Origin of the sequence: Streptomyces sp. NPDC001902 (assembly GCF_042891295.1) — a bacterium.
In the GTDB taxonomy this organism is placed as follows: domain Bacteria; phylum Actinomycetota; class Actinomycetes; order Streptomycetales; family Streptomycetaceae; genus Actinacidiphila.
Genome location: NZ_JBIATA010000032.1, coordinates 55026 through 107967 on the forward strand (window position 1 = coordinate 55026; position 52942 = coordinate 107967).

Genomic DNA, 52942 nt, shown 5'->3' on the forward strand with positions numbered 1-52942 from the left:
ACCGCGGGCCGGCTGAAGGGCCGCGCCGCGGGCGTGGTCTCCCGCAGGACGGCGGTCACCGGCCGTCCGCGAGGGTGGTGAAGGTGAAGCCGAACGAGGCCTCGGCGGCCTCCAGCCGGTAGCGGGGCAGCACGCCGGGCCCGCAGGACTGGCTGCCGATGCCGTGCAGGGCGTGGTCGAGGTTGACCCACAGGATGTTTCCCGGCACCAGGTCGCAGGTGTGCGCGGCGGCGTCCAGTTCCTCGCCGGTCCAGCGACGGGCGGTGAACCAGAAGGGCGGGCCGCCCTCGATCGCCACTCCCGTCCCGTCCTCCCGGCGCAGCCGCACCCGGCGCACGTCGGCGCGCGCCCCGTTCTCCTGCGGGCGGACGTACGGGGTCTGCAGCGCGTCAACCGTCGCCGTGTGGAGCCCGATCCGGGACGCGGCCCGCGTGTCGGGGTAGGCCTCGCCGGGGCCGCCTCCGTACCACTCGGCCCGGGTCAGCGTGCCGCACAGCCCGAGGCGGACGCCGAGCCGGGGCAGCGGCAGTGTCCACCGCCCCTCGGGGGCCACGTCCACCGTCAGGTGCAACCGGTCGCCGTCGGCGGTCCACCGGTAGACCGTGCGCAGCCCGAAGGAGGCGGCGGCGGGGGCGACCCGCGTGGTGACGGTGAGCGCGTCGTCCTCGGCCTCGACGCCGTCCACCCGGTGCCGCATCCGGTGCAGTCCGGCCTCCCGCCACAGCAGGCCGAAGCGCGGGTCGGACTGCCAGGGGGCGCCGAGGTCGTTGTCCGTCGGGGCCCGCCACACGTCCAGCCGGGGGCCGGCGAGGGCGAAGCCGTCGAGCAGCCGCAGTTCGCCGCCGGCCGCGTCGAAGGTACCCGGGCCCAGCAGCACCACACCGCCCTCGGCGTGCCGGGGGCGGTGCGGGCGCTCGGGTTCGGGGGCCGTCCGCCGGCCGCCCGGGCGTTCCGCGGCGGGCCACTGGCCCCACGCCACCTCGTGACCGGCCGGCGCCCACGGGGTGTCCCGCGCCAGGACCGCCCGCACCAGCCAGAACGCCTCCCCGGACGTTTCCGCCGCCGCACGCTCCGGCAGCTTCAGCTCCGTCGTGCCGCCCGCGGCCAGCGGCGGCACCTCCAGGTCACCCTCGGCGACGGCCACCCCGTCGGCCTCGTACGACCAGGTGAAGCGCAGGTGCGAAAGATCCGCGACGTCATGGCGGTTGGTGATGCGGACCGTGCCCCCGAGCGGGTCGCCCTCGATCCGCACCGGCTCGATCACCTTCTTGTACTCGACCAGACCGGGCGAGGGCGTCCGGTCCGGGAAGAGCAGCCCGTCGCAGACGAAGTTGCCGTCGTGCAGCTCCTCGCCGAAGTCGCCGCCGTAGGCGAACCAGCGCCTCCCGTCGGGGGTGCGGCGTGCGATGCCGTGGTCGATCCACTCCCAGACGAAACCGCCCTGCAGCCGCTCATGGGTCTCGAACAGCCGCTGGTACTCGACCAGTCCGCCCGGTCCGTTGCCCATGGCGTGCGCGTACTCGCACAGCAGGAAGGGCATCGCGCGCCGTCTGGCGTCGAGCGCGGGATCGTCCAGCGGCGCCTCCTCACGCCTGCCGATCCGCTCGACCTCGGCGTGCCCGGCGTACATGCGGGAGTACAGGTCCGTGTCGGCACAGGTCGGATCGCCCTCGTAGTGGACGGGCCGGTCCGGGTCCCGGTCGCGGATCCACCGCGCCATGGCGGTCAGGCCGCGGCCGGTGCCGCACTCGTTGCCCAGCGACCAGACGAGCACGCTGGGGTGGTTCTTGTCGCGCTCGACCATGCGGGCGGCGCGGTCCAGCAGCGCCGGGGTCCAGCGGTCGTCGTCGACGGGGTTGCCCTCCCAGCCGGTCACGGCGAAGCCGTGGGTCTCCAGGTCGCACTCGTCGACGACCCACAGGCCCAGTTCGTCGCACAGGTCGAGGAAGGCGGGGTGCGGCGGGTAGTGGCTGGTGCGCACGGCGTTGATGTTGTGACGCTTCATCAGCAGCAGGTCCTCGCGCATGGTGGCGATCTCCAGCGCGCGGCCGTGCTCGGGGTGGAACTCGTGGCGGTTGACCCCGCGGAACAGGATCCGGCGGCCGTTGACCTTCAGCACCCCGTCCTCGACCGCGACGGTACGGAAGCCGACGCGGAACGGGACGCGCTCGCCCGCGCCGGTGAGCACGGCCTCGTACAGCCGCGGGACCTCGGCGCTCCACGGCTCGGCGGGCACGGTGACCGGCTCGCCCGCCGCGACGTCGACGCCCAGCTCCGGCACGGTGACCCGGCCGCCGGACGGCGCGTCCACGCGCAGGGTGCCCTCGCCGGTGGCGTGGTCCCAGCCGGCGTGCACGAAGAAGTCGGCGACACAGCCGGCGGGCCGGTGCAGCAGCGTGACGTCCCGGAAGACGCCGGGCAGCCACCACATGTCCTGGTCCTCCAGGTAACTGGCCGAGGACCACTGGTGGACGCGGACCGCGAGCACGTTCCCCTTCGCCCGCAGCAGGTGCCCGACGGGGTACTCGGCGGGCAGCCTGCTCCCCTTGAAGACCCCCACCTCACGGCCGTTGAGCCAGATCCGGGCACAGGACTCGATGCCCTCGAAGCGCAGCACGGTCTCGCCGCCGGCGGGCCAGTCGTCCGGCAGCGCGAAGGTGTGCCGGTGGTCGCCGGTCGGGTTCTCGGTGGGGACCCGGGGCGGGTCGACGGCGAAGGGGTAGCGGACGTTGGTGTAGGCGGGCGCGCCGTGGCCGCCCAGCACCCAGTGGCCGGGGACGGCGAGGATGTCCCAGCGCGAGGCGTCGAAGTCCGGCCGGGCGAAGGAGGTGTCCTCGGCCCCGGCGGTCGGCGAGAGCCGGAACCACCACATGCCGCCCAGGTTCAGCCGGGCCGCGTCGGAGGCGGGCACCCAGGCCCGGGGCGGCAGGGCGCCGTGGCCGGGGGAGAAGTCCTCGTAGTAGGGGAGTTCCGGCCGCGCGGCCGGGGAGCCGGACGGGTGCGCGGGCATGGTCATACGACTCCTCGGTCGGCCCTCGATGCCGGTCTGCCGTTCGCTGCGGTGTGCCGCCGGTGCGCGCGGGTGCGGTCGGCGCGGCGCTCCCCGGAGGTAGGTGGCGGAAGGGCGCGCGGTGGGGACGGCGACCCGCCGCCCGCGGTTGTCGCGCGGGCGTTGCCGGGCCCGCGCGGCCCGGCGCGGGCGGCCGCGCGGAGGGCACGCGACGTCCGCTCCACCCGCGGGTCCCCCTCCCCTGCCGCCGCCGACGGGAACACACGCTAGGCGCCGGGCGGGAGCCGGACAAGCGCTTCACGCACACCCCCGCCGGACGTCACGGCGCCGGGGACGGGCCGCCCGCGATCCGGCGGGCCAGCGCCGCGACGTCCACCGGGCGCGAGGTGTCCACCCGGTGCACGCTGCCCAGGCCCAGCGGCTCGGCCATCGCGGTCCAGAACCGCCACTCCTCCTCCGGGAAGCGCGCGCCCTCGGTGTGCACCGGGTGCCGCGCGGGCGCCCGCTCCCGGAACCTGCGGCGCGCGGTGTCGGGCGGCACGGCGCACCACACCTCGTGCACCTCGGACGCGCCCGCCCGCGTCAGGCCCGCGGCCACCACGGGACGCATGTGCGCCAGCCACGGGCTCTCCAGCACCGCCCCGACCGGTGCGTCGGCCAGCAGCGTCCACAACGTCTCGCCCGCCGCGGCCCCGAGGCAGCGGCTCCACTCCCGCCCGCCGCCCTCCGCCGGGCGCAGTGCGGCCAGCGCGTCGGCCAGGGTCTCCTTCACGGAGTCCTTGCTGAACAGCGGGAGCTCCAGTTCGCGGGCGAGCATCCGGGCGAGGGTCGTCTTCCCCGCTCCGGGCAGTCCGTTGACCAACACAGCTAACATGCCGCGACCTTAACGACGCCGCGGGCGGCGGTGGAGTACGCCGCTCCGCCGCCCGCGCGCCACGGGGTGCCGCGTGGGCGGGCGGTGCCTCACGAGTGGGCGCCGGCCGGATCCTCCGTGACGTCGATGCCCGTGAACCGGGCCCAGTTGCGTCCGATCTCGCTCCAGCCCGCCACCGGTCCGCCGCCCAGACGGCCCGTGAACAGCGGGCGCAGGTCACTCCCGTGCGTGCGGGGGGTGCCGTGCGACGCATGGGGGCGGATCGCACCGAGGGGGGATCGGTCAGGCGGGCGGGGCGACCAGCGTGCCGGACTGCCCGGCCCGGCGCAGGGCCCGGGCGACGAACCCGTCCGCCTTCAGCTCCTCGACGACCTCGCGGAGGAAGGCGACGGACTCCGGCAGCCGGTCCACCGTCGTGCCGACGGCCTGCCGGATCTGCATGAACGCGCCCTCGACGAGGCGGAGGTCGGGGTGCCGCGCGACGTATCCGGCCATCGGCTGCCCGATCCCGGCCGCGACCTCCAGGCCCTCGGCGCGGAAGACGTCCACGCCCTCGTCCCCGCGGACGACGGTGGCGTGGCGCAGCGTGCGCGACAGGAAGAGGTCGTAGGCGGAACCGCGCTTCACGCCGATCCGGACACCCGCGCGGTCCACCTCGTCCACCGCGCCGACCTGCGAGTCGCGGGGCACGGCGAACACCCCCTCGATCACCACGTACGGCGCGGTGAAGGCGACCTCCGCCTCCCGGGCGGGCTCGACCGCGAGGAAGCAGATGTCGGCCCGGCCCGACGCCATGGCCTCGAACGACTTGCGTGCCGCGTCGAAGCAGACCGGTTCCACCGGCACGTCCAGCCGGGCGCCCACCTCGCGCGCGATGTCGACGGTGACTCCGCCGGGGGACTGCGCGGTGCCGTGCGCCAGCACCGGGTTGCCCAGGTTGATCGACGCCCGCAGGACGCCCGTCGGGGCCAGGTCCCGCATGACGGCGGCAGTCACGGTGCTCATGGTGCGGAGTGTAGGCCCGCCCTCGCCGGCGGTCCGGCACGGCCCCCGCCGACGCCTGCCTCCGCCTCGTTCCGGTTGCGGCCCGGCGCCTTGTCAACAGGGTGACGGGGGGCGTTGTCGGTGGCCTCGCCTAGTGTTCCGGTCACTTGATCACGGCGTTGCAGGGAGGCACGCATGGGGTGGGTCACGGCGGGCGACTACGAAGTCGCCCTCCACGAAGGGAAGGTCGTGTGCCGCAACGCGGCCGGCCGCCGGCTGAAGTCGGTGCCGGCCAAGCTGGCGGACGACCCGGCGGTGACGGGACTGCGGCAGCTCGCCGAATGGCTGGAACGGCACGAACGCCGGTGCCTGGCCGACGTCGAGCGCTGGATGGTGCGTTCGCTGCCCGTGCCCCTCGCTGTGATCGGCCGCGTGTGGCCCGACCCGGCGTGGCAGGCGGCCCTGCGCGACCTCGTCGTCGCCGGGGAGGACGGTCAGGTCGCCGGCTTCCTGCGGGACGCCGACACCGAGCGCGGCCTCGGCCTGGTCGACCTCGACGGCGACACCGTGCGCATCGCCCCGGACATGGTCCGCATCCCGCACCCCGTGCTTCTCGACGACCTGGAGGAGCTGCGGGAGTTCGCCGTCGAGCTGGGCGTGGAGCAGACGGCGCAGCAGCTCTTCCGCGAGGTGTGGCGACGGCCCGCCGGGCTCGACCCCGAGGGCACGCTCGTCGAGGAGTACGCGGGCGGCACCTTCAAGGAGCTGCGCTTCCTGGCCGGCCGCGCCACCTCGCTGGGCTACCGCGTGCGCGGCGGGCACAGCGTCTGCCCCGTTCTGGAGGACGGCCGCGCCGTCGAGGCCCGCATCTGGATCGGTGACTACGACGGCTGGAGCGAGACCGAGACCGGATCCCTGTCCTGGACCGACACCGCCGGGAAGACCCTGACCTTCGCCCAGGTCGGCGCCGTCGCCTGGTCGGAGGGCATGCGCATGGCGGCCGCGCTCTACGCGGGACGCGACATCGAGGACGAGGAGCAGGCGGCATGACCGCGTACGACCCCACCACCACGGCCGCGCTGCTCGACGCGGGCGCCGTGCTGCCGCCCGGCACCAGCACCCGCGAGGACGCCGACACGCTCACCGTCCGCACCTACACCCACCCCGTTCTGGACGACCGCCGCGTCGTCCGCCTCGTGCCCGGCACCCTCGGTGAGGCCGAGGACCTGGCCCTGGACTTCCTCGGCCTGACCCGCGAGGACGAGGCCCCCGAGGTCGGCCAGGTCCGCCGGGAGACCCTCGGGTTCCCCGCCTGGGCCCTGGTCAACGACCCGGCCAACGGCCACCACGCGCTCGCCCTGGTCAAGGACGTCGAGCGGCTCGCCCGGATGGCCAAGTCCCGCGCCGGCGCCGCCAAGGACGGCTTCGACACGCTCGCCGAGCGTCTGGGCCGCGCGGTACCGCACTTCCTGCCCACCTTCCACGAGCAGGCGGCGCGCGTCTTCCTCCAGCACGAGAACACCACGTACGCCGCCGCCTTCTTCGGCAAGGCCCGTGCCGCCGAGCGCGTCCACGGCCTCACCGTCGACGAGGACCGCCAGCGCGCCGTCTTCCTGGAGTTCGCCTTCGCCGGCGCCCTCACCGTCAAGGCCCTCAAGGAGCACGTCAAGGACCTCGCACGGCGGCTGGACCCCGCCGAGGCCTGGCGGCAGTTCCGGCAGCTGACGGTGGAGCGCTGCGCCGCCGGGATGCCCCCGTACGCGTCCCTGCCGCAGGACGCCCGCAGCCTGATCAAGGCAGCGGGCCTCGACCGGGTCACCGAGGAGTGCGCCCTCGTCGCCGACCTCGTCGCCTCGCCCGCCGTCGTCCGTGCCCCCGGTTCCTTCTGGACCGCCTACCGCGCCACCCTCGCCGTCCTCGCCGAGCGCGAACCGGCCGTCCGGGCACGGCTGCTGGAGATCATGCCGGCCGGACTCGGCCGCGACGCCGAGGGCGACGAGTTCTGGCTCGCCCTGCTCGTCGAGACCGGTGCCGACACCCTGCTCACCGGCGAGGCGGGGGAGGCCTCGCGGGCCGTCGACGCGGCCGACTGGCTCAGCCGCTGGGCGAGCCACCGCAAGCACGGCTCCAGCGCCCCCGAACGCTCCGCGGCCACCCTCGACCTCGTCAGCCGCATGGCGCCCCGGCTGCGGGCCGACGGCAGGCCCGTCGACCTCTTCACGGGCCGCTGGCACCACGGCGCCGAACTCGACCTGCTCGACCTGTGCGCCGCCGAGCGTGTGCCGCTGACCGTCCCCGCCGAGGACGTGACCGTGCACCTGCCGCTCCACCGCTGGCTGGAGACCGCCGACCCGGCCCGCCGCGACCTCGTCGCCACCGGTGCCGACCCGCGCTTGCGCCCCCTGCTGCACAAGGCCGTCGGCAGCCTCGGCGAGGACCGCGGACTGGCCGGCGTGCTGGAGGCCCTGGCAGGCCACCCCGTGCTCGGCGACGTCCTGCACGCATGGCTGGAGGAGGCCGCCGCGCAGTTCACCCGTGCCACGGGCCTGCCCGCCGCCCGCAGCGCCATCAGCCGGCTGCGCCCGTTCCGTTCCGTCGCGGCCCGGGTCAACCCGCAGGCCATGGCCCGGGTCGCCGCGCAGGAGATCGCACCGCTGCTCGGCCGGACGCTGCGCGAGGGCATCCTCGACGAACTGGGCTGGCCCGCGCTCGACGAGGGCCTGCGCCTGCTCGACGCCGCGGTCGCCAAGAACAGGGACCACGCCCTGGCCGTCGCCGAGGCCTGGCCCGCGCTGATCCTCGCCCGCGGGGACAAGGCCGTCGTCGTCGGGCCCGACAAAGTGCTGCTCGACCACGACCTGCGCATCCCCGTCGAACTCGACCGCTGGAACCGCCCCCACTTCCGCTGGGCCGACGGTGAACTCCTCGTCATGTGGCGGCAGGACGACAAGCAGCTCGGCTACTGGTCCGCCCGGCCCGCCGAGGTGTTCACCCTCGGCGGCGAACAGCTCCCGCACTGGTGGCACGGCCACATCGCCGCCCCGTCCATCCCGCTGCCCGGCGGCGGCCGCGCCACCGGCGGCCGCACCCTGCACGCCGGAGACACCCTGCTGCCGGCCGGCCGCCCCGTCCTCGGCGACGGCACCGCGCTCTGGCGCCAGGGCAAGCAGGGCCGCCACGAGGTGTGGATGGAGTACGACCCGGCCTCCGGCACCCACGGACGCGCCTCGCTGCCCGCCTTCCTCCGCTCCGGCATCCTCGACGGCGCACGGCTCAGCCAGGAGGACTGCGAGGTCCTGCCGCTGCAACCCGGGCTCGAGCGGAGCCCCTTCGGCACCGATGGCACCGTCCTCGGCCGCTGGGTCCGCATTGAGGGCGAGGGCGGCGGGTCCCGCACCGTCGCCGGCACCCCGGACGGCCGTACCGTCGCCCTCCCCACCCGCAAGCAGGGGTGGGCACGCCGCGTACCGCTCGGCGCACTGCGGCTGCCCGGCGGGGCCGAGCCCGTCGTCGCGCTCACCCACCAGAAGGTGTCGCTGTACGCGGCGGGCGACGTCACCTGCGACGACGAGCTGGGCAGCGTGACGCTCACCGAGCAGGGCGGCGAGTTCGCCGCCGGCACCCGCTACGTACCGCCGCTCGCGTACTGGCACGCCCTGCGCCCCCGCGACGAGGGGGCCTCTGCGGTGCTGCGCGCCCTCACCGACGAGCAGGCCGCCGAAACGCTGCGCGCCGCCGCCCACGCCCTGGCGGAGCATCAGGCCGAGGTGAACAGGACGAAGAAGTACACCGGTCCGTCCGCGGAGACCGTCGCGCGGGCCGCCGTCGCCGCCGCCCTGCCGGCCCTCACGGACGAGCGGCTGCTCATCGGCGTCACCGCCCTCGTCCGGGGCACGCTGCGCCACGCCGAGTCCGTCGCCTCCTTCGTCGCCCCGCCCACCGACAAGCCGCGGCAGTCGCTCCCGCGCACCCAGGACATGTTCGCCGACCACAAGCCGCCGCACGGTGACGACGGCACCCTGCGCACCGCCCTGGACGGCATCGCGGGCCGGAGCGGCCACTGGTGGAGCAGCAGCCCCCAGTGGAGTGCCCTGCAGCAGATCCGGGCGGTCAACCACGTCCTGTCCGGCAAGGCGGCAGAGGGCAAGCCGCTGCCCGACCGGGCGGAACTGGGTGACCCGGGCGACGGCTGGCACAGCGACGAACACACCGTCCCCGGCATGGGCCTGGGGTGGCTGCCCGCCCTGTCCGCGCTGCGGCCGCTGGCCTACCGGGCGGCGTCGCCCGCCATCACGCAGGCCGCACGCGAGGCCCTCCTGCTGCTCTTCGACGCGATCACCGAGGGCCCGCTGGCGGTGCCCGGGAGCGGACTCCGCGAGATCGTCCTCGTGGAGAAGCACGGGAAGCAGCGGCGCGCCGGCCAGGTCCTGCGCAAGGACGGGCGCACCGTCGTGATCCTGGGCTGCCAGAGCGTCGACGGCGACCGCGACCGCGTCCACTGGCTCGCCCTCGACCACGACCCCACCGGGGCGTTCGGCGCCGTCGCCCACTTCACCCTGGAGGACGAGACGGACCGTACGCCGGTCTTCCCCGCCGAGCGGCTCACCGCCGTCAGCCGCCTCATCCGCGACAAGGGCCCCACGCCCTGGCGCCCCGACGCCCCTGCCGCGCTCGCGGCGGCGACCCGCGGCGGCCTCGGTCCCGTCCAGGCGACCCTGCTGCTCGCCGGGCGGCCGCAGGACCCGGACGCCGAAACCCTCGCCCGCATCGACCTGAAAGCACGCCAGAAGGGCCTCGGCGAGGGCCTGCTGAGCTCCCTCTCCGAGGACGACCACGCGGCCGTCCTCGGGGCCCTGCTGCCCGACGACCCCGCCGACCTGTGGGGCAGCGGCCCCGACACCGCCGCCGCCGGCCGCGTGTGGGGGCAGCGCCTCGGCTCCGTCGTCCGCCTGCCGGAGGACGTCGCCGCCGAACTCGCCGGAGTCACCACCGCGTCCGCCGAGGCCGTGCTCAACCCCGCACTGACGCCCTGGCTGAGCCGCACCACCGTGCAACGCCCCGACAAGGACGGCAACCTCGTCCCCGCCGACCCCTCGGCCCTGCCCAGCCGGCACGACATCACCGGTGCCGTCGCCGTGCTCGCCGGGCTCGCCTACGGACTGCCGTACGGGCATCCGCTGCGCGCCGCCCTCCCCGAGGGCCTGGCGGCGCTGCGGCGGCGGATCGCCGACCCGGGACTGCTGGTCGACCTCGACATCGCCTGGACGGAGAAGGGCGGCCCCACCGCCGTCCGGATCCGCACGGCGTACGGGCTGCCCGCAGCCGGCGGCGCCGACCCCCACGGCCTGACCCACGCGGGCGACGCGCTCGTGCTCCGGCCCTGGTACGGCGACACCGAGACGGTGCTCGTCCGCCCGGCCGGGCTGACCGGTTCCGAGGACCCCGTCCTCGGCCTCGTCGAGGGCCTCGTCGGCCTCCGGGGCGGCGGCATCCAGGCGCTGCGCGCCGTGCTCGGCGACGACCTCGCCCGCGCCGTCGCGGCGGGCGGTGCGCCCGGCGCACCCGCCGGTCACGCCCAGGACCCCACGGTCTCCGTGCCCGCCCTGGTCGCCGAGGTCGCCGCGGCCCACGGCCTGGGCGAGGACACCGCCGCGCTCTACCTCCAGTTGCTCGCCCTGCCCGACCCCACGGACCGCAACTGCGCCCGCTGGACGGACTGGAAGCCCGCCCGGATGAAGAAGGCCCGCGCCGAGCTGGCCGCGACCGGCCTCGTCGTCGAGGCCAAGCGTCCCCGAGCCGGCCGCACCCTCTTCCTGCCCTGCGGCTGGCGCGACCTCAAGGCGCCCGCCCTTCCCGTGGAGACCTGGAAGGAAGGCCTCTACCCGGTCCGCGACCACGCCCGCGTCGTGCCGCTGCTGCCCGTGCCCGAGCTGTTCGCCCGCGCCTGGGAACGCGTCCGCGCCGGCGACGCCCCCGGCTTCGAAGAACTCACCACCCGTGCCACCCGGAAGGGCCGCCGCCGATGACCACCACCGCCCCCGTCCCCGTCGCGCGGCAGATCACCCCGCCCGAGGACCGGTACGCCACCGAACTCGCCTTCCTCGCCGCCCACGACGGCGGACCACGTCCGCCCGCCTGGCGGCTCACCCCGCGTGCCGTCGTCACCTTCGTGATGGGCAGCGACGGCCAGGCCCTGCGCCTGCCCGACGACGCCGAGGTCCCCGAGGGCGTACCGCGCCGCCTCGTCGTCGAAGGGAAGTTCGTCGGCGACCGCGCCCTGGTGGAGCGGTGCGTCGTCACCCTCGCCGGGGAACGAGGCCTGCTCCTCGTCGGCGAGCCCGGCACCGCCAAGTCGATGCTCTCCGAGCTGCTGTCGGCCGCGATCTGCGGCACCAGCGGGCTCGTCGTCCAGGGCACCGCCGGCACCACCGAGGACCAGCTCAAGTACGGCTGGAACTACGCCCTGCTGCTCGCCCAGGGCCCCAGCCGGCAGGCGCTCGTCCCCTCACCCGTGCTCACCGCCATGTCGCGCGGCGCCATCGCCCGCGTCGAGGAGGTCACCCGCTGCCTGCCCGAGGTGCAGGACTCCCTGGTCTCCCTGCTCTCCGAACGCCGCATCGCCGTCCCCGAACTCGCGGGCGGCGACGACGCCCTGGCGCACGCGGCGCCCGGCTTCAACCTGATCGCCACCGCCAACCTCCGCGACAAGGGCGTCTCCGAGATGTCCGCCGCCCTCAAACGGCGCTTCAACTTCGAGACCGTCGGACCCATCGGCGACCTCGACGCCGAGACGGCGCTCGTGCGCAGCCAGTCCCGCGCCGCCGTCGAACGGGCCGGTGCCCCCTACGAGGTCGACGACGCCGTCCTGGAAGCCCTCGTCACCGCCTTCCGCGACCTGCGCGAAGGCCGCTCCGCCGAAGGCTGGGAGGTCGAACGGCCCTCCACGGTCATGAGCACCGCGGAGGCCGTCGCGGTCGCCGGCGCGCTCGGCCTGGCCGCGGCGTACTTCCCCGGCGACCGGGACGTGCTCGGCCTGCTGCCCGGCCACCTCCTCGGCGTCGTGCGCAAGGACGACCCGGCCGACGACGCCCGTCTGCTCGGCTACTGGGACGGCCCCGTGCGGCGCCGCGCCGAGCAGGGCTCCCCGACCTGGCGCACCCTGTGGGAGCTGCGCGCCGTCCTGGAAGGCTGAGCCCGTGTCCCTCACCCCGGACGAGGCCGTCACGGTCCTCACCGACCCGGCGGCGCCCTACCTCGTCGGCGTACGGCACCACGCCCCCTCGCTGGCGGCCGCGCTGCCCGCCCTGCTCGCCGGGGCGAAGCCCGACGTTCTGCTCGTCGAACTCCCCGGCGAGATGCAGGAGTGGCTGCCCTGGCTCGCCCACGAGGACACCCGGGCCCCCGTCGCCCTCGCCGCCGCACCCGGCGACGGGGGCGGCGGTCCCGCCTTCTACCCCTTCGCCGACTTCTCGCCCGAACTCGCCGCGGTCCGCTGGGCGGCGCGGCGCGGCGTTCCCGTCGTCGCCTGCGACCTGCCGCTCACCGACCGCGCCTGGGACGCCGGACGCACGACGGCCACGCCGGGCGACTCCGGTCCCGGGCTGCAGGGGGCCCTGCGCGCCCGGCTCACCGGCCGCCCCGGCGACGACCTGTGGGACCGCCTCGTCGAGGCCGCCGCCCCGGGCTCACCGCCCGAAGCGCTGCGCCGTGCCGCCCTCCTGACGGGATGGGCGCTGCGCCGGGACGCCGCCGAGGGAGCGGGGGTCCCCGGACTCGACCTGCGCCGCGAGCAGTGGATGCGGGCCCGCATCACCGAGGCCACCGCGGACGGCCGCCGCGCGGCCGTCGTCGTCGGCGCCTTCCACGCGCCCGCCCTGGTCCCGGCCGACGCGTGGCCGGAGGGCACCGCCCCCGTGGAAGGCCCGGACGCGGCGCCCGCACCCGAGGGCGGCACGACCTGGACGACCTCCCTGATCCCCTACGCGTACCCGCTGCTGGACGAACGCTCCGGCTACCCGGCGGGCATCCGCGACCCCGAGTGGCAGCACATGGTGCTGGAGGCGGCCGGCGACCCCGCCGCGCTCGACGAGGCGCTCACCCGAGCCGCCGTCCGCATCTGCGCCGAACTGCGCGCCCAGGGCCACCCGTCGGGCCCGGCCGACGCGCGCGAGATCAGCCGGCTCGCCGGTGACCTCTCCCGGCTGCGCGGGCTGCCCGCGGCCGGCCGCGGGGAACTCGTGGAGGCGGTGCAGACCGTGCTGGCCCAGGGCGAGCCGTACGGCCGCGGCCGGGCCGTGGCACGCGCCATGGAACGGGTGCTGGTCGGCACCCGCGGCGGACGCCCCGCACCGGACGCGCCCCGCAGCGGCCTGGCCCCCGCCGTCGAAGCGGAACTGGCCGCACTGGGCCTGCCCGCCCCCGGTCCGGACTCCGGCGCCCCGGCCGAGGCACGGGACCTGCGCCTGGATCCGCTGCGCTCCGATCTCGACCGCCGCCGCGAACTCCTGCTGCGCAGGCTGTCGGTGTGCGGCGTGCCCTACGCCGAGCCGAAGGACGTCACGGGTGCGGCCGGCACCGAGGGCCTCACCACCCGCTGGGAGGCCCGCTGGACACCCGCCACCGCGGCCATGCTCACCGCGGCCGGGGTCCGTGGCGTCACCGCCGCCCAGGCCGCCGAGGGCGTGCTGCGCGAACGCCGCCGCCAGGAGACGGACGAGGGTGGCCCCACCGCGGCGCAGACCCTCGCCGGACTGGCCCGGGCCGCGGAGTGCGGCCTGCCCGGGCTCGCCGGGGAACGTCTCGCCGAGACCGCCGACGTGCTCCCCGCCTCCGGCACCCTCCCCGAACTCCTCGCGGGACTCGCCCTGCTGGACCGCGTCCGGGCCGGCCACATCGCCGGCCTCGGCGCCGACGAGGCCCGCGCCGCCCGCGCCACCGCCGTCGCCGAGCTGCTCACCGCGGCGGCGGTCCGTCAGGTCGACGGCCTGACCGGGTCCGAGGACCCCGCCGACGCGCACGCGCTGCTCGAACTCGCCCACCGCGCGGACCTCCTGGGCGGCGTCCGGCTCACCGACGCCCTCGCGCGGCTCGCCGCGGACGGCTCCCCGCTGATGCGCGGGGCGGCAGGTGCCGTCCGGGTCCTCCTCGGCCACGAGGCGCCCGAGACCCTCGGCGCCCGCGTCGCCTCCTGGGTCGACGCGGCGGGCGACCCCGACTCCCGCGCCGCCCTCACCGCCCGGCTGACCGGGCTGCTGACGGCGGCCGGCCCGTTGCTCGAGGCGGCCGCCCCCGCCCTGGAACCCCTGCTCGACCGCGTCCGCGACCTGCCCGACCAGGCCTTCCTGTCACGGCTCCCGGCCCTGCGCGGCGGCTTCGACACCCTCAGCCCGGCCGCCCGCGACCGTCTCCTTGCGGCCGTCGAGGAACGCCTGGACGCCGACGGCATCGCCGACACCGCAGGCGTCGACCCCGTAGCCCTCGCGACCTGGACCCGCGCCGACCTCGCCGCCCGCGCGACCCTGGACCGGCTCGGCCTGCTCTCTCACGAGACGCCCGAGGCGGCCCCAACGGCCGACAGCGCTTCGAGCCCCACCGGCCCGGCGGCAACGGTGTTCCCGGCCGGCCCCGCCGCCACGGCGCCGCCGGATGCACCGGACGGTGCCACCACCCCCGATGCGGCCGTACGCGGCGATGGTCTGGTCGCGGGCCTGGAATCGTCCGCCGGCAGTGCTGCAGGCACCGCGCCCGTACGGTCCGCCGACGCGGCGTCGCAGGGCACGCAGCAGCCCGCCACCACCCCCGGCGCACCGGGCGAGGCCCCCGCCGCCGCGGCCCGCACCCTCGCGCCCGCCGACCGGTGGCGCCTCGTGCTGGGCCGGCGAGGCGACCGGCTGCCGCCTTCCGCCGGGGCCCTGGCCACCGCGCTGGACGAGCTGTACGGCAACGGCCGGGGCGAGGGCAGCCGCGGCGACCTCGGCGGGGCCAGCGGTGTCCGTGGTGGCCGCGAGGCGCCCTACCCCGGGGTGCGCGAGTGGTCCGAGGAACTGGCGGCGCTGTTCGGGCCCGGCATCCGCGAGGAGGTGCTGGCGGCCGCCGCCGCGTCCGGCCGCAAGGACGTGGTGGCCGAACTCGACCCCGACAGCGTGCGCCCCTCCGTCGACCTGCTGCGCACCGTCCTGCGGCACGCGGGCGGACTGCCGGAGGCCCGGCTGGCCGCGCTGCGCCCCCTCGTACGGCGCCTGATCGAGGCCCTCACCCGCCAACTCGCCACACGGCTGCGCCCGGCGCTGCACGGGACCGCGCTCCCGCGCCCCAGCCGGCGCCCCGGGGGCGGCCTCGACCTGGCCCGTACGCTGCGCGCCAACCTGGCCACCGCACGCCGCGGTCCCGACGGCACCGTCCAGGTGATCCCGGAGCGGCCGGTGTTCCGCGCCCGGGCCCAGCGGGCCGCGGACTGGCGGCTGATCCTGGTGACCGACGTGTCGGGGTCCATGGAGGCCTCCACGATCTGGGCCGCGCTCACCGCCTCCGTCCTGGCCGGGGTGCCCACCCTGTCCACGCACTTCCTCGCGTTCTCCACCGAGGTCATCGACCTCACCGACCACGTGGCGGACCCGCTCTCCCTCCTCCTGGAGGTGAGCGTCGGCGGCGGCACCCACATCGCCGCCGGGCTCCGGCACGCCCGCGAACTGGTGACCGTGCCCTCGCGCACCCTCGTCGTGGTCGTCAGCGACTTCGAGGAGGGGTATCCGCTCGGCGGCCTCCTGGCCGAGGTCCGCGCCCTGGTCGGCGCCGGCTGCCACGTCCTGGGCTGCGCCAGCCTGGACGACGCCGGGCGCCCCCGTTACTCCACGGGCGTCGCCGGACAGCTCGTCGCCGCGGGCATGCCCGTCGCCGCCCTCAGCCCGCTCGAACTCGCCCGCTGGGTAGGGGAGAAGATCACATGAGCCAGCAACTCCCCCCGGTCGCACCGGCCGTGACCGCGGAACTCGTCGGGGCGCTGCCGCCCCGGCTGCGCAAGCGCCTCGACGCCGGCGTGGCCAAGCTCGCGGCCCGCCCGGTCGTCGTCGACGGCGACACCGTGCGGATCGCCGTGGACGACGACACCGACCTGGAACTGCACGCCCCCGGTGGCACGGTGACCCGGGCGGAGGACGTGCGCTGCGGCTGCCTGCTCGCCCCCGACTGCCTGCACCGCGCCGCGGCCGCCTCGGCCGCACCCGTCGCCGAGGCAGCCGCGCCGACCGCCGAAGGAGCCCCATCCCAGGCACTCGGGGAGGCGGGGCCCGAGCCCGAGAACGCCACCCCGCAGCAACACGCCGCCGCCGACGCCCTGCGCGCCGCGGGCGCCGCCGTCCTCGACGCGGGCATCGACGGCTCCGGCGCCGTCGTCCAGGCCGAACTGCTGCGGGCCGCGCACTCGGCCCGGCTGAGCGGGCTGCCGCGCGCAGCCGCGGCGGCCGTGTCCGTCGTCACCCGGCTGCGCGCCGCCCGCGCCGGCGACCCCGGGCACCGCCTCGCCGACCTGGTCGCCGCGCTGCGCGAACTCCTCGGCACCGCCCACCGGGTCCCGTACGCCACCGGTCCCGAACTGGCCGCCGTGCGCGGCACCGCGCGACAGCCGTACACCCCGGACGGCTCGCTGCGGCTGTACGGCCTGTTCTCCGAGCCCGTCCTCACCGCGAGCGGCTACGCGGGCGCCGTCACCTGGACGGCGGACGCCGACGGCCGCCTCTACACCGTCTCCGACGTCGCGCCCGGCGGCCCCGGCCGTGCCACGGGCGCCGCCGACCGGGCCGTGCGCATCGGCGACACCGCCCTCAGCCACCGCGAACTGTCCCGCGCGGGCCTCGCGGTGTCCGGAGCGACGGTCTCGCCCACCGGCAGGCTCGGCGCGGGAGCCGCCGTCCGCGCCGTACGGGCCCCCGGCGCCGCCTGGACGGCCGAACCCCTGGACCGCCTGTGGCGGGTGCCCGTCGCCGAACAGGCAGTGCGCGCCCTCACCACCGGAGACGGCCTGCTCTTCCTCGACGTCACCCTCATGGGCACCGTCCGCGAGGCCGGCGGCGACTGCCTGCTCGCCGAATGCGACGGCCTGACGCTCCGGCTCGCCGCCGCGCTCGACCATCCCGCGCTGCCCCACCGCGACAACCTGCGGCTGCTCGCGGGTGCGCCGGGCACCCCTCTGCGCGTCATCGCCCGGCTCGACCCGGCCCCGCACCCGCGCGCGCTGCTGCTGGCCACCAGTCATCCCGCCGACCCCGAGGCCCGCGTGGACACCGGCCTCGACCGCCTGCAGCGCGCCGACCTCCCCGCGGTCCAACCCCCGGTCCCGCTCCCGCTCCCGCCGTCCGCGGCGCCCGACGAGGCCCCCGTCCACCTGCTGCTCCGCCGCGTCCACCAAGCCGCCTCCGGCGGCCGCCGTGTGCTCGCCCTCCCCACGAACTCCGCCTCCGACGCCCGGCGCCTGCGCCGCGCCGCCCTTCCGACCGCCGCGGACCTCCTGCAAGACCTCCACCGCGCAGCGGCCGACCGCGGCCGCGACCCCTTCGGCCGCCTCCTGCCCGCCGACACCGACCGCTTCGCCCTCGCCTGGCTCGCCTCCGCCGTCTACGCCGACGAACTCTCCCGCGCCCTGTGCGCCGCCGCCTGGGGCGCCGATCCGTCAGCCGATCCCTTCGCCGACGCGCCGGTGTCGCCCGTCAGGACGGCGGACAGCCCGGTGTAGCGGTTCAGCAGCGGAGGAGGCGGTGTGCCGGCGGGCAGCCTGACGCCGACCAGGCGGGAGGTGCGCACGGCTGCTCGTCGCCGGACCCGGTGCCGGGGGCGATTGCGCACCCGCTCCATGTGCAGCGCACCCGGGCACCGGCGCCCGCCGCATCGAGCAGCCGCTGCGTCCTCGGCCGCCTCCAGCCGGGTCTGCTCCACGACCACGAGCGGCACGGCCTCCAGCAGTTGCCTGCTCCGCCAGGCGCTCCGCCCCGTCACGGACCGCAGCGCCCGGACGACGTCCAGCTTCCGGTCCGCGTCCCCGGCCCCGGTCAGCAGCACGCTGTACCCCGGCTCCTCCACCGTCCCCCCTTCGCGCTCCCGCGCCCGCGCCCCTCAGGACACGATGTCCTTCCCCCGGAAGCCGCGGAAGGCCAGCGCGAAGAACACCACCGCGAAGGACAGCGACACCGAGGTGCCCTTGAGCATGCCCGACCATTCCAGGCGGGGCTGGAGCGCGTCGATCCAGGCGTACTGCCAGTGCGTCGGCAGGACGTCCCGCAGCGAGCCCAGGGCGGTGATCGCGTCCAGGATGTTGGAGAGGATCGCGACGCCCACGGCCCCGCCGACCGCCCCCAGGGGCGCGTCGGTGAGCGTGGAGAGCCAGAAGGCGAAGCCCGCGACGGCCAGTTGGCCCACGAAGACGTAGAGGGCGGCGATCGCGAGCCGGCCCGTCGCGGTGCCCGGGGGCAGCGAGCCGGCCGTGGTGAGTTCCAGGTCGCCCCATCCGTAGGCGAGCGTGCCGACCCCCAGCGCCACCGTGGGCAGCGCCAGCACGGCGGCGGCGCTGAAGACCAGGGACACCAGCGCCTTGGAACCCAGCAGCCGGGCCCGGGGCACCGGGGCGGCCAGCAGGTAGCGCAGGGAGGACCAGTTGGCCTCCGAGGCGATCGTGTCGCCGAAGAAGAGGGCGACGGGGATCGTCAGCAGGAAGCCGGAGGAGACGAAGAGCACCGCCAGCGAGAAGTTGACGCCCGAGGCGGTGGCCACGTCCATCATCGTGGGGCCGGAGTCCCGCCCCCGCGGGGTGCCGCCGATCGCGAAGGCCGCCCACACGATCACGGGCAGCCCGAGGACGACGGCGAACGCGACGAGCGTGCGGCGCCGCAGCAACTGCCGCACCGCCTCCACCCGCAGCGGCAGGGTGCGGCCCGGACGGTACCCCGCGGCCAGTTCCAGGGTCTCGGTCACGCGGGACCTCCGATCAGGGTCAGGAACGCGTCCTCCAGGCGGCGGTGCGGGCCGACGCGCTCCACCGGCACGTCGAGCCGCAGGAGTTCGGACAGCAGCTCCGGCACGGTCATGGTGCCCGGCCGGACCAGCAGCCCGTCGTCCGCGGACTCGGCCGTCTCGACGCCGGGCAGCGCCGACAGCTTCGCGGCGACCGCCTCGCGCTCCTCGTCGCCCATGCCCGGCGCGCCGACGAAGAGCGTCCGCCCGCTCCCGGCGATCTCGCCCACCGGACCGGCCGCCACGAGCCGCCCCTTGTCCATGACGACCAGGTGCGTGCAGCTCTGCTCGACCTCCGACAGCAGGTGACTCGAGACGAGGACGGTACGGCCCGCCGCCGCGTAGCGCCGCACCACGTCGCGCATCTCGCGGATCTGCGGCGGGTCGAGCCCGTTGGTCGGCTCGTCGAGGATGAGCAGGTCGGGCAGGCCCAGCATGGCCTGCGCGATGGCGAGCCGCTGCCGCATGCCCTGCGAGTAGGTGCGCACCGCGCGCTCCAGGGCCTCGCCCAGGCCGGCGATCTCCAGGGCCTCCTCGACGTGGGCGTCGGCCGCCGGCCGGCCCGTGGCCCGCCAGTACAGCTCCAGGTTGGCCCGCCCCGTCAGGTGCGGCAGGAAGCCCGCGCCCTCCACGAAGGCCCCGACCCGGGACAGCACGGGCGCGCCCGGCCGGATCGCGTGGCCGAACACGCGGATGGTTCCGGCGTCGGGCCGGATGAGGCCCATCATCATGCGCATCGTCGTCGTCTTGCCCGCGCCGTTGGGGCCGAGCAGCCCCAGCACCTGGCCCCGTTCCACCCGGAAGGACAACTCCCGCACGGCGTAGCGGTCCGCCGCGCCGTGGTAGCGCTTGGACAGCCCGGAGATCTCCAGGGGTACGTCCGTGAGGGCCGGGTCCGGCGCCTGCCGCACCGCGCCCGCCCGGCGGCGGCCGGTCAGCAGCAGCGCCGCCGCCAGCGCGAGCGCGGCGACCGGCAGCAGCCACACCCAGGCGGGCAGCGTGCCCTGGGCGGTGGTCAGTTCCGGGTCCGTGGGCACCGTCAGCGCGGCGCCGGCGGGCAGGGACACCCGGTACGTGGCGGCCGCGACGGGGGAGGCGTAGCCGAGGTCGGTGGTGGACACCACCAGCCGCAGCCGGTGTCCGGCGGCGAACTCGTGGTCCACGGCGGGCAGCCGCACCTGCACCGTGTCGGCGCCGGCGACCCGCAGCGGCGCGACCAGTTGGTGCGGCAGGGTCTCGTTGCCGCCCGGGCCCACGTCGTACAGCTTCGCGAAGAGCACCGCACCGGCGGGCGCGTCCGTGTCGACGGTGACCCGTGTCGTCGCCGCGCCCGTCAGGCGCAGCGACGAGGTCAGCGGCGCCGAGTCGAAGGCGGCGCGCTGCCCGGGGAAGTCCAGCGACAGCGACAGCCCCTGGCCGAGGTCGGAGAGCTGGGAGAGGGCGCCCACGCCGGGCACCGCCGAGATGGCGGGCGGGCTGCCGCCGGCGGGGTTGGCCACCGTCCGCGCGCGGCCGCCGAGCGGGACCGTCCGGGTCCGGGTGCCCTCCAGCCCCGGGTACGCGTCGGCGTCCGCGCCGCGCCGCACGGCCCTGCCGTCGGTGGTGTCGACGCCTCCGGTCCGGGTGACCCGGAACGCGGGCCCGGTGTCGGTGCCCTCGTCCTTCTTCAGCCAGCGGTCGAACCAGGCCGTGGTGCGCGCCTCGATCCGCGAGGTCTCCTGGTCGCCGCCGTCGTGCCCGCCGGAGAACCAGTCGACGGCCACGGGCGCGCCGTTCGCGGCGACGGCACGCGCGATGGCGTCGCCCTGGTCGAGCGGGAAGAGGGAGTCGTTCTGGCCCTGCACCACCAGGGTCGGCACCTTGATGCGCCCGGCCACCGAGGAGGGGCTGGAGCGCGTCAGCAGCCGCAGCGTCGCGGCGTCCGGGCGGCCGGCCACGGCCGACCGGTCGTACATCGCGCACAGTTCGGCGGTGAAGCCGCAGGCGGCGCCGCGCGAGCCGGTGGAGAAGAAGATCCCCGCCCACAGCTTCTTGAACACGCCCTGCGGGAACAGCGCTTCGCCCAGGTCCCACCAGGTGATCGCGGGCGCGATGGCGTCCACCCGCCGGTCGTACCCGGCGGCCAGCAGCGAGATGGCTCCGCCGTACGAGGCCCCCGCGACGCCGACCCGCGGGTCGTCACGGCCGTCGCGCAGCACCTCGGGCCGCCGGCCCAGCCAGTCGATGAGCCGTGAGACGTCGGCGACCTCGGCGTCGGGGGAGTTGAGTCCGATCCGCCCGCCCGAGGCGCCGAATCCCCGCGCGGACCAGGTCAGTACGGCGTAGCCGTTGCGGGCGAGGGACTCGGCTTCGGCCCGCACGTCGTCCTTGGTGCCGCCGAAACCGTGCGCGAGCAGCACCGCCGGGCGCGGCGCCGACCCGCCGGAGGTGAAGTAGGAGGTGTCGATCCGCACCTTCGCGGTACTGCCCGGGGTCTCGGGCAGCGAGAAGACCCGGTCCTGGCGGCGCACAGGCGCCGGGGCGTCGGCCGTCGTGAGGGTGACGGCGCCGCCTGCGGCGAGCAGGGCGAGGGCGGCGGCGCCGGCCGCCAGCCGCCGCCGGGTGCGCCAGGTCCTGGGCAGGGCGAATCGCATGCGTGATCCTCGGACGGGGACGACGAGTGTGACGCTCCCACTATGCATTCCGGTGATCACCCGCGACGTCCGCCTCAGGCACCGGATCGGCGTACTGCGCCGGGAGTACGGTGGCGACCGTGCCCCTCGAACGACTCGTCACCGCCCCCCTGCCCCGGCTGGGTCTCGGCCTCGCCGCCGTCGGCCGTCCCGCCTACATCGACCTCGGCCGCGCCGCCGACCTGCCCGCCGACCGCACCGTCGAGGCGATGCGGGACCGTGCCCACGCGGTCCTCGACACCGCCTACGCGCTCGGCATCCGCTACTTCGACGCCGCCCGCTCCTACGGCCGGGCGGAGGAGTTCCTGGCCGGCTGGCTGGACGCCCACCCCGAGGCGACCGACGTCGTGACCGGCAGCAAGTGGGGCTACACCTACACCGCCGGGTGGCGGCCCGACGCCGAGGTGCACGAGGTCAAGGACCACGGCACCGCCACCTACGACCGGCAGATCGCCGAGACCCGCGCCCTGCTCGGCGACCGCCTCGACCTCTACCAGATCCACTCCGTCACCCCGGACAGCCCGGCCCTCGCCGACCGCGACCTCCACGAACGCCTCGCCCGGCTGGCGGCCGACGGGGTGGCCGTCGGCCTGTCCACCAGCGGTCCGCTGCAGGCCGAGGCGATCCGCGCGGCGCTGAAGGTGACGGTGGACGGGCGGCGCCTGTTCTCCGTCGTGCAGGCCACCTACAACCTGCTGGAGCCCTCCGCCGGGCCCGCCCTGGCCGAGGCGCACGACGCGGGACTGACCGTGATCGTCAAGGAGGCGATGGCCAACGGCCGCCTGGCCACGGCCGATCCCGACTCCCCCCTCGCCGAGGTGGCCGCCCGGACCGGCGCCACGCCCGACGCCGTCGCCCTCGCCGCGGTCCTGCGCCGCCCCTGGGCCCGTGTCGTGCTCTCCGGCGCCGCGACGACCGGCCAGGTCACCGCCAACGCCCGGGCCGCCTCCGTCGGCCTCGACGCGGAGCACTTGGCCCGGCTCGCCGCCCTGGCCGAACCGGCCCCGGCGTACTGGCGGCACCGCGCGGAGCTCCCCTGGAGCTAGGGCGTGTCTGATGAATCCCGCCTGGCTCGTGACGCTCCCCCAGCCGGCGCTGGGAGGTGCCCCCAGGCACGGCACTCCCCAGCCTTCGGCCGGGGTGCCCCACGCTGCGTTGTCGGAGTCGTCCACGTACGTCCAGTACGAGGCCGATCCTCCGCTTTGCGAGAGCCCGCACCAGCCGCCACGAGCCCCGCCCTCCGGGCGGACGGCGCTGTTCATCGGACACGCCCCAGCGGACGCTGGGAGCTAGCGGACGCCCGAGCCCGCGAGGCCCGCCGGGCGGCGGGAGCCCGCCAGGAAGCCCCCGATGCGTGCCCGCAGCCCGGCGGCGTCCAGCCCGTGCGCCGAGACGTGTTCCTGCCAGGTGCCGTAGCGGCGCAGCTCCGCGCGGGCGGTGCCCAGGGCCAGGACGCGGTGGGGCAGGTCGAGCAGGGCCTCGGCGGCGAAGGGCGCCGAGGTGCCCGCCAGGTACGGCTCGACGAGCACCACGTCCGCCGCGTCCGTGCCCGCGACGGCCGCCCGCAGCCCGGACGCGTCGAAGGGGCGCACCGTGGAGGCGTACAGCACGGTCACGTCCATGTCCGCGACCGCCGCCAGCGTGGCGTCCAGGAGCGGGCCCACGGCGACGACCACGCCCGCCCGGCCCTCGCGCAGCACCCGGAACCGGCCCGGCGAGACCGGCCGTGCGGTGCGGTTGGACTGCTCGCTGAGCCGCACGTAGACCCGGTTGTCGTCGTCGGCCGCCGCGTGCCGGACCAGGGCCTCGGCCTCGTCGGGGTGGCCGGGCACGTGCACGGTCCAGCCGTCGAGGGTGTCCAGCAGGGCGACGTCACCGGGGGCCTGGTGGGTGCGGCCGCCCGCGGCGATGTCGTACGAGGCGCCCGCGCTGACCAGCACCGCGCCCGCGCCCTGGTGCCCCAGGTCCAGCTTGACCTGCTCGAAGGGGCGTTCCACCAGGAAGCTGCCGAAGGTGTGGACGATCGGCCGCAGCCCGGTCAGCGCCAGCCCGCCCGCGACGCTGACCAAGAGCTGCTCGCGGATGCCGACGTCGATCACCCGGTCGGGGTGGGCGCGGGCGGCGTCGGTGAAGCGGTCCCCGGAGATGACCGCCAGCACGACGGCCAGTCGGGGGTCGTTCTCCAGCAGGCGTCCGGCGACGGTGGTGAAGCGTTCACGCATGGTGTCCACGGGAAGGTCTCCTCGGCTCGGGGCGGCGGTCAGCGCTTGGACTCGACACGGGCGACGACGGCGTGCGGCCGTCCGGGGTGGGGCATGGTGAACGCCTCGTACAGGGCTTCGTGGTCACGGCCGTCGACGGTGGCCACGGACCAGCCCTCGGCGGCGAAGAGCGAGGCGGGACCGCCGGGGCGCCGGTAGGTGGCGGAGGTGTTGTCGACCGCGACGACGTGCAGGCCCTCCAGGCCGACGGCGCCGGCGAAGGCGACGGCCTCGTGGTTGCTGCCCTCGTCTAGTTCGGCGTCGCCGACCAGCACCCACACCGCGGCGTCGGTCAGGCCCTGCGCCCGCAGCCCCAGGGCGCTGCCCACGGCGATCGGCAGGCCGTGGCCGAGCGAGCCGGAGCCGATCTCGGCGCCCGGCACGAGCACACGGTCCGGGTGGTGACCGAGCGGCGACCCGAAGGAGCCGAAGCCCGGCAGCCACTCCTCCGGGACGAAGCCCTTGGCGGTGAGGACCGCGTAGTACGCCATCGGGCCGTGGCCCTTGGAGAGCAGGAAGCGGTCCCGGCCGGCGTCCTCAGAGGTCCCCGGGGTCACCCGCAGCACGCGGTCGTAGAGCACCCACAACACGTCGAGGGTGGAGGTGGCGGCGGGCCCGTGCTTCTCGTCGCCGGTCATGAGCGACATCAGCCGCCGCAGGTCGTCGTAGCCGTACGCGGTGTCCGTGCTGGTCGGAGTCATATGGGGATGGTGCAACTTCAAGTCGGCTTGAGGTCAAGCGGTACCCTCGGGCCCATGAGCGACCCCGCACCGCGCCGCGACCGCCTGGCCATCGGTGAGCTCGCCGCCCGCAGCGGCCTGGCCACCTCGGCCCTGCGCTACTACGAGGAGCTCGGCCTCATCCGCTCCGAGCGCACCGCCGGCGGGCAGCGCCGCTACGCCCGCGCCACGCTCCGCCGTGTCGCCTTCATCCGGGCCGCCCAGCGCGTCGGCCTGTCGCTGGAGGAGGCCGGCGCGGCCCTCGCCAGGCTCCCCGAGGACCGCGCCCCCAGCGCCGCCGAATGGAACACCGTCGCCCGCACCTGGACCCGCCGCATCGACGAGCAGATCGCGGACCTCGAACGGCTCAAGGGCAACCTCACCGGCTGCATCGGCTGCGGCTGCCTCTCCCTGCGCAAGTGCGCCCTGTACAACCCGGACGACACCGCCGCCGCCAAGGGCCCCGGCGCGCGCTACCTGCTGGGCGACGAGTCGGCTACACCCCGTCGACCTTGAACGGGTCGTGCTCGGCCAGCAGCTTGTCCAGCCGGGCCTGGTCCACCCGGCTCGTCACCTGGCCGGCCTCCTGCCGGTCGCGGACGACCTTGGCGAGCGTGAACGCCGAGGTCACCACGTAGAGCAGCCCCACCGCCAGGAAGGCCCGCACCCACGGGCCGACCGGCAGGTAGGCGATGCCCACGACCATCGCCCCGAGGGCGACGGCGAACGAGATCGCGGCCTGGGCCGAGAAGGCCGCGGTCGTCTGCTGCTGGATCGGATTCGCCATGACCGAAGCATCGGCCGTCGTGGCCCGCGCCGCATGAGTACGGCTACTCATCCCGGGCCGGGTACCCCGTCGCGGCGGCGCCCGGCGTGCTGCGGGAATGGTGCGAGCGAGCACCCGACGACGTGCGGTATTGTTCTCGTGCGCGGTCGGCCGGGTGGGAAGCCCAGGACGAAAGCGACACCGGGACGTGGCGCAGCTTGGTAGCGCACTTGACTGGGGGTCAAGGGGTCGCAGGTTCAAATCCTGTCGTCCCGACGGTGTCGACCAGCGGGTTTGTCATTCATGACAAACCCGCTGGTTGCGTTTGCGGCACATGAGGCGCGGCCGGAGCGGTACGACCCCGGCCGGCCGCCCCCCGGGCGGGCCCGCGCCGTCCCCGGCCGCCGGGGGCCGCGCGCGTGCGCCGGGACGCCTCCGTGCGCCGTGCCACCGGGCCGGAAAACGCTTGGACTCCACGTGGGCCGCCGCGGGACACTGCCACTTCCGGACCGCCCACTCATGCGCACCTCGGCGCCGCCGTACCGCCACGGCGGCAGCGGCACCTCCCGGAGAAGCTCGCGGCAGCACGCCGCACGACACCACAGGGTGGAGATGGGATCGCCTGAATCACGCAGGTTCCGGCCGGCCAGGGGCCCGGTGCTCCTGGCACTGCGCTACTACGGAGGGGAGTTGGCCCGGTTCCGGTGGCTGACGCTTCCGGCGATGCTGTCGCCGGCCCTCGGCAACATCGGCATCAACTACGTCGCACCGCTGATCGTCGCGAAGCTCGTCGGCGGCTTCGTCGACGGCACGGCTCCCGGCATCGGCTCGACCCTCCCCTACGTCCTGGCCTTCGCCGGCGTGCTGCTGCTCGCGGAGACGCTGTGGCGCATCGGCCTGCACTGCCTTAACCGCCTCGACGCCCGCGGCATCGAGCACCTGTACGTGGTCGGGATGGACGAGCTGTTCGCCAAGGACGCGTCGTTCTTCCACGACAACTTCGCGGGGTCCCTCACCAAGCGGGTGCTGAGCTTCGCCTCGCGCTTCGAGGAGTTCGTCGACACGCTGACCTTCAGCGTCCTGGGCAGCTTCGTACCGCTGCTGTTCGGGTCGGTGGTGCTGTGGGCCTACGAACCGCTGCTGGTCGTCGGCCTCTTGGCGATGATCGCGGTGACGGCGCTGTGCGTGGCGCCCCTCATCCGCCGGCGCCAGGCGCTCGTCCGCCGGCGCGAGGAGGCGATCGCCCGGGTGTCCGGGCACGTCGCCGACAGCCTGATGAACATGGACACGGTCCGGGCGTTCGCCGCGGAGGAACGCGAGGCCGCCGAGCACCGCTCCCGTGTCGCCGAGTCGCGAAGGCTCACGCTCAAGTCGTGGGACTACGGCAACCTGCGCATCGACACCCTGGTCGCACCGCTGTCGGTGCTGACCAACGCGCTCGGCCTGCTGCTGGCGGTCACGCTGGGTGCGGGCACGCACGGCGTGGAGGCGGTCGTGGTGGCCTTCACGTACTACTCCAACGCGACGCGGATCATGTTCGAGTTCAACCAGATCTACCGCCGCCTGGAGAGCTCGATGACGGAGGCGGCGCAGTTCACCGAACTGCTGCTGAAGCCGCCCACCGTGCTCGACCCGCCCGCGCCGGAACCGCTGCGGTCCCGGGGCGCCGACGTCCGCTTCGAGCACGTGACCTTCTCCCACGGGGGCGCGGAGCCGCTCTTCGAAGGGCTCGACCTGGCCGTGCCCAGCGGTGCCAGGGTCGGGCTCGTCGGCCGGTCCGGCGGCGGCAAGACCACGCTCACCCGGTTGCTGCTGCGGATGAACGACATCGACGGCGGCCGGATCCTCATCGGCGGGCAGGACATCAGCCGGCTGCGCCAGGCCGACCTGCGCAGCCTGATCTCCTACGTGCCGCAGGACCCGGCGATGTTCCACCGCTCGCTGCGGGACAACATCGCCTTCGCCCGGCCGGACGCCACCGAGGGCGAGATCCGCCGCGCGGCCCTGGCGGCCCACGTCACGGAGTTCGCCGACGCGCTGCCCGGCGGCTTCGACACCATGGTCGGCGAGCGCGGGATCAAGCTCTCCGGCGGACAGCGGCAGCGGGTCGCGCTCGCCCGGGCGATCCTGCGCGACGCGCCGATCCTGCTGCTGGACGAGGCGACCAGCGCCCTGGACTCGGAGAGCGAGGTCCTCGTCCAGGAGGCGCTGTGGCGGCTGATGGACGGGCGGACGGCGCTGGTGGTGGCGCACCGGCTGAGCACGGTCGCCGGGATGGACCGGCTGGTCGTCCTGGACCGCGGGCGCATCATCGAGCAGGGCACCCACCAGGAACTGCTCACGGAGGAGGGCGCCTACGCCAAGCTGTGGCAGCACCAGTCCGGAGGCTTCCTGGACGACACCGCCGAACGGGCCGACCTGCACTGAACCCGGCCGCCCGGCCGCCCGGTCGGTCAGGCCGTCCCGGTGGGCTGCGTCACCGCGATCGACACGTCGGTGCCGGGCACCTCGCGGCCGTCCTCGGTGAGGAAGCCGACGTGGACGGCGTGGCCGGTCGAGCGCGTCCGCCGGCGCGCGGAGGGGCCGGACGGGCGCGGCCGGTGGCGGTCGCCCCACTGCTGCAGCGAGGCCATGACGAGGTCGAGCTCCCGCCCGGCCTCGGTCAGGTGGTAGCTCTGCCGCTGCCGGCTGCCCGGCTCCTGGTACGTGCGGGTGCACAGCACCCCGGCCTCGACGAGCAGCTTGAGGCGGGCGCTGAGGAGGTTGGGCGCGATCCCGAGCGACGTCTGGATCTCGGCGAAGCGGTGCCTCCCGGCGAAGACCTCGCGCAGCACCAGCAGGGACCAGCGCTCACCGAGGATCTGCAGGCTCCGCTCGATGGAGCAGGCCGGCTGGTCCTCCTGGGGGCCCGACACGTGCCGTCCGGTCGTCACCGCGGCTCACCTCCTGCCCGATGCGGCGGAAGGACAGTCTACACCTAGGTTTCCTCCTGCTACTCAGCCCCGGGCGGGGGGCCCGGAGCGGCCGGGGGACGCGTCACGGCCGTTGTCGGAGGCGATGGCTACGGTGGTCGCATGCCCGATTCCGAAGACGTCCGCCGCATCGCCCTCTCGCTCCCCGAGACGGTGGAGAAGGAGGCCTGGAGCATGCCCACGTTCCGGGTCGCCGGGAAGATGTACCTCACGCTGCCCGACGACGAGACGTCCTTCGCCGTGCGCTGCCCCATGCACGAGCGGGGCGAGCTGATCGCGGCCGAGCCGGGGAAGTTCTGGGTGCCGCCGCACGAGGCCGGATCGAACTGGGTGCGGGTGCGGCTCGCCGCCCTGGACGACGTCGACGAGCTCCGGGACATCGTCGCCGACTCCTGGCGGCAGGCCGCGCCGCCGCGGCTCACCGAGACGGCGGGCCCGGCCGGGGGAGCCGGCGCGTGACGACCCCGACCCCGCCCCCGACACCGCCGCTCAAGGCCGACTTCACCTTCACCGGCCGGATCGAGCGGGCCGCCACCGAGGCCGCCCGCGCCGAGGCGCACGGCGCGGACGGCGTGCTGGTCAACGAGATGCGGCACGACGCCTTCCTCCAGCTGGCCCTCGCCGCGGGCGCCACCCGGCGGGCCGACCTGGTCAGCGGCGTGGCGATCGCCTTCGCCCGCAACCCGATGACGGTGGCCACGGCCGCGTACGACGTCCAGCGGCTCTCCGGCGGGCGGATGACCGTCGGCCTCGGCTCCCAGGTCAAGCCGCACATCACCCACCGCTACGGCATGCCCTGGTCGCGGCCCGCCGCCCGCATGAAGGAGTTCGCGGGCGCGCTGCGCGCCATCTGGCACAGCTGGCAGACCGGCGAACGGCTGCGCTTCCGCGGCGAGTTCTACACCCACACGCTGATGACGCCGATGTTCGACCCGGGCCCCCTGCCGTCCGGGCCGCCCCGCATCTGGCTCGCCGGCGTCGGCCCCCTGATGACCGCCGTCGCGGGCGAGGTCGCCGACGGGCTGATCTGCCACGCCCTCACCTCCGCGGACTACCTGCGGCAGGTGACCCTCCCGGCCGTGCACGAGGCCAGGGAGTCCTCCGAGCACGCGGGGCAGCCCTTCGACGTGGTGGGCAACGCCCTGGTCGCGACCGGCCGTACGCAGGAGGAGTACGCCGCGGCCCTCACCGCCACCCGCGAGAGGATCGCGTTCTACGCCTCGACGCCCGCCTACCGCGCCGTGCTCGACCTCCACGGCTGGGGCGAACTCCACGACGAGCTGCACCGGCTGTCCGTGCGCGGCCGCTGGGCCGAGATGGGCCGGCTGGTCGACGACGACGTCCTGGACGCCTTCGCCCTCCACGGTGAACCGCGGGAGGTCGGCCGGGCCGTGCGCGACCGCTTCGCGGGCCTGTGCACACGCGTCACCGTCTCCCTCTCCCACGACGCCGACGACACCCTCGCGCTCGACGTGCTGGCCGGGGTGCGGGACTGACGGGCCACCGGGCCCTGACCAGGCCCGCACGATGATCGGCGGGACCCTACATCCATCCGGCCCCCGGCGCCTAACTTACGGAAGCTTCACATCCGCGAACGCCGCCGTGCGGCAATGTGTCCCCATGAGATCGCGCCCGTACGTACTGATGTCCGTGGCCTCCTCGCTGGACGGATGCCTGGACGACACGAGCACGACCCGGCTGCTGCTCTCCAACGAGGAGGACTTCGACCGGATCGACGAGGTCCGCTCCGGGGTGGACGCCATCCTCGTCGGGGCCAACACCATACGTTCCGACGACCCGCGGCTGCTGGTGTGCTCCGCAGAGCGCCGCGAACGGCGCGTCCGCGCCGGGCTCCCGCCGACCCCGGTGAAGGTCACCGTCACGGAGAGCGGGAAACTCGATCCCGGCGCCCGGTTTTTCACCACCGGGGAGTGCGAGAAGGTCGTCTACACCACGTCCTGCGCGAGCGACTGCCTCCGCGAACGCCTGGGGGACGTCTGCTCCGTCGTCGACGCCGGCGACCCGCTGGACGTCCGGCTCCTGCTCGCCGACCTCGCCGGGCGCGGCGTCGAGCGCCTCATGGTGGAGGGCGGGGGAGTCGTCCACACCATGTTCCTCAGCGCCGGACTCGTCGACGAACTCCACCTGGTGTACGCGCCGTTCTTCGTCGGCCAGGCCGACGCCCCGCGCATGGTGCACCCCGCGGTCTTCCCGCAGGGCCCCCAGCACCGGATGACGCTCGCGGAGACCCGGCAGATCGGCGACGTGGTGCTGCTGCGCTACCTGCCGCGTCAGGACGCCTGACCGCCCGGGACGGGCGGGGCGCGTTCGGGGTGCCAGACCCTCCGAGGCCCCCGGACCGGCGACGCGGTAGGACGCCCGATCGCCGGCGGGCACGGGCCGCGGAGGGGCCGTGAGCGGGACCTGATGTCCTGCGGCTCTGCTGAACCGGGGCTGCTCTCCAGGGTCCGGAGCCCAGGCGCGATGCGACGCGCCGCTCCTCGCGCGTCAGGCCGAGGTCCCCGGCAGCGCGTGACGTCGGCGGGAGCCCGAACGCGCCGGGTCAGGAGGTGCGGCCGCCCGCGGCCGAGGGTCCGGAGGGGCGGGTGCTCTTGGCGCTCGCCCGGCGCTCACGATGCCCGCGGCCGAACGATCACACCGGCGGCGCCGCCGCGATGGCCCCGAGACCGTCGGTGTCCCCGACCGGCGGCGGCGGGGACCGCAGCCTGCGGTGCCCTCGAAAGCCACTGCACTCGGGGGCCCGTCGGCCGGCTGATACCCGTGGCCCGCAGGTCCCGGGCGGCGGCTGACGTCGGCGGGAAGCGTGAACGGGCCGAGTCGGGGCGTCCGGCCGCCGGCGGGCAGGAGTCCCGGACAGGCCGCGAGGGGACCGACGCCCCGCGGCGCGGCGCCGTGCCGGTCCACGGCCGCAGGCGCGGGCCCGTGGCCCCGGCGGGGGAGGACCTCGCCGGGGCCACGGATGTGCCGGGTCAGGAGGTGCGGCCGCCCGCGGCGGAGGAGACCAGCACGCGGGTCTCCTCCGCCGCCGCGCCCGCCGCCGCGAGGCCCCCGGCGGACCCGGAGCGCGGGGCCGGGCGGTGGCGCCACAGCCAGAGCACGTCACGGCCGAACGACCACACCAGCGAGCCCAGCGCGAGCACCGTCAGGGCGGCCGAGACCCCCGCGGGCAGGAGCCCCGAGCAGGCGGCGAGCAGGACGACGCCCTGCAGTGCCGCAACGGTCTTGCGGGCGAAGCTCGGCGGGAGCGGGGCGTTGAGCCACGGCAGCACCCACGCCGCCGCCACGAAGGCGTAGCGCATGGCGCCGATCACCAGTACCCACGGGCCCAGCGTCAGGGCGAGCCGCGCGCTCAGCACCAGGATCAGGAAGGCGTCGACCTCCATGTCGAAGCGCGCGCCCAGGGCGGACGAGGTGCCCGTGCGCCGTGCGACCTTGCCGTCCACCGCGTCGAGGGCCAGCGCCACCGCGGTCAGCCCGGTCAGCAGCGGCGCGCCGTGCGCGACGCCTCCCGCCACCATGGCCGTCACGCCGCCGACGAGCACCGCGCGGGCCAGGGTGACGTGGTCGGCCGGGCCCAGCGAGCGGCGACCCGCCCGGCGCAGGCCCGCCGCCAGCAGTGCGCAGGTGCCCGCCGCGTAGACGGTCCCGGTCAGCCAGCCCACGGTGTCCAGGCCCACGGTGGCCCACAGCGCGGCGAGCAGCGCCAGCTGGGCTGCTGCCGCCCCGGCCTGCTCACGCCCCGCGGTGCCCCCACGGAACTCGGATCCAACGGTCATCACGGTCATGAGACGTCCCCGCTTGTCGCCTGTGCGGCACAGCCGCGTACGGTACGGGCCCGGCACCACCCGGATGGCGGGTGCCTGTTGCCCGCCATGGAGTACGGAGGAAATCGGTGGAGCGTTCGGCGCGTGCGTTCTGGCTTCGAGAACCCGGCGAGGGCGAGGTCAGAGAGGTCCCCCTGGCGGAACCCGGTCCGGGGGAGGTCCTGGTGCGCACCCTGTACTCCGGGGTGAGCCGCGGCACCGAGACCCTGGTCTTCCGGGGCGGGGTGCCCGTGAGCCAGCACCAGACGATGCGGGCGCCGTTCCAGGACGGCGAGTTCCCGGGGCCGGTGAAGTACGGCTACCTCAACGTGGGCGTGGTCGAACAGGGGCCGCCCGAGCTGCTCGGCCGCACCGTCTTCTGCCTCTACCCGCACCAGACCCGGTACGTCGTGCCGGCCACCGCCGTGACGCCCGTGCCCGACGACGTCCCCGCGGGACGGGCGGTGCTGGCGGGCACCGTCGAGACCGCGGTCAACGCGGTCTGGGACGCGGGCCCGCAGATCGGCGACCGGATCGCCGTGGTCGGCGCCGGCATGGTCGGCTCCAGCGTCGCCGCCGTCCTCGCGGGCGTCCCGGGGGCACGGGTGCAGCTCGTCGACGTCGACCCCTCCCGCGCCGCCGTCGCCGAGGCGCTCGGCGTCGGCTTCGCCCACCCCGACGCGGCCGAGGGCGGCTGCGACCTGGTCGTCCACGCCAGCGCCACCGAGGCGGGGCTCGGCCGCGCCCTGGAACTGCTGGAGCCGGAGGGCACCGTCGTCGAGCTGAGCTGGTACGGCGACCGGCGGGTCAGCCTGCCGCTGGGCGAGGCCTTCCACTCCCGCCGCCTGGTCGTGCGCAGCAGCCAGGTCGGCACCGTCTCACCCTCGCGCCGCACCCGGCGCACCTACGCGGACCGGATGGCACTGGCCCTGCGCCTGCTCGCCGACCCGGTCTACGACGCCCTCGTCACCGGCGAGAGCGACTTCGAGGAACTGCCCCTGCTGATGAAGGAGATCGCAGGCGGTGAACGTTCCGTGCTCTGTCACCGTATTGCCTACCGTCCCGGTTAGGCCTTTGGGGAAGGTTGTCCTCGCGTGTTCAGTATCACCGTCCGCGACCACGTCATGGTCGCCCACAGCTTCCGCGGCGAGGTCTTCGGACCCGCGCAGCGGTTGCACGGCGCCACGTTCCTGGTGGACGCGACGTTCCGCCGCCAGGAGCTCGACGCCGACAACATCGTCGTCGACATCGGCCTGGCGACCCAGGAACTGGGCGCGGTGCTCGCCGCGCTCAACTACCGCAACCTCGACGACGATCCGGACTTCGCCGGGATCAACACCTCCACCGAGTTCCTGGCGAAGGTCATCGCCGACCGGCTCGCCGACCGCGTGGCCGCGGGCAAGCTCGGCGAGGGCGCCCACGGTCTGACCGGCATCTCCGTCACGCTGCACGAGTCGCACGTCGCCTGGGCGAGCTACGAGCGTTCCCTGTGAGCACGCCCGCGCGCACGGCCGCCCCCGCTCCGGCGGGGGCGGCCCCCGCGTACGTCGTCCTCCCGGGCGACGTCGACGACGCCACCGCGCCCAGCGGCGGCAACGTCTACGACCGCCGCCTGAGCCAGACCCTCGCGGCGGCGGGCCGTCCGCTGCGGGAACTCCCCGTGCGGGGCACGTGGCCCCGTCCGGACACCGCCGCCCGCCAGGCCCTGGCCGAGGCGCTCGCATCGGTGCCGGACGGCGCCGTCGTCCTGCTCGACGGACTCGTGGCCTGCGGCGTCCCGGAGATCGTCGTCCCGCAGACGCGCCGGCTGCGCACCGCCGTCCTGGTGCACCTGCCCCTGGCCGACGAGACCGGCCTCGACCCCGCCGCGGCCCGCGCACTCGACGCCCTGGAGCGCGAGACCCTGCGGGCCGCCGCCGCGGTCGTCGCCACCAGCCCCTGGGCCGCCCGGCGCATCGCCGAGCGGCACGCGCTGCCCGCCGGCCGGGTCCACGTCGTCACCCCCGGCACCGATCCCGCGCCGCTCGCGCCCGGCACGCAGGAGGGCACCCGGCTGCTGTGCGTCGCCTCGCTGACCCCGCGCAAGGGCCACGACCTGCTGGCCGGGGCGCTCGTCGCCGTCGCCGACCTGATCTGGACCTGCCGCTGCGTGGGCCCGCTCGGCCGCGACCCCGAACACCTCGCACGCGTAACCGCGCTGATCGGCCGGCACGGCCTCGACGACCGCGTGCACCTCACCGGCCCGCTCACTGGCGAACCCCTCGCGGCCGAGTACGCCGCCGCCGACCTGCTCGTCCTGCCGTCCCGCGCCGAGACCTTCGGCATGGTCGTCACCGAGGCCCTGATGCGCGGCACACCCGTACTGGCCACCGCCACCGGGGGAGTGCCCGACGCCCTCGGCCTGGCACCGGACGGCACACCGCCCGGCCTCCTCGTCCCCCCGGACGACACCACCGAACTCGCCGCGGCGCTCCGCCGCTGGCTCGACGACGCCGACCTGCGCGGCCGGCTGCGCACGGCGGCCCGCCGGCGGCGCGAGACGCTGCACGGCTGGGAGCACGCCGCGCGGCACATGGACGCGGTACTGGAACTGCTGCGGGAGGGAACCCGATGACCACGTCCGACACCGCCCCCTTCACACCGCACTGGCTCGCGCTGCGCGAGGACGCCGACGCCGCGGCCCGCGCCGCGGACCTGCTCGGCCCGCTCCGCGAGCACCTCGCGGGAGCGTCCCGCGGCACCGGCACCGGCACCGGCACCGGCCCGCTCGTCGTCCGCGACCTCGGCTGCGGCACCGGCTCCATGGGCCGCTGGCTCAGCGGACGACTGCCCGGACCGCAGCACTGGATCCTGCACGACCACGACCCCGCCCTGCTCGACCTGGCCGCGGCGAGCCTTTCCGGCCTCACCGCGGGCGGCGGTCCCGTCACCGCCGAGACGCGCGAGGGCGACCTCACCCGGCTCACCCCCGCGGACCTCGCCGGGACCTCGCTGGTCACCGCGTCCGCGCTGCTGGACCTGCTCACCGCCGCCGAGATCGACGCCCTCGCCGCCACCTGCACCGCCGCAGGAGTGCCCGTGCTCTTCGGTCTCTCGGTGGTCGGCGAGGTCGAACTCAGGCCCGCCGACCCGCTCGACGCGGAGATCACCGCCGCCTTCAACGCGCACCAGCGGCGCACGGCCGGCGGCCGCGCACTACTGGGCCCCGACGCCCTCGACGCAGCCGGCCGGGCGTTCACCCGGTACGGCGCCACCGTCACGACCCGTCCCAGCCCGTGGCGGCTCGGCGCGGACCGGTCCGCGCTCACCGCCGAGTGGCTGCGCGGCTGGGTGGGCGCCGCCGTCGAGCAGGAACCCGGCCTGGCCGCCTTCGCGGAGCCCTACCTGCGCCGACGGCTCGTAGACTGCGCGGCCGGGCGGCTGACCGCCGTCGTCGGCCACGGCGACCTGCTCGCCCTGCCCGGAGGTGACGCCCGGTGAGGCAACGACTGTGGGCCTGGCTGCGGCTGCTGATCGGCGCGGGCATCCTCGCCGCCCTCGTGTGGCGGCTCGGCACCGGCGCGTTCGTCGACGGCCTGCGGGTTGTCGACGGCCCCGCCGTCCTTGCCGCCCTCGTGATCGGCCTGTTCACCACCGTCACGAGCGCCTGGCGCTGGTGCCTGGTCGCCCGCCGGCTCGGCCTGCGGCTCCCGATGGCCCGGGCCGTGTCCGACTACTACCGGGCGCTGCTGCTCAACGCGGTGCTCCCGGCCGGCGTCCTCGGCGACGTCGACCGGGCGGTCCGCCACGGCAGGCACTCCGGCGACGTCGGCCGCGGCGTGCGCGCCGTCGTCCTGGAACGGGTGGGCGGGCAGGTCGTCGTCCTCGCGCTCGGCGCGGCCGTCCTGCTCACCCGACCCGCCCTGGTCACGGCCATCGCCGGGGACCTCGTGCCGGCTCGGGCCGCCGCGGAGGTCACGGCCGGCGTGCTCCTGGCCGTCGTGGTGCTCGGCGGATGGCTGCTGTGGCGGCGCGGCGCCAGGGGCCGGCGGGCCCTGGCCACCGGGCTGGCCGACGTCCGCAGCGGACTGCTCGCCCGCGGCACCTGGCCGGGCGTGGTCGCGCTGTCCGCGGCGGGATTCGCCGGCCACATCGCCCTGTTCGTGGTCGCGGCCCGCGTCGCGGGCTCGTCGGCACCGGTCACCACGCTCGTGCCGCCGCTCGTCCTGGCCTTGCTCGTGATGGGACTGCCCGTCAACATCGGCGGCTGGGGCCCGCGTGAGGCCGCCGCGACGCTCGCCTTCGGCGCGGCCGGGCTGGGCGCCACGCAGGGCCTCGCGACCGCCGTCGTCTACGGGGTGCTCACCCTCGTCTCCAGCCTCCCCGGGATCGCCGTGCTCGCCCACCCCGGCCTGCGCGCGCTCGCCGCCCGCGTTCAGCCTGCGGAGGACGGCGCCGTGCCGTCCCCCAGGGCGCGGACGAATCGGAGCCCGGGGCGGCCTTCCAGCTCGACCGTGCCGGCCGACACGAACCCCGTACGGGTCAGCACCGTGCGGGAGCCCGCGTTGTCCAGCGTGGTGACCGCCCACAACGTCGTCAGCCCGTACTCCCCGGCCGCCAGGGCGCACACCTCGTGAACCGCGGCCGTGGCGAGCCCCCGCCCGGCCGCGCTCTCGGCGATCCGGTACCCCAGCTCCGCCGACCCGTCCGTCACGTCCACCACGTTGACCCGGCCCAGCACCTCGTCGTCCGCGCCGACCAGCACGTGGAAGTGGCAGGACCCGGCGTCCTGCTCGGCGAGCAGCGCCTGGTGCCGCGCGTCGAAGTACGCGAAGTAGTCGTCGCCCCGGTCCGGTATCGACGCGGCGAAGTACGCGCGGTTCGCCCGCTCGAACTCCAGGAGCGCGGTGGCGTGGTCGGCACGGAGACGTTCCAGGCGAGGCATGGGTCGATGTTAGGGCCTGACGCGGCGGCGGCATGTCGGAGCACCCGGCGTCGGCCGCCGGTCCGCGGGTGCCGCTGAGCCCTGTCGCACAGTCCCCCGGGCCTTCGGCCGGGGGTACCCGCGGGCACCAGCCGGTGCCCGGCAGCGGGAGGACGCAGGCCGGTGCTCGGCCTTCCTTGCCCCTCGGCCTTCGGCGGAGGTGCTGCGTCGGCTGCTGGTTGCCGTGCTCGCGCACCCCGGAAGGCTGCACGTGGCCCCGGCCCGGGTGCCCCGGAGCCGCAGGGCCGGGCCGTCGGTCCCGGGGACCGTGGCCCGCCCGCGCGCCCGGCGCGAGCTGTGACGGACCGGCACCCGGCGGCGGCCCGCAGGGCGGGCGCTGGAGCCGGCGCCCGGACGCCTTCCCGCGTTGCCCGGAAGCCTGATCGGCGGTCAGGCGCCGCCGGTGCGCCGCGGGACGGCCCCGCACCGCGACGACCCGGCGGCAGCCCGCGGGGCACCCGTGGCACGTGGTCAGGTGGCCGGCGAGGCGGCGGCGTCGGGGCGGGCGTGGCGGCCCGGGCGGGGGCTCTCGACGCGCAGGGCGTCCTTGTCGGAGACGAAAAGCGCGGCGACCGCCGAGATCAGGGCCAGGCCCGTGCAGAGCACGAAGCCGGCGTGGTACGCGCCCAGGTTGGCCGTCGTGGTGCCGCCCGCCGTCACGGTGGTGGTGCCGACCGCCGTGAGGAGCGTGGCGATGAGCGCGGTCCCGAAGGCACCGCCCAGCTGCCGCTGCATGTTGAACACGGTCGCCGCCCGCCCCGTCGAGGGAGGGGGGATCGTGGCGAAGGCGGCGTTCTGCGCCGACATCATCACGTGCCCGATGCAGTAGCCCAGGACGAACAGCACCCCGCGCAGCACCCACGGCGAGGTGGCCGTCGTGAACCCGGTCATCACCGCCACGCACACGCCCATGCCGGCCGAACCGCCCACCATGAGCCACCGCGGCCCGATCCGCCGGTACAGCCGCGGGGCGATCTGCGCGGCGGCCATCACGCCCACGGCCTCCGGCCAGGTGGCCAGGCCGCTCTCGAAGGCGTTGAAGCCCAGCGCCTCCTGGAGGAACATCGGGTAGAGCCACACCGTGCCGAGGAAGACCGCGCTGAGCGGGAACATCACGACGGTGTTCGCGCGGAACAGCCGGTCCCGGAAGAGCTCCAGGTCCAGCATCGGCATCGTGATCCGCCGTTCCACCAGCACCATCGCGCCCAGCGCCGCGAGCCCCACGAGCAGCGGCACGAGGATGCCCGCGGTGCCCCAGCCGTCCTTGGCGCCGTTGGTCAGCGCGTACAGCGTCAGCGACAGCCCGCCGCCGGCCAGGAGGAAGCCGACGAGGTCGAAGCGGCCGGGCCGCTCCAGCCGGTAGTCCGGCAGGAAGAGCAGACCGAAGACCACGGCCGCGGCGCCGACCGGCAGGTTGACCAGGAAGACCCAGTGCCAGGACACGGCGTCGCACAGCCAGCCGCCCAGCACCGGGCCCACGGCCGGGGCGATCGCGGTGGGCACCATCAGCGCGCGCTGCGCCTTGATCCGTTCCGCGGGCGGGTACGCCCGGAACAGCATGGTCTGGCCGACCGGGACCAGCAGACCGCCGCCGGCGCCCTGCAGGATCCGGTAGAGGGTGAGCTGTTCGAGGCTGGTCGACATCGCGCACAGCGCCGATGCCGCGGTGAAGGCGACCAGCGCGGCGAGGAACACCCTGCGGGTGCCGTACCGGTCGGACAGCCAGCCGGCGACGGGGATGAAGACCGCCAGGCTGACCAGGTAGCCGATGTTGACGCCGCCCAGCCCGGAGGCCGGCACGCCGAAGTCCTCACCGATGGCCGGTACGGCGACGTTGACGATGGTGGTGTCCATGATCGCCATGAACAGCGCGGCGACGAACACCACGGCGACCGCGGTGGTCGGCGGAATCCTGCGTGCCAAAAGGAAGCTCCTCGCTCGGGGGCGCCTCCTGCGCGGCGGACCGCGTCCGGACGACACCGGTCACGGCTTCCAGATAAGCCCGGTCCCCGGCGTGGCGCACGCCGGAGTCACCCGGGTGCGTGTACCCGCCGGTCACCGGGGCTCAGCGGCCGGTCCAGCGGGGCGGGCGCCGGTCCAGGAACGCCGCGACGCCCTCGTGCCGGTCCTCGGAGGCCATCACGGTGCGGGTCGCCTCCTCCGTGGCCCGCCAGCCGGGTCCGTCGGAGCCGGACAGCCATGCGTCCATCGCCACCAGGCTCGCCTGGACCGCGACCGGTGCGTTCTCGCAGACGCGCGCGGCGAGTTCGAGCGCGCCCGCGAGCGCCCCGCCCTCCGCGGTGACCCGGTTGACCAGCCCGGCGGCGTGCGCCCGCGCGGCGTCGACGGGGTCGCCGGTCAGCACCATCTCCCTGGCCAGGTTGACGGGCAGCGCGCGCGGGCCGCGGAACAGCCCCGCACACGTGGGCACCAGGCCGAGCCGGACCTCCGGCAGCCCGAAACGGGCGGTCGCCGCGGCCACCACCAGGTCGCAGGCGAGGACCAGTTCCATCCCACCGCCCAAGGCGGCGCCCTCGACGGCGGCGACCAGCGGCTTGCGCCGGTGACGGCGGATCAGCCCGTACTCGCCGCCGCGCTCGGTGACGTAGTCGCCGATGGCGTTCAGATCGCTGCCCGCACTGAAGACCCCGCCGGAACCGGTGAGCACCCCGGCCCACAGCTCCGGGTCGTCCTCCAGGGTGTTGAACGCCGCGTCGAGCGCCTCGGCCAGGTGCCGGTCCACGGCGTTGCGCTTGTGCGCACGGCACATCCGGACCACCAGGACGCGGCCGTGCCGCTCCGTCCGCACCAACGGCTCCACGGGCGGCTCGGGCTGGGCCATGGCGGGCACCTCCGGTCGGTGGTCGGCGGGGAGTCCCCGGGATCAGGTGACGATATCCCCGGGGCGGCGGTCGCCGGTGGACCGGGGCGGCCGCGCACGGCACGATGGCCAGGGGCTTTACGAGGAGGGCGCCTTGGAGACGACGCGGGACGGACCGACCGGTGAGACGCCGCGCTGGCTCGAGCTGGCGGAGGTGGACAACATCCGCGACCTCGGCGGTCTCCCGGTGCGGGGCGGGGGCACGACCCGGCGCGGTGTGGTGTTCCGGGCCAGCACCCTCCAGGAGGCCACGGCCGACGACGTCGAACTGCTGCTCGGCCGCTACGGGCTGCGTACCGTGCTCGACCTGCGCGGCCCGGACGAGGCGGCCCGCGAGGGGCACGGCCTGCTCGCGGACGCCGCGGTGCGCCGGATGAACCTGCCGGTCAGCCGGGTACGCGCGCTGGTCACCGACGCCGTCCCGGCGACGACCGCGGACGACGGCGACGCGACCGGCTTCTACCTCGGACTGCTCGACGGCAGCGGGGAGTCGCTGGTCGCCGCGGCACGCGTCGTCGCCGACACCGACCAGCACGCCGTCGTCTTCCACTGCGCCGTCGGCAAGGACCGCACCGGTGTCCTCGCGGCCCTCCTGCTCGACGCGGTGGGCGTGCCCGCCCCCGCCATCGCCGCCGACTACGCGCTCACCGCACAGCGCGTCGTCCGCATCCGCGCCCGCCTGGCCCGCTTCCCGTCCTACCGTGACCTGCCCGCCGTGGAGCACGCCTTCATGGCCTCGGAACCGCGCGTCATGCACCGCTTCCTGGACGTCCTGCGCACCGGGCACGGCGGTGCGGGCCCCTGGCTGCGCGACCGCGGCCTGACGGCGGCGGAACTCACCCGTCTGAAGGAAGTCCTGGTCACACCGGCCCCGCACTGACCGCTGCCGTTCGTGCGGGCGCGCCCCGTTCCGGGGTGCCGCGGTGTGGGTCCGGTGGGGGCCGAGCGCGGTCGTGCCCTCGGGTACGGCCTATGCCCGGGGCGTGCCGTCCCAGCGCCACGACGTGGGACGAGGGTGTCCGGGCAGGTCGGCGCGTCCGGTGGCCCACAAGAGGGTGGACCAGGAATCCGTGGACGACGGCGCGTGCGGAAACAGCCGGGCGAGCACCCGGGAGCACAGATCGGCAGGCGGGCTCCATACGAGATCGAGCCCCTGTGCCAGGTCGTGCGTGTGCACAAGCGTCTCCACGATCCCCATCGCGGCGAACCCCTCGGGGTCCGAGACGCCGAAGACGTGGTGAGCGCGGGTCTGCGGTGGCGTCGTGCGCACCATGGCTACCAGCAGCGCCCCGCTCGCTTCCAGGACCTGGAGCAGACCGGCGGGCCCCGCCGCGCGGTTCGCGTGAATGGCGTTCGCCGGGCCGCCGGGCCGCCGGCTCTCCCATACGAAGGGCACCTCGCCGTCCAAGGGCGGTGTCCTGGGGCCCAGTTGTGCCGCGTAGGCGAAGAGGTCGTCGCTGAGGTGCTCGACGGTCTCCCAGCAGTCCCATTCCAGCGAACCGGCCTTGCCCTCCCAAGCAGCCGGGGGCGCCTCGCGGAGGACCGCCACCGCGAGCTGCACGGCGAGGTCGAGGTCGTCCGCGGTGACGGGTGACCGGGAGGGGCCGGCATCGGCTGATCGGGACATGGCAGGAGCGTACCGCGGCCGAAAGGCCCCTCCCATGGGTCACCGGCCCCGCGGCCTGAGCCGGTCAGGGGAGTCCGCGCCGCATGCCGGGGCGGGGTCAGGCGGTGGGCCAGAGCGTGACGTGGATGGCGGGGCGGAAGCGGGACGGGGTGATGCCGGTGCCGGGGGCGCCCATGATGCGGGTGGCGACGGCGGTGTGGAGGAAGTGGAGGAAGACGTCGGTCGCGGGGGAGCGGAAGCCGGGGGGCAGGACGGTGGCGTACCAGGTGGCGTCCGCCGGGGTGGCCGGGGTGTCGAGGAGGCGCAGCTCGTCGCGCCGCAGGCGCGGGGTGACCAGGTGCGCCACCGCGGGGGCCACGCCCGCGCCCTCCGCGGCGGCGTCCCAGGCCGCGGTCTGGTGCGGGAAGACCCGGACGCGGGGTTCCGGCACCCGCAGCCTGCGCAGCAGGCGGCCCGTGTCGGCGCCGGGGTCGGTGCCGGAGGCGTCGACCAGCCACGTCCAGCGGGACGGCGGTCCCGCCGGCCGGGGTGCCCGGGGTCCGGTCACCGCGACCAGCAGGGCCCGGAAGACGGGCTCGCCGATCAGCCCCCCGCCGCGCACCGCACCCAGGTCGGGGCCGAGTGCCACGTCGGCCAGGCGGTGCTCCACCAGCGCCCGCATCTCGCTCGTGGTGGCGGCGCCGAAGGACGTGTCGATGCGGCGGCCCGTCCGCTCGGCGAAGGCCTCCGTCAGTGACGGCAGCACGAACTCCGCGAGCGTGCCCGCGGCCACCACACGCAGTTCGTCGGGACCGCCCTGCGCCGCCCGCACGGCGGCCTCCGCGTCCGCGCTCAGCGCGACCATGCGCGAGGCGACCGGGAGCAGCCGCGCGCCCGCGGGGGTGAGCCGCATCCCGCCGCCCGGCGCCCGCCGGATCAAGGGGTCGCCGAAGTGCGCGCGCAGCGCGCTGAGCGACTGCGACACGGCGGACTCGCTCACGTTCAGCGTCCGCGCCGCGGCGGTGACCGAACCGAGCCGGGCCACCAGCACGAAGGTGCTGAGCTGTGTCACGGTCACCCTTCGATTTTCTCCCTTTCGCCCTGATAAGTGAAGCCTTATCGGCCCATTGCACCGGCGCCGCGGCGAGGCGCAGCATCACCGCACAGGGGGAACGCCCGGACCAGGAGGGCGCCATGCAGGTTCCGGCCACGTTCCAGTACGCGCGGGCGACCGGCGTCGAGCACGCCATCGAACTGCTCACCCGGTACGGGCCCGAGGCCCGCGTGGTGGCGGGCGGGCACAGCCTGCTGCCGATGATGAAGCTGCGGCTCGCCCAGCCGGAGGCGCTGATCGACATCAACGGCCTCGACGAGCTGACCCGCATCCGGGTGGACGGCGGTGAACTGGCCGTCGGCGCCATGGTCCGCCACGCCGACCTGCTGGCCTCGGCCGTGGTCGGCGAGCACTTCCCCGTCCTGCGCGACGCGGAGCGGATGATCGCCGACCCGCTCGTGCGCAACCGCGGCACGGTCGGCGGCTCGCTGTGCCAGGCCGATCCGTCCGAGGACCTGTCCGCCGCGTTCTGCGCGCTGCGCGCGACCCTCGTCGCCCAGGGGCCGGACGGCCGGCGGGCCGTGCCGGTGCGGGAGTTCTTCCTCGGCCCGTACGAGACCGTCCTCGGCGAGGCGGAGCTGCTGCTGGAGATCAGGGTGCCGATCCGCTCGCACGCCAGCGCCTACCGCAAGGTGGAGCGCCGTGCCGGTGACTGGGCGGTCGCCGCCGCGGCCGCGGTCCTGGAACTGTCGGCGGGCGTGGTCACCGAGGCGGGCATCGGGCTGACCGCCGTCGGCGCGCCCCGGTTCGTCGCCGAGGAGGCCGAGCGGTACCTGCGCGGGGGACCGCCGGGCGAGGAGCGGTTCACCGAGGCCGGCCGGATCGCGGGGGAGGAGTGCCGCCCCTCCGCCGACCAGCGCGGCCCTGTCGACTACAAGCGGCACCTCGCCGCCGAGCTCACCGTGCGGGCGCTGCGCGCCGCGGCCGCCCGCGCCCTCGGGCAGGAGGCCTGACATGCAGATCACGGTCACCGTGAACGGCGAGCGGTACACCCGGGACGTCGAACCCCGGCTGCTGCTCGTGCACTTCCTCCGCGACGAGCTGGGCCTCACCGGCACCCACTGGGGCTGCGACACCTCCAACTGCGGGGTCTGCGCCGTCTGGCTGGACGGCGCGCCCGTCAAGTCCTGCACGGTGCTGGCGGTGATGGCCGACGGCCACGAGGTCCGCACCGTCGAGGGCCTGGCCGACGGGGCGGAACTCGACCCCGTCCAGCAGGGGTTCGTCGCCTGCCACGGACTGCAGTGCGGCTTCTGCACCCCCGGCATGATGATGACCGCCCGCTGGCTGCTCGACCACGACCCCGACCCCTCCGAGGAGGACATCCGGGAGGCCATCTCCGGCCAGATGTGCCGCTGCACCGGCTACGAGAACATCGTGCGCGCCATCCGCTGGGCCGCCGAGCAGGGCCGCACCGCGCGACCCGCCGAAGGGACGGCGCAGGAGGCCTCCGGCCGTGAGGAGGTGCGGACATGACCACCACCGGGGAGCGGCCGGTCGGCTTCGGGCGGATGACCCGCAAGGAGGACGCCCGCTTCGTCCGCGGCCACGGCACCTACGTCGACGACGTACGGCTGCCCGGCATGCTCCACGGCGCCGTCCTGCGCAGCCCGCTGGCGCACGCGCGGATCGTGTCCGTCGACACCTCCGCCGCCGAGGCGCACCCGAAGGTCAAGGCCGTGATCACCGGACGGACCCTGGCCGGTCTGGGACTTGCCTGGATGCCGACCCTTTCGTACGACACCCAGGCGGTGCTCGCCACCGACAAGGTGCGCTTCCAGGGGCAGGAGGTCGCCTTCGTCGTCGCCGAGGACCGCTACGCGGCCCGCGACGCCCTCGAGCTGATCGACGTCGAGTACGACCCGCTGCCGCCCGTCGTCGACGCCCGCAGGGCGCTCGACCCCGACGCGCCGCTGATCCGCGACGACAAGGAGGGCCAGACCGACAACCACGTCTTCGACTGGTCCGCGGGCGACAAGGAGCGCACCGACGAGGTGTTCGCCCGCGCCGACCTCGTCGTCACGCAGGACATGCTCTACCCCCGGGTGCACCCCGCACCGCTGGAGACCTGCGGCACCGTCGCCGACATGGACGCCGTCACCGGCAAGCTCACCGTGTGGTCCACCACGCAGGCCCCGCACGCGCACCGCACCCTGTACGCCATGGTGTCCGGCATCCCCGAGCACAAGATCCGGATCATCTCCCCGGACATCGGCGGCGGCTTCGGCAACAAGGTCGGCATCTACCCCGGATACGTGTGCGCGGTCGTCGGCTCCCTCGTCACCGGAAAGCCCGTCAAGTGGATGGAGGACCGCTCGGAGAACCTGATGAGCACCTCCTTCGCCCGCGATTACCACATGCACGGGGAGATGGCGGCGACCGCGGACGGGCGGATCCTGGGCCTGCGCGTGAAGGTCGTCGCCGACCACGGCGCCTTCAACGCCACCGCCCAGCCCACCCACTTCCCCGCCGGCTTCTTCGGCGTCTTCACCGGCTCGTACGACATCGAGGCGGCGCACTGCGAGGTCACCGGCGTCTACACCAACAAGGCGCCGGGCGGCGTCGCCTACGCCTGCTCCTTCCGCGTCACCGAGGCCGTCTACCTCGTGGAGCGCATGGTCGACGTGCTCGCCGCCGAACTCGGCACCGACCCCGCCGAACTGCGGATGCGCAACCTGCTGCGGCCCGAGCAGTTCCCGTACCGGAACAAGACCGGCTGGGAGTACGACTCCGGTGACTACCCACGGGCCCTGCGGCTCGCGATGGACCTCGCGCACTACGACGACCTGCGCCGCGAGCAGGCCGAGAGGCGCGGGCGCGGCGAACTCATGGGCATCGGCGTCAGCTTCTTCACCGAGGCCGTCGGCGCCGGCCCGCGGCGGCACATGGACATCCTGGGCCTCGGCATGGCCGACGGCGCGGAACTACGCGTCCACCCCACCGGCAAGGCCGTGCTGCGGATCTCCGTGCAGACCCAGGGGCAGGGCCACGAGACGACGTTCGCGCAGATCGTCGCCGAGGAACTGGGCATCCCGCCCGAGGACGTCGAGGTGGTGCACGGCGACACCGACCAGACGCCGTTCGGGCTCGGCACCTACGGTTCCCGCTCCACCCCCGTGTCCGGCGCGGCCGCCGCGCTGGTCGCCCGCAAGGTCCGCGAGCGGGCCCGGCTGGTCGCCTCGGCGATGCTCGAGGTCAGCCCGGACGACCTGGAGTGGACCAAGGGCCGCTGGTTCGTCACCGGCGACCCCGACCAGGGCCGCACGATGGCCGAGATCGCGCTCGCCGCGCACTCCAGCCTCGAACTGCCCGAAGGCGTGGAGGGACACCTGGACGCGACCTGCGTCTACAACCCGCCCAACCTCACCTTCCCCTTCGGCGCCTACATCTGCGTCGCCGACGTCGACGCCGGCACCGGGCAGGTCAAGGTGCGGCGCTTCATCGCGGTGGACGACTGCGGCAACCGCATCAACCCCATGATCGTCGAGGGGCAGGTGCACGGCGGCCTGGCCGACGGGCTCGGCATGGCGCTCATGCAGGTGATCGCCTTCGACGAGGACGGCAACTGCCTCGGCGGGTCCTTCATGGACTACCTGCTGCCCACCTCCGTCGAATGCCCCTCCTGGGAGCTCGGCGAGACCGTCACCCCGTCGCCGCACCACCCGATCGGCGCCAAGGGCGTCGGGGAGTCCGCCACCGTGGGTTCGCCCGCCGCCGTCGTCAACGCCGTCGTCGACGCCCTGCGACCGCTCGGGGTACGCCACATCGACATGCCCCTGACCCCGGCGGCGGTCTGGCGGGCCGCACGGGGACGGCCGTTCCGCAGCGACCTGGCGATCACCTGAGGCCCCCGATGACGAGCACGGAACTACTCAACCGCGCGGACCAACTGCGGCACGGCCGCACCCCGTTCGTCCTCGCCACGGTCGTCCGCGCGCAGCGCCCCACCAGCGCCAAGCCCGGCGACAGCGCGCTGGTGCTGCCCGACGGCACCGTGGAGGGCTTCGTCGGCGGCGTCTGCGCCGAGTCGACCGTGCAACTGCAGGGGTTGCGCCTGCTGGAGACCGGGGAGTCGGTGCTGCTGCGGATCACCCCCGGCGGCGCGGAGGGCGCGACCGAGCGTGGGGCGGACGGGGGCGGGGCGGAAGGCGAGGGCCTGGTCACCGTCGCCAACCCGTGCCAGTCCGGCGGGACCCTCGACATCTTCCTGGAGGCCCATCTGCCGCCCCTGCTGGTGCACGTGCTGGGCCATGCGCCGATCGCCCGCTCCCTGCTCGACGTCGGCCGGGCCCTCGGCTACGACGCCAGGCCCGCGGAACCCGGGACCCCGCTGCCCGTCGACCTGGACGCCGTCGTGATCGCCTCGCACGGCCGTGACGAGGAGGCCTCGCTGGCCGCGGCGGTGCGCGCGGGGGTCCCGTACGTCGGGCTCGTCGCCAGCCCCCGGCGCGGTGCCGCCGTCCTCTCCGGGCTCGGGCTGACGCCGCAGGAGCGGGCCCGCGTCCACACCCCGGCGGGGCTGGACATCGGGGCCCGGACCCCGGCGGAGATCGCCGTGTCGGTGTACGCCGAGGTCATCGCGGTACGACCGCGCCCCGCCGCCCGCCCCGCCGCCCGCCCTGGCGGCCACCCCGGCGCGGACGAGCCCGTGGCGTCCCCGCGGCCCGACGCGGAGGCCGTGGACCCGGTGTGCGGCATGACCGTCGCCGTCACGCCCGGCACCGTCGCGGTGACGGGGCAGGGCGGCGGCGCCGTCTACTTCTGCGGCCCCGGCTGCCGGCACGCCTACACCGACGACCCCACCCGCTACGCGCATGCCTCCTGACCCCGATGCCCTCGTCCCCGACGTCCCCGCCCTGCGCGCCCGGCTCGACGCCGCCGACTACCTCGCCGACGACGCGCTCGCCACGGCCCTGCTGCTCGCCGTCCGCATGCGCCAGCCGATCCTGCTCGAGGGCGAACCGGGCGTCGGCAAGACCGAGGCGGCCCGCGCCCTGGCCACCGTCCTCGACACCCCGCTGATCCGCCTCCAGTGCTACGAGGGGCTGTCCGCCGCGGAGGCGCTGTACGAGTGGAACTACCCGCGCCAGCTGCTCGCGATCCGGCTCGCCGAGTCCCGGGGCGAACCCCTGCGCGACGCCGACCTGTTCACCGAGGACTTCCTGATGCCGCGGCCCCTGCTCGCCGCCATCACCCATCCGGGGCCGCGGCCGGCGGTCCTGCTGATCGACGAGGTGGACCGCGCCGACGACGAGTTCGAGGCCTTTCTGCTGGAGCTGCTGGCCGACGCCGCCGTCACCGTCCCCGAGCTCGGCACGCGTACCGCCACGCTGCCGCCCGTCGCCGTCCTGACCTCCAACCGCACCCGTGACCTGCACGACGCGCTGAAGCGGCGCTGCCTCTACCACTGGATCGAGTACCCGGACACGGAGCGCGTCGCCGCCGTCATCCGGCGCCGCGTCCCCGGCGCGGGGGAGTGGCTGGCCTCCCGCGTGGCCGGCGCGGTGGACCGGCTGCGCGCCGACCACCGGCTCACCAAGCCGCCCGGCATCGCCGAGGCCGTCGACTGGGCGGCCGCGCTGCGTGCGCTGGGTCTCACCTCGTTTGACGCGGACGCGGCCGACCGCACCCTCGGCGCGGTCCTCAAGTACGCCGAGGACCTCGCCGCGGTCCGCGCCGGGGGTCTCGCGCACCTGGTGGACAGCGATGCATGAGTCCGGAGGCGACGCAAGTAATGCGAGGGTCGAGACGGCTCCGGTACCAGGCCTGGCGGAGGTGGTGGCCGCGCTCGGCGAGGCCCTGCGGCGGGCGGGGATACCGGTGGGACCGGACAGGGCCGCGCGGTTCGCGCGGGCGGTGACCGTGCTGGCTCCTGTGACGATGCCGCAGTTGCGGCACTGCGCCCTGGCCACGCTGGTGGCGGACCCGGAGCAGATCCCGGCGTTCGACGCCGTGTTCCGGAAGGTGTTCGGCGGTGAGGGTCCCGGGCACCCGGTCGCACGGGGGCAGCGGGGCGACCTGGCGCGGTCGCCCGCCGGGGCCGGCCGTGCCGCCCCACGGCGTGGTGCCGGGCGGCCCGCGGAGGACACCCCGGGGCGGGCGCGCGAGGTCGGGGCACCGACCACGGCCAGCCCAGCCGACCGGCTCGCCACCCGGGACTTCGCGGAGCTGACCGAGGGCGAGCTCGCCCTCCTGGCCCGGGCGATGCGCGCGATCGTGCTGAACACCCCGCTCCGTCCGTCCCGCAGGCGCCGGCCCGCGCACCACGGAGGCCGCATCGACCTGCGCCGCACCCTCGCCGCCGGGCGCCGCACGGGCGGGTACCCGCTGCGGCTGCGCCGCTTCGTGCCGCGGCCCCGCCGCCGCGGCCTGGTCGTCCTCTGCGACATCTCGGGGTCGATGGAGCCGTACGCCCGGGCGATGCTGCAGCTGCTCTACTGCGCGTCGCGCGGCGCGCGGGCCGAGGTCTTCACGTTCGCCACCCGGCTCACCCGGCTGACCCCCGTCCTGCGGCGGCCCGGCCTGCCCTCCGACGCGCTGGCGCGCGCCGGGCGTACGGCGCCGGACTGGTCGGGGGGCACGCGGATCGCGGCGTGCCTGGGGGAGTTCAACGAACGGTACGGACGCCGCGGCATGGCCCGCGGCGCCGTCGTGGTGATCGTCTCGGACGGCTGGGACACCGGCGACCCCGCCGTCCTCGCCCGGCACATGGCGGCGCTCGCCCGGGTGGCCTTCCGTGTCGTGTGGGTCAACCCTCGTACCGCCAGCCCCCGTTACCGTCCGCTCGTGGGCGGTATGGCCGCGGCGCTGCCGTACTGCGACGCCGTGGTCAGCGCCCATGACCTGGCGGCCCTGGGCGACTTCGCCGCCGCGCTGTCCGCGCCGGGGCGTCGTCGCGGCGCGGGGCAGGCCTGACGCAGGGCTGTGCACGGGTGCCGGTGCCGGTGCCGGGCGGTGGGACTCAACCGCCCAGCACCTTGGCCTCCTTCTCCGGGGCGAGGCCCACGGTGGGCCGGTCGGGGCGCTGGGGTGCCGTGCCGCCCAGCGAGCGCAACCACTCCCAGGTGTCGGCGACGGTCTCGGCGACGGGGCGGCAGCGCAATCCGGTGGCGAGGGCGCGGGAGACGTCGGCGGTGTGGAGCGTGTCGTAGAGCTCGCCCGGGGGGAGCCAGACCGGCAGTTCGGTCCAGGGCTCGATGCCCGCGGCCAGGACCGTCTCCGGGTCCGTCCAGCGCAGTTCGGCGTCGGAGCCGGTCACCGCGGCGCAGGCGGCCAGGAGTTCGCCGGTGGTGGTGTGCCCGGGCGGGCTGACGAGGTTGTAGGCGCCGCCGAGGCCGGATTCCGCGGCGTCCAGGATCCATGCGGCGAGGTCGCGGGCGTCGACGTACTGCAGGGGGAGGTCGCGGGGGCCGGGGGCGAGGACGGGGCCGCCGCGGGCGATGCGGGTGAGCCACCAGGGGAGGCGGCCGATGTTCTCGTAGGGGCCGAGGATGAGGCCGGCGCGGGCCAGCAGGGCGTGGTCGCCGAAGGACTCGGTCGCGGCGCGTTCGCCGCCGCGCTTGGCGCGTGCGTAGTCGACGTCGGGTCCGTCGCCGGGGGAGGCGTCCACGACGGGTCCGTCCTCGTCGAGTCCGGCGGGGGCGGGGTAGGTGTAGACGGAGCGGCTGGAGACGTAGGCGTACGTCCGGGCGCGGCCGGCCAGGAGGCGGGCGGTGTCCCGTACGGCGGCCGGTGCGCCGGACCAGGTGTCGACGACGGCGTCCCACTCGCCGTGCGCGAGGGCGGCGAGGCCGCCTTCGGTGCCGCGTTCCCCGAGCAGCACGGTGGCGCCGGGCGGTGCTAGGTGCCGGCCGCGGTGGAACACCGTGACCTCCCAGCCCCGCTCGAGCGCGTCCTCGACGACGGCGCGTCCCACGAATTCGGTTCCACCCAGGGTCAGCAGCTTCATACCGGCCACTGTGCCCGGCGGTGCGGCCGGGCGTCAGCGATCACGCTGTGGGCGCAATCGTGCGGCGAGGGCGGTGAGCATGAGGTCGACGGCGGTGCCGAAGGAGCTGCCGGCCATCAGGTGCAGGTGGCCGCGGATGGCGGACAGTGCGGGGAAGACCTGTGGGTCGACCGTCGCGGAGCGGTACTCCCGGGTCCAGGCGCGCCGGTCGGCCTCGCGCTGTTCGCGCGGCAGCGCGAGGTGGGCGGCGTCGAGGGCGGCGTCGAGGGCGGCGTGGCCGAGATGCTCGCGCTGCCCGGCGGGATCGTCCTGGCCGGCCTGGTGATGGCCGCCTGCGCCAAGTACCTGCGACGCTCTCCCTACTTCGCGACCGGCCGCGGCACGGACGCGGACGTCCTGACCCTGCCGATGGACCGTACGACCGTCTGACGCACTGCCCGAAGCCTGCCCCCCCCCGCGACCCCTGCCCCTGGAGCGCACTCCATGTCCCACCCGCACGCCGACCTCGTGCTCACCGGCGGCCCGGTGCACACCGTCGACCCCGTCCTCGGCCGGGCCACCTCGGTGGCCGTGCGCGACGGCCGCATCGCCGCCGTCGGCCACGGCGAGGTACGGGAGCTGATCGGGCCCGGCACCGAGGTCGTGGACCTGGCCGGGAAGATGCTGCTGCCCGGTTTCCAGGACGCCCACGTCCACCCGCTCGGCGCCGGCATCGAGCTGGGCCAGTGCCATCTCGCGGAGGCCCACGAGGCGCGGGAGTACCTGCGGCTCGTCCGCGCGTACGCGGACGGGCATCCCGGCGCCGAGTGGATCACCGGCGGTGGCTGGTCGCTGGACGCCTTCCCCGGCGGCACCCCCACCGCCGCGCTCCTGGACGGCGTCGTCGCCGACCGTCCGGTCTTCCTGCCCAACCGGGACCACCACGGGGCCTGGGTCAACTCCCGCGCCCTGGAACTCGCCGGGATCACCCGGGACACCCCCGACCCCGCGGACGGCCGCATCGAGCGCGACGCCGACGGCAACCCCACCGGGATGCTCCAGGAGGGCGCCCTCCACCTCGTCGGCCGGCTCCTGCCGCCGGTCACCCCGGGCGAGCGGACCGCCGCGCTGCTGCGTGCCCAGCGCGTGCTGCACTCCCTGGGTGTCACCGCCTGGCAGGACGCCATCGTCGGCGACTACGCGAACATGACCGACCCGGTGTCCGCCTACCATGCCCTGATCGCCGACGGGGTGCTCACCGCGCGCGTCGTCGGTGCCCTGTGGTGGGACCGGGCCCGCGGCGCCGAGCAGATCCCCGAACTCGTAGAACGGCGGGCCGCCGTGAGCCGGGGCCGCTTCCGCGCCACCAGCGTCAAGATCATGCAGGACGGCATCGCGGAGAACGGTACGGCGGCGCTGCTCGGCCCCTACCTCACCGCCTGCGGTTGCGCCTCCGTCAACAGCGGCATCAGCTTCGTGGACCCCGCGGCGCTGGCGAAGCACGTCACCGACCTGGACGCCCTCAGCTTCCAGGTGCACTTCCACGCCCTCGGCGACCGCGCCGTCCGTGAGGCGCTGGACGCGGTGGCGGCGGCCCGCTCGGCCAACGGCTTCCGTGACACCCGGCACCACCTCGCCCATCTGCAGGTCGTCCATCCGGACGACGTCGCCCGCTTCCGCGCTCTGGGCGCCACAGCGAACGTCCAGGCACTGTGGGCCGCCCACGAGCCCCAGATGGACGAGCTCACCCTGCCGTTCCTCGGCCCCGAACGGGCCGCCTGGCAGTACCCGTTCGGCGATCTGCTCCGCTCCGGCGCGACGCTCGCCGCCGGCAGCGACTGGCCGGTCAGCAGCCCCGACCCGTTCCAGGCCCTGCACGTCGCGGTCAACCGCCGCACCCCGGACGCCCCGGACGGCACCCCCGTCTTCCTGCCGGAGCAGCGCGTCGACCTGGCCGCCGCCATCGCCGCCTACACCGCGGGGAGCGCGTACGTGAACCACCTCGACGACACCGGCACGGTCACCCCGGGCAAGCTGGCCGACCTCGTCGTCCTCGACCGCGACCCCTTCGCCGGGCCGCCCGCGGAGATCGCCGCGACACGGGTGCTGCAGACCTTCGTGGGCGGTCAGCGGGTCTACGCGGCGCCGGACGCGTAGGCGCCCCGGCCGGTCAGTCCTCTTCGGGGCGGTCGGGGCGGACGGCGATGTGGTCGGGTTCGAGTTCGAGCATGACGCGGTTGCGGATGTCGAGGGCGTGGGTGTAGTCGCGGGGGAGTTGGAGGCGGCCGGAGCGGTCGACGGTGGCGTATTCGCTGGCGTGGACGGTGGTGCGGCCTTCGTCGTCGACGCTGGTGCGGCGGACGACTTCGGA

The 52942-nt window shown here is 75.5% G+C and carries 42 protein-coding genes, 1 tRNA gene and 1 pseudogene (1 of these 44 running past the window's edge); 26 read left to right on the forward strand and 18 right to left on the reverse strand.

From position 1 onward, the window contains the following. From ACFYYN_RS36700 to ACFYYN_RS36715, 4 genes are all read right to left on the reverse strand, one after another. A protein-coding gene (locus ACFYYN_RS36700; protein WP_500549184.1) for an MFS transporter crosses the window boundary here: on the reverse strand, positions 1–59 show its 5' end (the start). It extends 1108 nt beyond the left edge of the window; only the first 59 of its 1167 coding nucleotides appear in the window; its start codon is at positions 57–59; the stop codon falls past the left edge of the window. After that, positions 56–3016: a glycoside hydrolase family 2 TIM barrel-domain containing protein gene (locus tag ACFYYN_RS36705; RefSeq protein WP_500549185.1), complete on the reverse strand. Its 2961-nt coding sequence runs from the start codon at positions 3014–3016 to the stop codon at positions 56–58. The genes ACFYYN_RS36700 and ACFYYN_RS36705 overlap by 4 nt, the downstream gene beginning before the upstream one ends. A gap of 313 nt (positions 3017–3329) precedes the next feature. After that, entirely contained in the window at positions 3330–3884 is a 555-nt protein-coding gene (locus ACFYYN_RS36710) for a P-loop nucleotide/nucleoside kinase family protein (protein ID WP_500549186.1), read from the reverse strand. A 282-nt stretch (positions 3885–4166) separates the two neighbouring features. Beyond that, on the reverse strand, positions 4167–4889 hold the full coding sequence (locus ACFYYN_RS36715) for a transporter substrate-binding domain-containing protein (protein ID WP_500549187.1): 723 nt from the start codon (positions 4887–4889) through the stop codon (positions 4167–4169). Between the two features lie 174 nt (positions 4890–5063). Between ACFYYN_RS36715 and ACFYYN_RS36720 the strand changes: the two genes are divergently transcribed. From ACFYYN_RS36720 to ACFYYN_RS36740, 5 genes are read left to right on the forward strand one after another with little or no spacing between them, the layout of a single operon-like run. Then, a complete protein-coding gene (locus ACFYYN_RS36720) occupies positions 5064–5918 on the forward strand; it encodes a DUF4132 domain-containing protein (RefSeq protein WP_500549188.1) in 855 nt (284 codons plus the stop codon). Continuing rightward, positions 5915–10894, forward strand: coding sequence for a hypothetical protein (locus ACFYYN_RS36725; RefSeq protein ID WP_500549189.1), 4980 nt, complete (start codon positions 5915–5917; stop codon positions 10892–10894). Before ACFYYN_RS36720 ends, ACFYYN_RS36725 begins: the two co-directional genes overlap by 4 nt. After that, positions 10891–12060: an ATP-binding protein gene (locus tag ACFYYN_RS36730; RefSeq protein WP_500549190.1), complete on the forward strand. Its 1170-nt coding sequence runs from the start codon at positions 10891–10893 to the stop codon at positions 12058–12060. The genes ACFYYN_RS36725 and ACFYYN_RS36730 overlap by 4 nt, the downstream gene beginning before the upstream one ends. Before the next feature lie 4 nt (positions 12061–12064). Next, complete coding sequence (locus ACFYYN_RS36735) at positions 12065–15814, forward strand: DUF5682 family protein (RefSeq protein ID WP_500549191.1); 3750 nt, start codon at positions 12065–12067, stop codon at positions 15812–15814. Then, positions 15811–17595, forward strand: coding sequence for a hypothetical protein (locus ACFYYN_RS36740; protein ID WP_500549192.1), 1785 nt, complete (start codon positions 15811–15813; stop codon positions 17593–17595). The genes ACFYYN_RS36735 and ACFYYN_RS36740 overlap by 4 nt, the downstream gene beginning before the upstream one ends. 377 nt (positions 17596–17972) lie before the next feature. On the opposite strand, the gene ACFYYN_RS36745 is transcribed toward ACFYYN_RS36740, so the two are convergent. Together ACFYYN_RS36745 and ACFYYN_RS36750 are read right to left on the reverse strand one after the other, a co-directional pair. Further along, on the reverse strand, positions 17973–18827 hold the full coding sequence (locus tag ACFYYN_RS36745) for an ABC transporter permease (RefSeq protein WP_500364086.1): 855 nt from the start codon (positions 18825–18827) through the stop codon (positions 17973–17975). Next, complete coding sequence (locus tag ACFYYN_RS36750) at positions 18824–21499, reverse strand: alpha/beta fold hydrolase (protein WP_500549193.1); 2676 nt, start codon at positions 21497–21499, stop codon at positions 18824–18826. Before ACFYYN_RS36750 ends, ACFYYN_RS36745 begins: the two co-directional genes overlap by 4 nt. 119 nt (positions 21500–21618) lie before the next feature. Between ACFYYN_RS36750 and ACFYYN_RS36755 the strand changes: the two genes are divergently transcribed. Continuing rightward, the gene (locus tag ACFYYN_RS36755; protein WP_500549194.1) at positions 21619–22584 is read left to right on the forward strand and encodes an aldo/keto reductase; all 966 of its coding nucleotides are present in this window, start codon (positions 21619–21621) and stop codon (positions 22582–22584) included. Positions 22585–22827: 243 nt separating this feature from the next. On the opposite strand, the gene ACFYYN_RS36760 is transcribed toward ACFYYN_RS36755, so the two are convergent. Next, entirely contained in the window at positions 22828–23769 is a 942-nt protein-coding gene (locus ACFYYN_RS36760; protein WP_500549195.1) for a transketolase family protein, read from the reverse strand. A gap of 29 nt (positions 23770–23798) precedes the next feature. Continuing rightward, positions 23799–24500: a thiamine pyrophosphate-binding protein gene (locus tag ACFYYN_RS36765; protein WP_500323925.1), complete on the reverse strand. Its 702-nt coding sequence runs from the start codon at positions 24498–24500 to the stop codon at positions 23799–23801. A gap of 54 nt (positions 24501–24554) precedes the next feature. Here ACFYYN_RS36765 and soxR point away from each other — a divergent pair, with 54 nt between their 5' ends. Then, entirely contained in the window at positions 24555–25034 is a 480-nt protein-coding gene (gene soxR, locus ACFYYN_RS36770) for a redox-sensitive transcriptional activator SoxR (protein ID WP_500549196.1), read from the forward strand. On the opposite strand, the gene ACFYYN_RS36775 is transcribed toward soxR, so the two are convergent. Beyond that, complete coding sequence (locus ACFYYN_RS36775) at positions 25015–25305, reverse strand: YiaA/YiaB family inner membrane protein (protein WP_500323927.1); 291 nt, start codon at positions 25303–25305, stop codon at positions 25015–25017. The genes soxR and ACFYYN_RS36775 overlap by 20 nt on opposite strands. Before the next feature lie 181 nt (positions 25306–25486). Between ACFYYN_RS36775 and ACFYYN_RS36780 the strand changes: the two genes are divergently transcribed. Both ACFYYN_RS36780 and ACFYYN_RS36785 read left to right on the forward strand, forming a co-directional pair. Beyond that, positions 25487–25560, forward strand: a tRNA-Pro gene (locus ACFYYN_RS36780). Positions 25561–25896: 336 nt separating this feature from the next. Beyond that, positions 25897–27711, forward strand: a complete 1815-nt coding sequence (locus ACFYYN_RS36785) for an ABC transporter ATP-binding protein (RefSeq protein WP_500549197.1) — start codon at positions 25897–25899, stop codon at positions 27709–27711. Positions 27712–27737: 26 nt separating this feature from the next. On the opposite strand, the gene ACFYYN_RS36790 is transcribed toward ACFYYN_RS36785, so the two are convergent. Further along, positions 27738–28217 (reverse strand): winged helix-turn-helix transcriptional regulator, encoded by a 480-nt coding sequence (locus ACFYYN_RS36790; protein WP_500549198.1) that lies wholly within the window; start codon positions 28215–28217, stop codon positions 27738–27740. 141 nt (positions 28218–28358) lie between these two features. Here ACFYYN_RS36790 and ACFYYN_RS36795 point away from each other — a divergent pair, with 141 nt between their 5' ends. From ACFYYN_RS36795 to ACFYYN_RS36805, 3 genes are all read left to right on the forward strand, one after another. Next, positions 28359–28715: an MmcQ/YjbR family DNA-binding protein gene (locus ACFYYN_RS36795; protein WP_499515277.1), complete on the forward strand. Its 357-nt coding sequence runs from the start codon at positions 28359–28361 to the stop codon at positions 28713–28715. Continuing rightward, the gene (locus ACFYYN_RS36800; protein WP_500549199.1) at positions 28712–29752 is read left to right on the forward strand and encodes a TIGR03617 family F420-dependent LLM class oxidoreductase; all 1041 of its coding nucleotides are present in this window, start codon (positions 28712–28714) and stop codon (positions 29750–29752) included. The genes ACFYYN_RS36795 and ACFYYN_RS36800 overlap by 4 nt, the downstream gene beginning before the upstream one ends. Before the next feature lie 124 nt (positions 29753–29876). Beyond that, a complete protein-coding gene (locus ACFYYN_RS36805) occupies positions 29877–30560 on the forward strand; it encodes a RibD family protein (protein WP_500323931.1) in 684 nt (227 codons plus the stop codon). A gap of 686 nt (positions 30561–31246) precedes the next feature. Here the strand turns inward: ACFYYN_RS36805 and ACFYYN_RS36810 are convergent. Further along, positions 31247–32053, reverse strand: a complete 807-nt coding sequence (locus ACFYYN_RS36810; protein ID WP_500549200.1) for a CDP-alcohol phosphatidyltransferase family protein — start codon at positions 32051–32053, stop codon at positions 31247–31249. Between the two features lie 116 nt (positions 32054–32169). Between ACFYYN_RS36810 and ACFYYN_RS36815 the strand changes: the two genes are divergently transcribed. The 5 genes and pseudogenes from ACFYYN_RS36815 to ACFYYN_RS36835 all read left to right on the forward strand — a co-directional run. Beyond that, the gene (locus tag ACFYYN_RS36815; RefSeq protein ID WP_500549201.1) at positions 32170–33150 is read left to right on the forward strand and encodes a zinc-dependent alcohol dehydrogenase; all 981 of its coding nucleotides are present in this window, start codon (positions 32170–32172) and stop codon (positions 33148–33150) included. A 24-nt stretch (positions 33151–33174) separates the two neighbouring features. After that, complete coding sequence (locus ACFYYN_RS36820; RefSeq protein ID WP_499515282.1) at positions 33175–33573, forward strand: 6-pyruvoyl trahydropterin synthase family protein; 399 nt, start codon at positions 33175–33177, stop codon at positions 33571–33573. After that, the gene (locus tag ACFYYN_RS36825; RefSeq protein ID WP_500549202.1) at positions 33570–34694 is read left to right on the forward strand and encodes a glycosyltransferase family 4 protein; all 1125 of its coding nucleotides are present in this window, start codon (positions 33570–33572) and stop codon (positions 34692–34694) included. Before ACFYYN_RS36820 ends, ACFYYN_RS36825 begins: the two co-directional genes overlap by 4 nt. Continuing rightward, a complete protein-coding gene (locus tag ACFYYN_RS36830) occupies positions 34691–35560 on the forward strand; it encodes a methyltransferase domain-containing protein (RefSeq protein ID WP_500549203.1) in 870 nt (289 codons plus the stop codon). The genes ACFYYN_RS36825 and ACFYYN_RS36830 overlap by 4 nt, the downstream gene beginning before the upstream one ends. 59 nt (positions 35561–35619) lie before the next feature. After that, a pseudogene (locus tag ACFYYN_RS36835) lies at positions 35620–36387 on the forward strand (lysylphosphatidylglycerol synthase transmembrane domain-containing protein); the annotation flags it as partial. A gap of 107 nt (positions 36388–36494) precedes the next feature. Here the strand turns inward: ACFYYN_RS36835 and ACFYYN_RS36840 are convergent. From ACFYYN_RS36840 to ACFYYN_RS36850, 3 genes are all read right to left on the reverse strand, one after another. Beyond that, on the reverse strand, positions 36495–37004 hold the full coding sequence (locus tag ACFYYN_RS36840; protein WP_500549204.1) for a GNAT family N-acetyltransferase: 510 nt from the start codon (positions 37002–37004) through the stop codon (positions 36495–36497). 510 nt (positions 37005–37514) lie between these two features. Further along, positions 37515–38966: an MDR family MFS transporter gene (locus tag ACFYYN_RS36845; protein ID WP_500549205.1), complete on the reverse strand. Its 1452-nt coding sequence runs from the start codon at positions 38964–38966 to the stop codon at positions 37515–37517. Between the two features lie 142 nt (positions 38967–39108). Beyond that, positions 39109–39885, reverse strand: coding sequence for an enoyl-CoA hydratase-related protein (locus ACFYYN_RS36850; RefSeq protein ID WP_500549206.1), 777 nt, complete (start codon positions 39883–39885; stop codon positions 39109–39111). Positions 39886–40018: 133 nt separating this feature from the next. On the opposite strand from ACFYYN_RS36850, the gene ACFYYN_RS36855 reads away from it, so the two are divergent. Continuing rightward, positions 40019–40804 (forward strand): tyrosine-protein phosphatase, encoded by a 786-nt coding sequence (locus ACFYYN_RS36855; RefSeq protein WP_500549207.1) that lies wholly within the window; start codon positions 40019–40021, stop codon positions 40802–40804. A gap of 90 nt (positions 40805–40894) precedes the next feature. Here the strand turns inward: ACFYYN_RS36855 and ACFYYN_RS36860 are convergent, their stop codons facing one another. Then, positions 40895–41551 carry a maleylpyruvate isomerase N-terminal domain-containing protein gene (locus ACFYYN_RS36860; protein ID WP_500323940.1) on the reverse strand — a complete coding sequence of 219 codons (657 nt, stop codon included), beginning with the start codon at positions 41549–41551 and terminating at the stop codon, positions 40895–40897. 97 nt (positions 41552–41648) lie between these two features. Further along, positions 41649–42608, reverse strand: coding sequence for a LysR family transcriptional regulator (locus ACFYYN_RS36865; protein ID WP_500549208.1), 960 nt, complete (start codon positions 42606–42608; stop codon positions 41649–41651). A gap of 116 nt (positions 42609–42724) precedes the next feature. On the opposite strand from ACFYYN_RS36865, the gene ACFYYN_RS36870 reads away from it, so the two are divergent. The 6 genes from ACFYYN_RS36870 to ACFYYN_RS36895 are packed head-to-tail and all read left to right on the forward strand — an operon-like array spanning position 42725 to position 49559. Continuing rightward, a complete protein-coding gene (locus ACFYYN_RS36870) occupies positions 42725–43597 on the forward strand; it encodes an FAD binding domain-containing protein (protein ID WP_500549209.1) in 873 nt (290 codons plus the stop codon). 1 nt (position 43598) lies between these two features. Further along, a complete protein-coding gene (locus ACFYYN_RS36875) occupies positions 43599–44120 on the forward strand; it encodes a (2Fe-2S)-binding protein (RefSeq protein WP_500323943.1) in 522 nt (173 codons plus the stop codon). Continuing rightward, positions 44117–46489: an aerobic carbon-monoxide dehydrogenase large subunit gene (locus tag ACFYYN_RS36880; RefSeq protein ID WP_500549210.1), complete on the forward strand. Its 2373-nt coding sequence runs from the start codon at positions 44117–44119 to the stop codon at positions 46487–46489. Before ACFYYN_RS36875 ends, ACFYYN_RS36880 begins: the two co-directional genes overlap by 4 nt. A gap of 8 nt (positions 46490–46497) precedes the next feature. Further along, entirely contained in the window at positions 46498–47469 is a 972-nt protein-coding gene (locus ACFYYN_RS36885; RefSeq protein WP_500549211.1) for an XdhC family protein, read from the forward strand. Next, positions 47459–48358, forward strand: coding sequence for an AAA family ATPase (locus ACFYYN_RS36890; RefSeq protein ID WP_500549212.1), 900 nt, complete (start codon positions 47459–47461; stop codon positions 48356–48358). The genes ACFYYN_RS36885 and ACFYYN_RS36890 overlap by 11 nt, the downstream gene beginning before the upstream one ends. Then, positions 48351–49559, forward strand: coding sequence for a vWA domain-containing protein (locus ACFYYN_RS36895; protein ID WP_500549213.1), 1209 nt, complete (start codon positions 48351–48353; stop codon positions 49557–49559). Before ACFYYN_RS36890 ends, ACFYYN_RS36895 begins: the two co-directional genes overlap by 8 nt. A gap of 46 nt (positions 49560–49605) precedes the next feature. On the opposite strand, the gene ACFYYN_RS36900 is transcribed toward ACFYYN_RS36895, so the two are convergent. Beyond that, on the reverse strand, positions 49606–50592 hold the full coding sequence (locus tag ACFYYN_RS36900) for an NAD-dependent epimerase/dehydratase family protein (protein ID WP_500549214.1): 987 nt from the start codon (positions 50590–50592) through the stop codon (positions 49606–49608). 120 nt (positions 50593–50712) lie between these two features. On the opposite strand from ACFYYN_RS36900, the gene ACFYYN_RS36905 reads away from it, so the two are divergent. Together ACFYYN_RS36905 and ACFYYN_RS36910 are read left to right on the forward strand one after the other, a co-directional pair. After that, complete coding sequence (locus tag ACFYYN_RS36905; protein ID WP_500549221.1) at positions 50713–51021, forward strand: hypothetical protein; 309 nt, start codon at positions 50713–50715, stop codon at positions 51019–51021. A 54-nt stretch (positions 51022–51075) separates the two neighbouring features. Further along, the gene (locus ACFYYN_RS36910) at positions 51076–52728 is read left to right on the forward strand and encodes an amidohydrolase (RefSeq protein ID WP_500549215.1); all 1653 of its coding nucleotides are present in this window, start codon (positions 51076–51078) and stop codon (positions 52726–52728) included. Positions 52729–52741: 13 nt separating this feature from the next. Here ACFYYN_RS36910 and ACFYYN_RS36915 read toward each other — a convergent pair. Next, on the reverse strand, positions 52742–52942 hold a 201-nt coding region (locus ACFYYN_RS36915), incomplete at its 5' end, for an AbrB/MazE/SpoVT family DNA-binding domain-containing protein (RefSeq protein WP_500549216.1).

Excerpts from the sequence above, each read along its gene's own strand:
- ACFYYN_RS36705 (WP_500549185.1), bottom strand. The coding sequence starts at position 3,016 with ATGACCATGCCCGCGCACCCGTCCGGCTCCCCGGCCGCGCGGCCGGAA.
- ACFYYN_RS36710 (WP_500549186.1), bottom strand. The coding sequence starts at position 3,884 with ATGTTAGCTGTGTTGGTCAACGGACTGCCCGGAGCGGGGAAGACGACC.
- ACFYYN_RS36715 (WP_500549187.1), bottom strand. The coding sequence starts at position 4,889 with ATGAGCACCGTGACTGCCGCCGTCATGCGGGACCTGGCCCCGACGGGC.
- ACFYYN_RS36720 (WP_500549188.1), top strand. The coding sequence starts at position 5,064 with ATGGGGTGGGTCACGGCGGGCGACTACGAAGTCGCCCTCCACGAAGGG.
- ACFYYN_RS36725 (WP_500549189.1), top strand. The coding sequence starts at position 5,915 with ATGACCGCGTACGACCCCACCACCACGGCCGCGCTGCTCGACGCGGGC.
- ACFYYN_RS36730 (WP_500549190.1), top strand. The coding sequence starts at position 10,891 with ATGACCACCACCGCCCCCGTCCCCGTCGCGCGGCAGATCACCCCGCCC.
- ACFYYN_RS36740 (WP_500549192.1), top strand. The coding sequence starts at position 15,811 with ATGAGCCAGCAACTCCCCCCGGTCGCACCGGCCGTGACCGCGGAACTC.
- ACFYYN_RS36750 (WP_500549193.1), bottom strand. The coding sequence starts at position 21,499 with ATGCGATTCGCCCTGCCCAGGACCTGGCGCACCCGGCGGCGGCTGGCG.
- ACFYYN_RS36765 (WP_500323925.1), bottom strand. The coding sequence starts at position 24,500 with ATGACTCCGACCAGCACGGACACCGCGTACGGCTACGACGACCTGCGG.
- soxR (WP_500549196.1), top strand. The coding sequence starts at position 24,555 with ATGAGCGACCCCGCACCGCGCCGCGACCGCCTGGCCATCGGTGAGCTC.
- ACFYYN_RS36775 (WP_500323927.1), bottom strand. The coding sequence starts at position 25,305 with ATGGCGAATCCGATCCAGCAGCAGACGACCGCGGCCTTCTCGGCCCAG.
- ACFYYN_RS36785 (WP_500549197.1), top strand. The coding sequence starts at position 25,897 with ATGGGATCGCCTGAATCACGCAGGTTCCGGCCGGCCAGGGGCCCGGTG.
- ACFYYN_RS36795 (WP_499515277.1), top strand. The coding sequence starts at position 28,359 with ATGCCCGATTCCGAAGACGTCCGCCGCATCGCCCTCTCGCTCCCCGAG.
- ACFYYN_RS36805 (WP_500323931.1), top strand. The coding sequence starts at position 29,877 with ATGAGATCGCGCCCGTACGTACTGATGTCCGTGGCCTCCTCGCTGGAC.
- ACFYYN_RS36810 (WP_500549200.1), bottom strand. The coding sequence starts at position 32,053 with ATGACCGTTGGATCCGAGTTCCGTGGGGGCACCGCGGGGCGTGAGCAG.
- ACFYYN_RS36830 (WP_500549203.1), top strand. The coding sequence starts at position 34,691 with ATGACCACGTCCGACACCGCCCCCTTCACACCGCACTGGCTCGCGCTG.
- ACFYYN_RS36840 (WP_500549204.1), bottom strand. The coding sequence starts at position 37,004 with ATGCCTCGCCTGGAACGTCTCCGTGCCGACCACGCCACCGCGCTCCTG.
- ACFYYN_RS36850 (WP_500549206.1), bottom strand. The coding sequence starts at position 39,885 with ATGGCCCAGCCCGAGCCGCCCGTGGAGCCGTTGGTGCGGACGGAGCGG.
- ACFYYN_RS36860 (WP_500323940.1), bottom strand. The coding sequence starts at position 41,551 with ATGTCCCGATCAGCCGATGCCGGCCCCTCCCGGTCACCCGTCACCGCG.
- ACFYYN_RS36870 (WP_500549209.1), top strand. The coding sequence starts at position 42,725 with ATGCAGGTTCCGGCCACGTTCCAGTACGCGCGGGCGACCGGCGTCGAG.
- ACFYYN_RS36875 (WP_500323943.1), top strand. The coding sequence starts at position 43,599 with ATGCAGATCACGGTCACCGTGAACGGCGAGCGGTACACCCGGGACGTC.
- ACFYYN_RS36880 (WP_500549210.1), top strand. The coding sequence starts at position 44,117 with ATGACCACCACCGGGGAGCGGCCGGTCGGCTTCGGGCGGATGACCCGC.
- ACFYYN_RS36885 (WP_500549211.1), top strand. The coding sequence starts at position 46,498 with ATGACGAGCACGGAACTACTCAACCGCGCGGACCAACTGCGGCACGGC.
- ACFYYN_RS36890 (WP_500549212.1), top strand. The coding sequence starts at position 47,459 with ATGCCTCCTGACCCCGATGCCCTCGTCCCCGACGTCCCCGCCCTGCGC.
- ACFYYN_RS36895 (WP_500549213.1), top strand. The coding sequence starts at position 48,351 with ATGCATGAGTCCGGAGGCGACGCAAGTAATGCGAGGGTCGAGACGGCT.
- ACFYYN_RS36900 (WP_500549214.1), bottom strand. The coding sequence starts at position 50,592 with ATGAAGCTGCTGACCCTGGGTGGAACCGAATTCGTGGGACGCGCCGTC.
- ACFYYN_RS36910 (WP_500549215.1), top strand. The coding sequence starts at position 51,076 with ATGTCCCACCCGCACGCCGACCTCGTGCTCACCGGCGGCCCGGTGCAC.